The 57,671-nt window shown below is 64.7% G+C and carries 47 protein-coding genes and 1 pseudogene (1 of these 48 running past the window's edge); 32 read left to right on the top strand and 16 right to left on the bottom strand.

Annotated elements, in window-relative coordinates; translation table 11 throughout:
* The 6 genes and pseudogenes from AC27VE_RS19655 to AC27VE_RS19680 form a co-directional block, all read right to left on the bottom strand.
* Positions 1-243 (bottom strand): annotated as a pseudogene (locus AC27VE_RS19655) (DNA methyltransferase); the annotation flags it as partial.
* A gap of 34 nt (positions 244-277) precedes the next feature.
* Positions 278-706, bottom strand: coding sequence for a CopD family protein (locus AC27VE_RS19660; protein ID WP_175216749.1), 429 nt, complete (start codon positions 704-706; stop codon positions 278-280).
* A 488-nt stretch (positions 707-1,194) separates the two neighbouring features.
* Positions 1,195-2,646, bottom strand: coding sequence for a bifunctional 2-methylcitrate dehydratase/aconitate hydratase (locus AC27VE_RS19665; protein ID WP_488704745.1), 1,452 nt, complete (start codon positions 2,644-2,646; stop codon positions 1,195-1,197).
* A 72-nt stretch (positions 2,647-2,718) separates the two neighbouring features.
* Positions 2,719-3,912: a bifunctional 2-methylcitrate synthase/citrate synthase gene (prpC, locus tag AC27VE_RS19670; protein WP_488704746.1), complete on the bottom strand. Its 1,194-nt coding sequence runs from the start codon at positions 3,910-3,912 to the stop codon at positions 2,719-2,721.
* Between the two features lie 94 nt (positions 3,913-4,006).
* Positions 4,007-4,897 (bottom strand): methylisocitrate lyase, encoded by an 891-nt coding sequence (prpB, locus tag AC27VE_RS19675; RefSeq protein WP_006218121.1) that lies wholly within the window; start codon positions 4,895-4,897, stop codon positions 4,007-4,009.
* Positions 4,898-5,085: 188 nt separating this feature from the next.
* Positions 5,086-6,075, bottom strand: a complete 990-nt coding sequence (locus AC27VE_RS19680; protein ID WP_006223902.1) for a malate dehydrogenase — start codon at positions 6,073-6,075, stop codon at positions 5,086-5,088.
* A gap of 427 nt (positions 6,076-6,502) precedes the next feature.
* Here AC27VE_RS19680 and AC27VE_RS19685 point away from each other — a divergent pair, with 427 nt between their 5' ends.
* The 9 genes from AC27VE_RS19685 (at position 6,503) to AC27VE_RS19725 (ending at position 14,562) form a co-directional block, all read left to right on the top strand.
* Complete coding sequence (locus AC27VE_RS19685; RefSeq protein WP_006223903.1) at positions 6,503-7,282, top strand: GntR family transcriptional regulator; 780 nt, start codon at positions 6,503-6,505, stop codon at positions 7,280-7,282.
* A 121-nt stretch (positions 7,283-7,403) separates the two neighbouring features.
* A complete protein-coding gene (sdhC, locus tag AC27VE_RS19690) occupies positions 7,404-7,820 on the top strand; it encodes a succinate dehydrogenase, cytochrome b556 subunit (RefSeq protein ID WP_006223904.1) in 417 nt (138 codons plus the stop codon).
* Entirely contained in the window at positions 7,821-8,204 is a 384-nt protein-coding gene (sdhD, locus tag AC27VE_RS19695; RefSeq protein WP_006223905.1) for a succinate dehydrogenase, hydrophobic membrane anchor protein, read from the top strand.
* A gap of 3 nt (positions 8,205-8,207) precedes the next feature.
* A complete protein-coding gene (gene sdhA / locus AC27VE_RS19700; protein ID WP_427957666.1) occupies positions 8,208-9,986 on the top strand; it encodes a succinate dehydrogenase flavoprotein subunit in 1,779 nt (592 codons plus the stop codon).
* Positions 9,987-10,004: 18 nt separating this feature from the next.
* Complete coding sequence (locus AC27VE_RS19705) at positions 10,005-10,721, top strand: succinate dehydrogenase iron-sulfur subunit (protein WP_006218127.1); 717 nt, start codon at positions 10,005-10,007, stop codon at positions 10,719-10,721.
* Positions 10,722-10,758: 37 nt separating this feature from the next.
* Complete coding sequence (locus AC27VE_RS19710) at positions 10,759-11,019, top strand: succinate dehydrogenase assembly factor 2 (RefSeq protein WP_006218128.1); 261 nt, start codon at positions 10,759-10,761, stop codon at positions 11,017-11,019.
* Positions 11,020-11,039: 20 nt separating this feature from the next.
* A complete protein-coding gene (locus AC27VE_RS19715; protein WP_183016349.1) occupies positions 11,040-12,350 on the top strand; it encodes a citrate synthase in 1,311 nt (436 codons plus the stop codon).
* 68 nt (positions 12,351-12,418) lie between these two features.
* Entirely contained in the window at positions 12,419-13,555 is a 1,137-nt protein-coding gene (locus AC27VE_RS19720) for a hypothetical protein (RefSeq protein WP_488704747.1), read from the top strand.
* Between the two features lie 110 nt (positions 13,556-13,665).
* Positions 13,666-14,562, top strand: coding sequence for a LysR family transcriptional regulator (locus AC27VE_RS19725; RefSeq protein WP_006223909.1), 897 nt, complete (start codon positions 13,666-13,668; stop codon positions 14,560-14,562).
* Here AC27VE_RS19725 and AC27VE_RS19730 read toward each other — a convergent pair.
* From AC27VE_RS19730 to mdeB, 3 genes are all read right to left on the bottom strand, one after another.
* Entirely contained in the window at positions 14,552-15,004 is a 453-nt protein-coding gene (locus AC27VE_RS19730; protein WP_006223910.1) for a DUF2214 family protein, read from the bottom strand. The genes AC27VE_RS19725 and AC27VE_RS19730 overlap by 11 nt on opposite strands.
* A gap of 143 nt (positions 15,005-15,147) precedes the next feature.
* The gene (locus tag AC27VE_RS19735; protein ID WP_035212796.1) at positions 15,148-17,445 is read right to left on the bottom strand and encodes an NADP-dependent malic enzyme; all 2,298 of its coding nucleotides are present in this window, start codon (positions 17,443-17,445) and stop codon (positions 15,148-15,150) included.
* A gap of 152 nt (positions 17,446-17,597) precedes the next feature.
* Positions 17,598-20,285 (bottom strand): alpha-ketoglutarate dehydrogenase, encoded by a 2,688-nt coding sequence (gene mdeB, locus AC27VE_RS19740; protein WP_488704748.1) that lies wholly within the window; start codon positions 20,283-20,285, stop codon positions 17,598-17,600.
* A 220-nt stretch (positions 20,286-20,505) separates the two neighbouring features.
* Here mdeB and AC27VE_RS19745 point away from each other — a divergent pair, with 220 nt between their 5' ends.
* Positions 20,506-22,560 carry an OPT family oligopeptide transporter gene (locus AC27VE_RS19745; protein WP_488704749.1) on the top strand — a complete coding sequence of 685 codons (2,055 nt, stop codon included), beginning with the start codon at positions 20,506-20,508 and terminating at the stop codon, positions 22,558-22,560.
* 67 nt (positions 22,561-22,627) lie between these two features.
* Here the strand turns inward: AC27VE_RS19745 and AC27VE_RS19750 are convergent, their stop codons facing one another.
* From AC27VE_RS19750 to AC27VE_RS19765, 4 genes are all read right to left on the bottom strand, one after another.
* Positions 22,628-23,857 carry a M20 family metallopeptidase gene (locus AC27VE_RS19750; RefSeq protein ID WP_488704750.1) on the bottom strand — a complete coding sequence of 410 codons (1,230 nt, stop codon included), beginning with the start codon at positions 23,855-23,857 and terminating at the stop codon, positions 22,628-22,630.
* Positions 23,854-25,578, bottom strand: a complete 1,725-nt coding sequence (locus tag AC27VE_RS19755) for a hydantoinase/carbamoylase family amidase (protein ID WP_488704751.1) — start codon at positions 25,576-25,578, stop codon at positions 23,854-23,856. Before AC27VE_RS19755 ends, AC27VE_RS19750 begins: the two co-directional genes overlap by 4 nt.
* An 11-nt stretch (positions 25,579-25,589) precedes the next feature.
* On the bottom strand, positions 25,590-26,534 hold the full coding sequence (gene puuE, locus AC27VE_RS19760; protein ID WP_488704752.1) for an allantoinase PuuE: 945 nt from the start codon (positions 26,532-26,534) through the stop codon (positions 25,590-25,592).
* A gap of 210 nt (positions 26,535-26,744) precedes the next feature.
* Complete coding sequence (locus tag AC27VE_RS19765; RefSeq protein WP_488704753.1) at positions 26,745-27,761, bottom strand: 1-aminocyclopropane-1-carboxylate deaminase; 1,017 nt, start codon at positions 27,759-27,761, stop codon at positions 26,745-26,747.
* Between the two features lie 190 nt (positions 27,762-27,951).
* On the opposite strand from AC27VE_RS19765, the gene AC27VE_RS19770 reads away from it, so the two are divergent.
* The 13 genes from AC27VE_RS19770 (at position 27,952) to AC27VE_RS19830 (ending at position 44,539) form a co-directional block, all read left to right on the top strand.
* The gene (locus tag AC27VE_RS19770; protein WP_427958274.1) at positions 27,952-28,422 is read left to right on the top strand and encodes an Lrp/AsnC family transcriptional regulator; all 471 of its coding nucleotides are present in this window, start codon (positions 27,952-27,954) and stop codon (positions 28,420-28,422) included.
* A gap of 327 nt (positions 28,423-28,749) precedes the next feature.
* Entirely contained in the window at positions 28,750-31,617 is a 2,868-nt protein-coding gene (locus AC27VE_RS19775; RefSeq protein ID WP_427958273.1) for a 2-oxoglutarate dehydrogenase E1 component, read from the top strand.
* A gap of 102 nt (positions 31,618-31,719) precedes the next feature.
* Positions 31,720-32,952, top strand: a complete 1,233-nt coding sequence (gene odhB / locus AC27VE_RS19780; RefSeq protein WP_488704754.1) for a 2-oxoglutarate dehydrogenase complex dihydrolipoyllysine-residue succinyltransferase — start codon at positions 31,720-31,722, stop codon at positions 32,950-32,952.
* Positions 32,953-33,084: 132 nt separating this feature from the next.
* Positions 33,085-34,512, top strand: coding sequence for a dihydrolipoyl dehydrogenase (gene lpdA, locus AC27VE_RS19785; RefSeq protein WP_006223921.1), 1,428 nt, complete (start codon positions 33,085-33,087; stop codon positions 34,510-34,512).
* Between the two features lie 151 nt (positions 34,513-34,663).
* On the top strand, positions 34,664-35,755 hold the full coding sequence (gene zapE / locus AC27VE_RS19790; RefSeq protein WP_315846454.1) for a cell division protein ZapE: 1,092 nt from the start codon (positions 34,664-34,666) through the stop codon (positions 35,753-35,755).
* Between the two features lie 111 nt (positions 35,756-35,866).
* Positions 35,867-36,400, top strand: a complete 534-nt coding sequence (locus AC27VE_RS19795) for a sigma-70 family RNA polymerase sigma factor (protein WP_488704755.1) — start codon at positions 35,867-35,869, stop codon at positions 36,398-36,400.
* Positions 36,393-37,352 carry a FecR domain-containing protein gene (locus AC27VE_RS19800; protein WP_427957292.1) on the top strand — a complete coding sequence of 320 codons (960 nt, stop codon included), beginning with the start codon at positions 36,393-36,395 and terminating at the stop codon, positions 37,350-37,352. The genes AC27VE_RS19795 and AC27VE_RS19800 overlap by 8 nt, the downstream gene beginning before the upstream one ends.
* Before the next feature lie 138 nt (positions 37,353-37,490).
* The gene (locus AC27VE_RS19805) at positions 37,491-39,953 is read left to right on the top strand and encodes a TonB-dependent siderophore receptor (RefSeq protein ID WP_488704768.1); all 2,463 of its coding nucleotides are present in this window, start codon (positions 37,491-37,493) and stop codon (positions 39,951-39,953) included.
* A gap of 190 nt (positions 39,954-40,143) precedes the next feature.
* The gene (locus AC27VE_RS19810) at positions 40,144-40,776 is read left to right on the top strand and encodes a DUF4198 domain-containing protein (RefSeq protein WP_035212797.1); all 633 of its coding nucleotides are present in this window, start codon (positions 40,144-40,146) and stop codon (positions 40,774-40,776) included.
* A gap of 23 nt (positions 40,777-40,799) precedes the next feature.
* On the top strand, positions 40,800-41,081 hold the full coding sequence (locus AC27VE_RS19815; protein WP_488704756.1) for a DUF3649 domain-containing protein: 282 nt from the start codon (positions 40,800-40,802) through the stop codon (positions 41,079-41,081).
* The gene (locus AC27VE_RS19820; RefSeq protein ID WP_488704757.1) at positions 41,078-42,769 is read left to right on the top strand and encodes a PepSY-associated TM helix domain-containing protein; all 1,692 of its coding nucleotides are present in this window, start codon (positions 41,078-41,080) and stop codon (positions 42,767-42,769) included. Before AC27VE_RS19815 ends, AC27VE_RS19820 begins: the two co-directional genes overlap by 4 nt.
* Positions 42,766-43,089 (top strand): DUF3325 domain-containing protein, encoded by a 324-nt coding sequence (locus tag AC27VE_RS19825; RefSeq protein ID WP_006223929.1) that lies wholly within the window; start codon positions 42,766-42,768, stop codon positions 43,087-43,089. The genes AC27VE_RS19820 and AC27VE_RS19825 overlap by 4 nt, the downstream gene beginning before the upstream one ends.
* 97 nt (positions 43,090-43,186) lie before the next feature.
* Positions 43,187-44,539 carry a tryptophan--tRNA ligase gene (locus tag AC27VE_RS19830; protein WP_488704758.1) on the top strand — a complete coding sequence of 451 codons (1,353 nt, stop codon included), beginning with the start codon at positions 43,187-43,189 and terminating at the stop codon, positions 44,537-44,539.
* A gap of 72 nt (positions 44,540-44,611) precedes the next feature.
* Here the strand turns inward: AC27VE_RS19830 and AC27VE_RS19835 are convergent, their stop codons facing one another.
* Together AC27VE_RS19835 and tex are read right to left on the bottom strand one after the other, a co-directional pair.
* Entirely contained in the window at positions 44,612-45,118 is a 507-nt protein-coding gene (locus AC27VE_RS19835; protein WP_427957937.1) for a hypothetical protein, read from the bottom strand.
* Positions 45,119-45,405: 287 nt separating this feature from the next.
* On the bottom strand, positions 45,406-47,781 hold the full coding sequence (tex, locus tag AC27VE_RS19840; RefSeq protein ID WP_488704759.1) for an RNA-binding transcriptional accessory protein Tex: 2,376 nt from the start codon (positions 47,779-47,781) through the stop codon (positions 45,406-45,408).
* Between the two features lie 213 nt (positions 47,782-47,994).
* Here tex and yoaA point away from each other — a divergent pair, with 213 nt between their 5' ends.
* Positions 47,995-50,100 (top strand): DNA repair helicase YoaA, encoded by a 2,106-nt coding sequence (gene yoaA / locus AC27VE_RS19845; protein ID WP_427957940.1) that lies wholly within the window; start codon positions 47,995-47,997, stop codon positions 50,098-50,100.
* Positions 50,101-50,202: 102 nt separating this feature from the next.
* On the opposite strand, the gene AC27VE_RS19850 is transcribed toward yoaA, so the two are convergent.
* Positions 50,203-50,991, bottom strand: a complete 789-nt coding sequence (locus AC27VE_RS19850) for an outer membrane protein assembly factor BamD (RefSeq protein ID WP_006223934.1) — start codon at positions 50,989-50,991, stop codon at positions 50,203-50,205.
* Between the two features lie 107 nt (positions 50,992-51,098).
* Here AC27VE_RS19850 and AC27VE_RS19855 point away from each other — a divergent pair, with 107 nt between their 5' ends.
* The 8 genes from AC27VE_RS19855 to AC27VE_RS19890 all read left to right on the top strand — a co-directional run.
* Positions 51,099-52,118: an RluA family pseudouridine synthase gene (locus AC27VE_RS19855; protein ID WP_488704760.1), complete on the top strand. Its 1,020-nt coding sequence runs from the start codon at positions 51,099-51,101 to the stop codon at positions 52,116-52,118.
* Positions 52,106-52,870 carry a peptidoglycan editing factor PgeF gene (gene pgeF, locus AC27VE_RS19860; protein WP_427957944.1) on the top strand — a complete coding sequence of 255 codons (765 nt, stop codon included), beginning with the start codon at positions 52,106-52,108 and terminating at the stop codon, positions 52,868-52,870. Before AC27VE_RS19855 ends, pgeF begins: the two co-directional genes overlap by 13 nt.
* Positions 52,871-52,993: 123 nt before the next feature.
* Complete coding sequence (phaC, locus tag AC27VE_RS19865) at positions 52,994-54,631, top strand: class I poly(R)-hydroxyalkanoic acid synthase (protein WP_427957945.1); 1,638 nt, start codon at positions 52,994-52,996, stop codon at positions 54,629-54,631.
* Positions 54,632-54,708: 77 nt separating this feature from the next.
* Positions 54,709-55,446, top strand: a complete 738-nt coding sequence (phbB, locus tag AC27VE_RS19870) for an acetoacetyl-CoA reductase (RefSeq protein WP_427957946.1) — start codon at positions 54,709-54,711, stop codon at positions 55,444-55,446.
* A gap of 121 nt (positions 55,447-55,567) precedes the next feature.
* Complete coding sequence (phaR, locus tag AC27VE_RS19875; protein WP_006222902.1) at positions 55,568-56,137, top strand: polyhydroxyalkanoate synthesis repressor PhaR; 570 nt, start codon at positions 55,568-55,570, stop codon at positions 56,135-56,137.
* Between the two features lie 251 nt (positions 56,138-56,388).
* A complete protein-coding gene (locus AC27VE_RS19880; protein WP_006222903.1) occupies positions 56,389-56,925 on the top strand; it encodes an iron transporter in 537 nt (178 codons plus the stop codon).
* A 2-nt stretch (positions 56,926-56,927) separates the two neighbouring features.
* Entirely contained in the window at positions 56,928-57,281 is a 354-nt protein-coding gene (locus AC27VE_RS19885; protein ID WP_006222904.1) for a cupredoxin domain-containing protein, read from the top strand.
* Positions 57,282-57,294: 13 nt separating this feature from the next.
* Positions 57,295-57,671: the start of an FTR1 family iron permease gene (locus tag AC27VE_RS19890; RefSeq protein ID WP_280025461.1), read on the top strand. It continues 475 nt past the right edge of the window; only the first 377 of its 852 coding nucleotides appear in the window; the start codon lies at positions 57,295-57,297; the stop codon falls past the right edge of the window.

Consider the following 57,671-nt stretch of genomic DNA (forward strand, 5'->3'; position numbering starts at 1 on the left):
GGCTGCGCCGCGGCCGCCGGCGGCCGGCTTGCGGGCGTAGCGTGCTTCTTCTTCCTGGCGGCGTTGATAGCCTTCGGGGTCTTTCTGGCGTTCGACGTTTTCGCGGGTGCGCTCAATTTGCGCGACCAGGCGGGCGCGGGCGCCCGTGCGGGTGCGCTTGGGCGCTTCTTCGGCGTGGGCGTCGCGCGCCGTTTTCTTGATCGTCAGCGTCTTGCGCGGACGGTCGTGTTCATCAGAGGACATACGAATCCTGGCGAATGTGCAAAGGTAGGGGGAATCAGAAGGGTTTGACGACGACCAGCGCCACCACCACCAAGAGCAGCAAGACGGGAACTTCGTTGAACCAGCGATAGAACTTGTGCGAACGGGTGTTTTTGCCCTGTTCGAATTTACGCAGCATCAAGCCACAGGCGTGATGGTAGCCGATGACGAGCAGGACGAAAAAGAGTTTGGCGTGCATCCAGCCGTTGCCCGGGCCTACGCCGATGCGATAGCCCAGGTACAGCCACATGCCGAACACGATGGCGACCACGGCCAGGATGGTGGTGAAGCGGTACAGGCGGCGGGCCATGCCCAGCAGCGTGGCCTGGACAGAGGCGTCCGTCTGCTGGGCCAGGTTCACGAAAATGCGCGGCAGGTAGAACAAGCCGGCAAACCAGGAAGCGATAAAGACAATATGGAAGGTCTTGACCCAGAGCATGGCCATGGCGCGATCCGATCGAGGAAAGCCGCATTGTAAGGCCGGTGCCCGCCTTCATCCGGCCCTGGATATCGCGCGAAGTCGCCGAGCGATTCGTAGGATGGGTGAAGCGCGAGAGTCCTTGAAGAAGAACGCTGCCAATGAGCGCGCGGAACCCATCACGCAGCGCAGGCGTCTTTGCGGAGTCAGCCACAACGCCAGCGCCGCTTGATGGGTTGCGCGCGCTGGAGACCGGGGACCCAAACGCCGGCATCCCGCGCTTCACCCATCCTACGAATCCCGAACCCCGAACCCCGAACCCCGAACCCCGAACCCCGAACCCCGAGCCCCGAGCCCCGAACCCCGAACCCCGAACCCCGAACCCCGAACCCCGAACCCCGAACCCCGAACCCCGAACCCCGAACCCCGAACCCCGAACCCCGAACCCCGAGTCACGAATCCCGGTTCCCGATTCCCGATTCCCGATTCCCAGCTTCCGACGTCCGGCCCTGGAATCAGATCACATACAAGTCCACGTACTCGTGCACCGGCATGGCTTCCAACGCCTTCTGGTCCAGCGATACCTCCAGGATCCGGCGCTGCTGCTTGGCCGGGAAGATGCGGGCCAGGTTGGTCCGGAACTTGGCTTCCAGCAGCGGGATGCCGTCCTGGCGGCGGCGCTTGTGGCCGATGGGGTATTCGCAGACGATCTCGTCCAGGCGGGAGCCGTCGTTGAACTCCACGGTCAGCGCGTTCGCGATCGAGCGCTTGTCCGGGTCGTGGTAGTCGCGGGTGTACGCCGGGTCTTCCACGCAGACGATCTTGTCGCGCAGCGCGTCGATGCGCGGGTCGCGGGCGATCTCGTCTTCGTAGTCGCCGGCCGTCAGGCGGCCGAACAGGACGGGCACGGCCACCATGTACTGGATGCAGTGGTCGCGATCGGCCGGGTTGTTCAGCGGCCCCTTCTTGTCGATGATGCGGATGCACGCCTCGTGCGTGCGGATCGTGATGGCCTTGATGTCATCCGCGCTCTTGCCCTGGGCACGCAGAAGATCATGGATCTGCATGGCGCATTCCACCGCGGTCTGCGAATGGAACTCGGCGGGGAACGAGATCTTGAACAGCACGTTCTCCATCACGTAGCTGCCATAGGGCCGCTGGAACTTGAACGGCTGGCCCTTGAAGAGCACGTCGTAAAAGCCCCAGGTCTTGGCCGTCAGTACCGACGGATAGCCCATTTCGCCGGTCTTGGCGATCAGCGCCAGGCGCACGGCGCGGCTGGTGGCGTCGCCGGCGGCCCAGCTCTTGCGGCTGCCGGTATTGGGGGCATGGCGATAGGTGCGCAGGCTTTGGCCGTCAACCCAGGCCAGCGATACCGCGTTGATCACTTCATCGCGGTCCAGTCCCAGCATCTGCGCCACGACGGCGGTGGACGCCACCTTGACCAGCACGACGTGGTCCAGCCCGACTTTGTTGAAGGAGTTCTCCAGCGCGATGCAGCCCTGGATCTCGTGCGCCTTGATCATGCCGGTCAGCACGTCGCGCATGGTCAGGGGCGGTTTGCCGGCGGCGACCGCGGTGCGTGACAGCCAGTCGGCGGTGGCCAGGATGCCGCCCAGGTTGTCCGACGGGTGGCCCCATTCGGCGGCCAGCCACGTGTCGTTGAAGTCCAGCCAGCGGATGGCTGTGCCGATGTTGAACGCGGCTTGCACCGGGTCCAACTGGAACGACGTGCCCGGCACCTTGGCGCCGTTGGGCACCACGGTGCCGGGCACGATCGGACCCAGCAATTTCCTGCACGCGGGATATTCCAGCGCTTCCAGGCCGCAGCCCAGCGTGTCGATCAGGCAGTTGCGGGCGGTGTCATACGCCAGGCCGCTCTGGATTTCATAGTTCAGAACGTAGTCCGCGATATCGACCAGCACCTGGTCGGGATCGGGACGCACGTTGGAGATCGGGGCAGACATAGCGGTACCTCTCCATAGAATGAATACAGGTGGCCATGCTGCGCCCTCGCTCTCGTCTGGCTTGCGCGGGGCTTACTTGCGCTTGTCCAGCGGCACGAACTTCTGGTCTTCCGGACCCACGTAATTGGCGGTGGGGCGGATGATCTTGTTGTCGATGCGCTGCTCGATGATGTGAGCCGACCAGCCTGCGGTACGCGCAATGACGAACAACGGGGTGAACATGGCGGTGGGCACGCCCATCATGTGGTAGCTGACGGCCGAGAACCAGTCCAGGTTGGGGAACATCTTCTTGATGTCCCACATGACCGTCTCAAGGCGTTCGGCGATGTCGAACATCTTGGTGGTGCCGGCCTTCTTGGACAGCTTCTTGGCCACGTCCTTGATGACCTTGTTGCGCGGGTCGGACACGGTGTAGACGGGGTGGCCAAAGCCGATGATAACTTCGCGGGCTTCGACGCGGCGCCGGATGTCGGCTTCGGCCTCGTCCGGCGTTTCATAGCGCTTCTGTACATCGAACGCCACTTCGTTGGCGCCGCCGTGTTTCGGGCCGCGCAGCGCGCCGATGGCGCCGGCAATCGACGAGAATATGTCCGAACCCGTGCCGGCGATGACGCGTGCCGTGAACGTGGACGCGTTGAACTCGTGCTCGGCGTACAGGTTCAGGGAGATGTGCATCGCCTTGACCCATTCGTCGCTGGGCTTTTCGCCATGCAGCAGATGCAGGAAGTGGCCGCCGATGCTGTCGTCGTCCGTCTGCACGTCGATGATGCGGCCGTTATGGCTGTAGTGGTACCAGTACAGCAGGGCCGAGCCCAGGTTGGCCATCAGGCGGTCGGCGATGTCGCGCGCGCCCGGGGTGTTGTGATCGTCTTTCTCGGGCAGCACGCAGCCCAGCACCGACACGGCGGTGCGCATGACGTCCATCGGGTGGCTCGAGGCGGGCAGGGCTTCCAGCGCGACTTGCAGCTGGGCCGGCAGGCCGCGCAAGCTCTTCAGCTTTTGCTTGTAGGCGGCGAGTTCGGACTTGTTGGGCAATTTGCCATGGACGAGCAAGTGGGCGATTTCCTCGAACTCGCTCGTGTGCGCGATGTCCAGGATGTCGTAGCCGCGGTAGTGCAGGTCGTTGCCGCTGCGGCCGACCGTGCACAGCGCGGTATTGCCTGCGACCACGCCCGACAGGGCAACGGACTTCTTGGGTTTGAAACCGGCTTTCTCTTCCGGCTTGGCGTCCGATTTGGCTTCTTGCTTCTTGGGAGCCGTGCTCATGTCTCTACTCCTTTCCTTTCGCGATTGACGATATGGGGGAAAAGCTGGGCGCCCCGGGATGGCCGCGGCGCCGGATACCAAAGGCGTTGCGGACTTACGCTTTGCCCTTTTGGAAGAGCGCATCCAATCTGGATTCGAATTCGTGATAGCCGATGCGGTCGTACAGTTCTTCGCGCGTCTGCATCAGGTCCACCACGTTTTTCTGGTGGCCGTCGCGGCGGATGGCGGTGTAGACGGCTTCGGCGGCCTTGTTCATGGCGCGGAAGGCCGACAGCGGGTAGAGCACCATGCCCACGCCCACACTCTTTAACTCTTCGACCGTGAACAGCGGCGTCTTGCCGAATTCGGTGATGTTGGCCAGGACCGGCACCTTGACGGCCTTGACGAAGCGGTCGTAGGTGGGGAGGTCGTAGGCGGCTTCGGCGAAGATCGCGTCGGCGCCGGCTTCCACGCAGGCCAGGGCGCGCTCGATGGCGGCGTCCACGCCGTGCGAGGCGATGGCGTCGGTGCGGGCGATCAGATAGAAATCGCTGTCGGTGCGCGCGTCAGCAGCGGCCTTGACGCGGTCGGCCATTTCTTCGGTGGTGACGATTTCCTTGCCGGGACGGTGGCCGCAGCGCTTGGCGCCGACCTGGTCTTCAATGTGGCAGGCGGCCGCGCCGAACTTGATCAGGCTCTTGACGGTGCGCGCGATGTTGAAGGCCGACGGGCCGAAGCCGGTGTCGATGTCCACCACCAGCGGCACGTCGCACACGTCGGTGATGCGGCGCACGTCGGTCAGCACGTCGTCCATGGTGTTGATGCCCAGGTCGGGCAGGCCCAGCGAACCGGCCGCGACGCCGCCGCCAGACAGGTAGATGGCGCGGTAGCCGGCACGCTTGGCCAGCAGGGCGTGGTTGGCGTTGATGGCGCCGATGATCTGCAGGGGGCTTTCTTCGGCGAGGGCGCGGCGAAAGAGGGCGCCGGGCGATTCGGGTCTGGACATGGAGGTCTCCGTTCTTTCTTATGGCTAGCCCACGACCTTATCGCGGGTCCGGAACATGAATCTGTCCCCTCCGCGACAATCGCCGCAGGCCGGGTGAAGGGACAGGTTCATGCTTCGGCAATGATGTGGCGGCCTTGCTTAGGAATTGGGCCCGCATGAACGGGCCCAATTCTTCACTCAACCGCTGCTTACTTCAGCAGGTCCTTGACGCCGTCGCGCTCTTCGAGGAGCTCTTTCAGCGTGAAGTCCAGGCGCTCGCGCGAGAAGGCGTCGATTTCCAGGCCTTCGACACGCTTGTATTCGCCGTTTTCGGTCGTGACCGGCACGCCGTAGATGATGCCTTCCGGGATGCCGTAGGAGCCGTCCGACGGGATGCCCATCGTGACCCACTTGCCGTTGCTGCCCAGGACCCAGTCACGGACGTGGTCGATGGCGGCGTTGGCGGCCGAAGCGGCCGAGGACAGGCCACGGGCTTCGATGATGGCGGCGCCGCGCTTGCCCACGGTCGGGATGAACGTGTCGCGGTTCCAGGCGTCGTCGTTGATCAGCTTGGACAGCGACTCGCCGCCGACGGTGGCGAAGCGGAAGTCGGGGTACATCGTGGGCGAGTGGTTGCCCCACACGACCAGCTTCTCGATCGCGGCGACCGGCTTGCCCGACTTGGCGGACAGTTGCGACAGGGCGCGGTTGTGATCCAGGCGCAGCATGGCGGTGAAGTTCTTGGCCGGCAGGTCCGGCGCCGACTTCATGGCGATGTAGGCGTTGGTGTTGGCGGGGTTGCCGACGACCAGGACCTTGACGTTGCGGCTGGCCACGTCGTTCAGGGCCTTGCCCTGCGCCGTGAAGATCTGGGCGTTGACCGACAGCAGGTCCTTGCGCTCCATGCCGGGGCCGCGCGGACGGGCGCCAACCAGCAGGGCCACGTCGGCATCCTTGAAGGCGGTGCGCGGGTCGCTGTGGGCGGTCACTTCCTGCAGCAGCGGGAAGGCGCAGTCATCCAATTCCATGATGACGCCCTTCAGGGCCTTTTGCGCTTTCTCGTCGGGGATTTCCAGCAATTGCAGGATGACGGGTTGATCTTTACCCAGCATTTCGCCGGAGGCGATGCGGAATAGCAGTGCGTAACCGATTTGGCCGGCGGCGCCGGTGACGGCGACACGCAAGGCAGGCTTGGACATGGACGTTCTCCGTAATGGTTTGGCGAGAAAAATCTCACCAATCAGTGTAATCGTTAGGGCAGGAATCAAGGGCCCCCACGCCGCACCCGCTGACGCGGACTTGCTGCCCCTTGCGGGGGCATTTTTGCCTTGAGGCGGACCTGCGGCAAAAAACAAATTAGCGCACCAAAAACCCAAGCGGGGGCAGGGGCCTGACAGCCGTGAATCCTAGATCGATTTTACGGGTGCGTCAAACGCTCTTCTATCTTATATAAGACATAAGACGTTGGACAGTATCTCCCCCGATATGCCACAATAGAGCGTTTATTCGAATGCGTTGCAGCCCGGTCGGTTGTGCCCCTGACAGCGCATTGCGGATGTGGGTTTGCATCCTGTTTTGCGCTGCCCTCCCATCATCCGGATGAACATGACACTTTCAAGAAGATCCATGGCAGAGCCTCGGCCCGAAACCTCCTTACGCACTCGCGCCGCCCGTTCAACGGGCGAGGGGGCCGCTTTCAGTCCGCTCTACCGCCAGATCAAGGATCTGCTCGTTCAAAGCCTTGAGCGCGGCGAATGGAAGCCCGGTGAACTCATCCCCAGCGAAATCGATCTGGCCGCCCGTTTTCAGGTGAGCCAGGGCACGGTGCGCAAGGCGGTCGATGAGTTGGCAGCCGAGCACATGCTGCTGCGCCGCCAGGGCAAGGGCACCTTTGTCGCCACCCACCACGAAGCCCGCGTGCGCTACCGTTTCCTGCGCCTGGCCGCCGACGAAGAAGGCGAGCCCGGCCGTGCTGAAAGCCGCATCCTGGAATGCCGGCGCCTGAGGGCGCCCGCCGAGATCGCGCGCGCTCTCGACCTGCGCGCAGGCGAGACGGTCGTCATGATCCGCCGCCTGCTGTCCATGGGGCAGACACCCACTGTCGTGGACGACATCTGGCTGCCCGGCACCATTTTCCGTGGACTGACCCTGGAGCTGCTGACCGCCAACAAGGCGCCGCTCTATGGCCTGTTCGAATCCGAGTTCGGCGTCAGCATGGTGCGCGCGGATGAAAAGCTGCGCGCGGTGATCGCGCCGGCCGAAGTCTGTCCGCTGCTTAATGTTCCCGCCGGCACGCCGTTGTTGCAGGTGGATCGGGTGTCGTACACCTATGGTGACCGCCCCATGGAAATTCGCCGGGGTTTGTACTTGACCGATCGATACCACTACCGCAATAGTCTGAATTGATGAGCTTTTACACTACGATTTGATACCAACCCAATCTCTAGGCGAAAATACCGTGTTTGCCCGAAAGGGCCACGGCATTCCCGCCGTCACGATTCCCTAGTTCAGAAACACCGAGGCCGTCATGTCCGACACCGCTGCCAAGCCACGTCCGCAGTTTCGCAATATTGGGCTTGCCCAAGTTGCGTTCTCTTATCGCCTGCCCCTGGCCGGCAAGCTGTCCATCCTGCACCGCATCAGCGGCATTTTGCTGTTCCTCTGTTTGCCCTTGGTCATCGTTCCGCTGTTCGCGGCGAGCGTGGCCGCACCGCAGTCGTTCGCCTGGATCGCCTCCATCGCGGCCAACCCGATCGTCAAGCTTGTCTTCCTGGTCCTGATCTGGGGCTACCTGCACCACTTCTGTGCCGGCATCCGCTACCTGCTGCTGGACCTGCACATCGGTATCGACAAGCTGTCGGCCAAGAAAAGCGCTGGCGTGGTCTTCGGTGTCAGCCTGGCGCTGACGCTGGTGTTCGGTCTCAAACTGTTCGGAGTGCTGTAAATGGCCGCCGCTAAAAACTACGGACCCAAGCGCCTGGTCGTCGGCGCTCACTATGGCGTCATGGATTTCATCATCCAGCGCATCACCGCCGTCATCATGGCCGTGTATACGCTGGTACTGCTCGTCGGCATCCTGACGATGCCTGCCTTCACGTATGAACACTGGGTCAAGCTGTTCAATTTCTACGTGGGCTTCATTCCGGTTGGCCAGATCCTGGCCTCCCTTGCATTCATTGCGTTGGCCTGGCATGCCTGGATTGGCGTGCGCGACATCTGGATGGATTACGTCAAGCCGGTGGGCCTGCGCCTGCTGCTGCAAGTGCTGACGATCCTCTGGTTGATCGGTACGGTCGTTTACTTCGCGCAAATCCTCTGGAGCATTTAAGCCGTGGTCTCTGTCATGAAATCCTTGCCGCGCCGCCAGTTTGATGTGGTGGTCGTTGGCGCCGGTGGAGCCGGCATGCGTTGTTCGCTGCAACTGTCCCAAGCGGGCCTGTCGGTTGCGGTGCTGTCCAAAGTGTTCCCCACGCGTTCGCACACCGTTGCCGCGCAAGGCGGCGTGAGCGCCTCCCTGGGCAACATGAGCGAAGACAACTGGTACTGGCACATGTACGACACCGTCAAGGGGTCGGATTGGCTGGGCGACCAGGACGCCATCGAATTCATGTGCCGTGAAGCGCCGAACGCCGTGTACGAGCTCGAGCACTTCGGCATGCCGTTCGACCGCAACCCCGACGGCACGATCTACCAGCGTCCGTTCGGCGGCCACACCGCCAACTTCGGTGAAAAGCCGGTGCAGCGCGCCTGTGCCGCCGCCGACCGCACCGGCCACGCGCTGCTGCACACCCTCTACCAGCGCAACGTCGCTGCGCGCACCCAGTTCTTCGTCGAATGGATGGCGCTGGACTTGCTGCGCAACGAGGCTGGCGACGTCGTCGGCGTGACCGCCCTGGAAATGGAAACGGGCGAGATCTACATCCTGGAAGCCAAGACCACGGTGCTGGCCACCGGTGGCGCCGGCCGCATCTGGGCCGCTTCCACCAACGCCTTCATCAACACCGGTGACGGCCTGGGCATGGCTGCGCGCGCAGGCATCCCGCTGCAAGACATGGAATTCTGGCAATTCCACCCGACCGGCGTGGCCGGCGCGGGCGTGCTGATTACCGAAGGCGTGCGTGGCGAAGGCGGCATCCTCTTGAACAAGGATGGCGAACGCTTCATGGAGCGCTATGCGCCCACGCTGAAGGATCTGGCTCCGCGTGACTTCGTGTCCCGCTCGATGGACCAGGAAATCAAGGAAGGCCGCGGTTGCGGTCCGGACGGCAGCTACGTCGTCCTGAAGCTGGACCACCTGGGCGCCGACGTCATCAACAAGCGTCTGCCCTCGATCCGCGAAATCGCCATCAAGTTCGGCAACGTCGACCCGATCAAGGAACCGATCCCCGTCGTTCCGACCATCCACTATCAGATGGGCGGCATTCCGGCCAACTACCACGGCCAGGTGCTCTCGCGTGAAAACGGCGAGAACAAGGTCGTCAACGGCCTGTACGCCATCGGCGAATGCGCCGCGGTGTCGGTGCACGGCGCCAACCGCCTGGGCACGAACTCGCTGCTGGACCTGATCGTGTTCGGCCGCGCCACCGGCAACCACATCGTGAATTCGCACCCGGAGCGCCAACGCGCCCACCAGGAGCTGCCGAAGGAAGCCGTCGAGTTCTCGCTGGACCGCGTGAACAAGCTGGAATCGCGCACCTCGGGCGAAAAGACGCAAGACATCGGCAACGCCATCCGCTTCTCGATGCAGCGCCACTGCGGCGTGTTCCGCACGCTGGAACTGCTGAACGAAGGCGTGACGCAGATCGAAGATCTGGCCAAGCAAGCCGACAATATCTACTTCAAGGACAAGTCCAAGGTGTTCAACACCGCGCGCGTCGAAGCGCTGGAACTGGCCAACATGACCGAAGTGGCTCGCGCCACGATCAAGTCGGCCGCTGCCCGCACCGAAAGCCGCGGCGCGCACGCGTTGGACGACCATCCGACCCGCGACGACGAGAACTGGCTGAAGCACACGCTGTGGTACTCCGAAGGCAGCCGCCTGGATTACAAGCCCGTGCAGATGAAGCCTTTGACGGTTGAGTCCTTCCCGCCCAAGGCGCGTACCTTCTAAGTCCGGATAGAGCCCATTATGAGCACCAAGAGAATCGTCAAGTTCGAAATCTACCGCTACGATCCGGACAAGGACGAGCGCCCGTACATGCAGAAGCTGGACGTCGAACTCCAGCCGACCGACAAGATGCTGCTTGATGCGCTGGTGCGCATCAAGAACGATGTCGATGACAGCCTGGCCCTGCGCCGCTCGTGCCGTGAAGGCGTGTGCGGTTCGGACGCCATGAACATCAACGGCAAGAACGGTCTGGCCTGCACGACGAACCTGCGCGAACTGAAGGAACCCATCGTTCTGCGTCCGCTGCCGGGCCTGCCCGTCATCCGCGACCTGATCGTGGACATGACGCACTTCTTCAACCAGTACCACTCGATCCGCCCGTACCTCATCAACGACGCGCCGCCGCCCGAAAAAGAGCGCCTGCAGTCGCCCGAGGCGCGCGAAGAGCTCGACGGCCTGTACGAGTGCATCCTGTGCGCGTGCTGTTCCACTTCCTGCCCGTCGTTCTGGTGGAATCCGGACAAGTTCGTCGGCCCGGCCGGCCTGCTGCAAGCCTACCGCTTCATCGCCGACAGCCGCGACGAAGCCACGGGCGAGCGTCTGGACAACCTGGAAGATCCGTACCGCCTGTTCCGTTGCCACACCATCATGAATTGCGTCGACGTCTGTCCCAAGGGACTGAACCCGACCAAGGCAATCGGCAAGATCAAGGAACTGATGGTCCGCCGCACGGTCTAGTTTCTAGTGTGAAGACTTTTGTATTTATGGTGTAACGATGAGCAGGCTAACTGAACTGGAGCGGGCGCGTCTGCGTTGGCGGGCGCGCCGCGGCCTGCTCGAAAACGACTTGATCATCACCCGGTATCTTGACGCTTACGAGGCCGAACTTACCGATGATGATGTGGCCGCATTGACCCAGCTGTTCGAGATGGGAGACAACGACCTTCTCGACCTGCTGCTGGCCCGCAAGGAACTCGAAGGCGACCTGGATACGCCCAGGCTTCGGGGGATTATTGGCCAGATGCGCGCACTCTGATTAATGTGAGAGGAAATAACATGAACCTGTCTGACAAAAAAGCCACTCTATCCTTCTCGGATGGCAGCGCACCCATTGAGTTCCCTGTCTACAAGGGCACGGTCGGTCCGGATGTGATCGACATCCGCAAGCTGTATGGCCAGACGGGCATGTTTACGTTTGACCCGGGCTTCATGTCCACCGCGGCTTGCGAATCGGCCATCACGTACATCGACGGCGACAAGGGCGAACTGCTGTACCGCGGCTTCCCCATCGAGCAATTGGCCGTCAATTGCGACTTCATGGACATCTGCTACCTGATCCTGAACGGCGAACTGCCGAACGAGGCTCAGAAGGCTGACTTCGACTCGCAAGTGACCCATCACACGATGGTCAACGAGCAACTGCATTTCTTCCTGCGTGGTTTCCGCCGCGACGCCCACCCGATGGCCGTCCTGACGGGCCTGGTCGGCGCGCTGTCCGCGTTCTACCACGACTCCACCGACATCACGAACCCGCAGCATCGCCACATCTCGGCCATCCGCCTGATCGCCAAGATGCCGACGCTGGTTGCGATGGCGTACAAGTACTCGCAAGGCCAACCGTTCATCTATCCGCAGAACGACCTGTCCTACACGGGCAACTTCCTGCGCATGATGTTCGCCACGCCGTGCGAAGACTACAAGGTCAACGAAGTCGTCGAGCGCGCGCTGGACCGCATCTTCATCCTGCACGCCGACCACGAGCAAAACGCGTCGACCTCGACCGTGCGCCTGTGCGGTTCGTCGGGCACCAACCCGTTCGCCGCCATCTCCGCTGGCGTGGCTTGCCTGTGGGGCCCGGCTCACGGCGGCGCCAACGAAGCTTGCCTGCAGATGCTGGAAGAGCTGCAAGCCAACGGCGGCATCGACAAGGTCGGTGAGTTCATGGAAAAGGTCAAGGACAAGAACTCGGGCGTGCGCCTGATGGGCTTTGGCCACCGCGTCTACAAGAACTACGACCCGCGCGCCAAGCTGATGCAGGAAACCTGCAAGGAAGTGCTCTCGGCCCTGGGCCTGGAAAACGACCCGCTGTTCAAGCTGGCCATGGAACTGGAACGCATCGCCCTGTCCGATCCGTACTTCGTGCAGCGCAAGCTGTACCCGAACGTGGACTTCTACTCGGGTATCGTCCAGCGCGCCATCGGCATCCCGACCTCGCTGTTCACGGCCATCTTCGCGCTGGCCCGCACGGTGGGCTGGATCGCCCAGTGGAACGAAATGCTGTCGGATCCCGATTACAAGATCGGCCGTCCGCGCCAGCTTTTCACGGGTTCGGTCACCCGCGACGTGCCCCCGATGGACAAGCGTTAATCCGCTTTTCGCTTCGACAAGAAACCGCCTTCGGGCGGTTTTTTGTTGTCGGGGATATCATCTGGGCCATGATTCCCATCGCGCTCCCCTCCGCCAACTTCTACCTGCTGCTCAACGTTTCCTTTTTTGCGGGCGTCCTGCTTTTCGGATGGCTGCTGGCGCTGGCGTCCAGCGCAGGAATGCGCCGCGCCGTGCGCGTGCACTGGAAGAAGTCCGCCGTGTTGTTCGTGCTGCTGGCGGTGCTCTTCAGCTACTACGCGTGGTTCCAGGCGATCGTATGGCAGGTGGAACACGAGAGCGAACGGCAGGAGGCGGCGCGCAACGTCACGCTGGCGCAGGCAACGACTGTGGGCGGCACCGACATGCCCGCCGGCACGCGGTTGAAGCTGCAGGACGAAGGGCAGCTTGAAACCTATCTGGAGGCCGAGTTTCCTCAACCGGTACCCGTATACGGCATTCAGGCAACGCAGGTGCGGCGCTTCCTTGGCACCGATTACGACGATGACACCTATGCGCTGATCGCCCGTTATCCCCGCACCGTCATCCTGCGCGGTGCGGGAGATCAGGCCGTGCAAGGCTGGCAGTGCGACGCCACGCAGGACATCGAATTCGATTCCGAGCGGGACGGCGCCATGAAGGCGCTGAACCAGTGTCAGCTGGGCCGCGGCAACCGCGTCGGCGATCTGGAAATCGCGCCGGGATCGATCCTGTATGGCTCGGAAGGGACGGTCTACGTCGACGGCTTCAAGGACCCGGACCGCTGGCGCATCGAAGTGAAGGACCCTGTGGCGGTGAAGGCCTTCGGGCTGATGCTGAGCAACCCCAGGATCTACCTGGACGCGGACCGCCGCCTGCTGCGGGTCAGCGATACCGAACTGGCGTGCGGCGTGCAGTGGGGAGACTTCCGCCATGCCGCGGGCACGCAGGTCAAGACGGTGCGGCGTGTGCAAGGCGCTGGCCGCGAACCGTTTCCAGGCGTAATCGTCTTCAGTCCGAGCAACGGGCAGCCGGCCAAGCGCGATGGCCATGACGACGTGTCCAAAGGCATGTCGGTGATGCAGGGCCTGGATGGGTCGTTTGCCGGCATCGTGAAAAACGAGGAAGTCGGCGTGTTCGAGTTCGCGACGTTCGTCGTCGGCGACGAGGAACCGGAAGCGCCGACGCGCGCCCGTTGCCCGGCGCCTGCGGCCACCGGGCCGCGTTAAGAAATTCTTAAAAGTCTCTTCCGACAATGCGGCTTGCCGGTGGCGTTCCGCGCCGGCCCAACCGTCAGGGAGTGATGCCGGATGAGACGTCGGTGAGACGCCTGCACAGCATGGAGCTGTTCGCAGAGGTGGCCAAGGCGCGCAGCTTCAGCCGCGCCGCCATCGTGTTGGGGCTGCCGAAATCGACGCTGTCGCGTCGCGTGGCGGAGCTGGAGCGTTCGGTTGGCCTGAGCCTGCTTAACCGCAGCACCCGCAAGGTGGAGCTGACGGGGGCAGGCGAGGTGTATCTGGAGCGCTGCCTGCGTATCGTGGAAGAGGCGCAAGTCGCGCACGAGGAACTGCAGGCGTTGACCGCCAAGCCGTCCGGCCTGTTGCGCGTCAATATGCCGGCAACATTCGCGACCGACGTGATGGCGGAGATCTTCCTGGGCTTTTCGCGACGCCACCCGGAGGTGGCGTTTCACCTGAACCTGGCCAGCCTGGAACACGCCGACCGCGTTGCCGAGCCCAGCGACCTGACGATCAAGATCGGCGATATGCCGGATTCCACGCGCATCGCCCGATGCCTGGGCTACCTGAATGTTCATCTTTACGCGTCGGAAGACTATCTGGCCGCCCACGGCGCGCCGGCCCATCCCTCGGAACTGGCTGCGCACGATTGCATCGGCTTTCGGGCCGACGCGAATGGCGCCGCCACGCGCTGGCCGCTGGCGCGGGGGCACGAACAGGTCAACGTGATGCCGGGCGGCCGGTTTTCGGTCAACGAAGCCGGCATGGCGCGCCGGCTGGCGATGCTGGGCGCGGGCATCGCCGCGCTGGGCGGCGACCAGACCGAACTCGAGCGTTCGGGCGGCCTTGCGCGGGTCTTGCCGGATTGGAGCCTGGGACCGTTTCCGGTCCATGTCGTGACAGAGTCGCGGCTGTTGCCGGCCCGGGCCAGGGCATTCGTCGATTACCTGATGATGCGCCTGGCCAAGGGCTGGCCGGGACCTGCGTTTACACGCTGATGTGCCGCGCCATCAGGACCGCGAACAAAGGCAGGAAAATGAACAGGTGCGATTCGATCATGACCCAGCGCCGCACCCGCTTGATCTCGGGCAAGGCGGGTACAAAGCCCGGCTGCTGGCGCGACTGCTTTGCCCAGCGCAGCACGGCCAGCGTGGGCGGGATCGAACAGAGCGCGATGATGACGAAAAGCGTGATCTTGGCGTGGAACCAGGGGCTGCTCATATAGAACGCGGCGCCTTTGATCCCCTGCGTCAGCCGCAGCAGGCCGGTGATCAGCACGAGGACGGCGCTGACGCCATACAGGCGGTCATAGATGACCAGCCGCTTGACGCCGGCCGCCGTCAGGTCGGGGCGCAGCAGCACGGCTTCGGCGGTCAGGACCACCACCATTACAAAGATCGCCAGATAGTGGAACCAGGCGTACAGGGCATCGGCCAGCATGTCGTCTCCAGGAAAAGGGGCAAGCTTGGGTTGTACCATCCGCTTGCCAAGGAGGACTACCGTTGCGCCTGCCACCCCTTGATGCCGCGTAAAGAAAAACGGGCGCCCCGCAGGGCGCCCGTTCTGTTACCGCGTGGAGTCGATCAACGGCGCTTGCGGGCGGCCTCGGCAGCTTCCTGCTGCGCATCCACGACGGCGAGCGCCGTCATGTTGACGATGCGGCGCACGGTGGCGCTGGTCGTCAGGATGTGCACGGGGCGCGCGGCGCCCAGCAGGATCGGACCCATCGCGACGCCATTGCTGCCCGTCATCTTCAGCATGTTGTACGTGATGTTGCCGGTGTCCAGGTTCGGCATGACCAGCAGATTGGCGCGACCCTTGAGCGTGCTGTCCGGGTAGGCCAGCACACGGATCTTTTCCGACAGGGCGGCGTCGGCGTGCATTTCGCCGTCCACTTCCAGGTCGGGCGCGCGTTCTTGCACCAGCTTGCTGGCAGCAGCCATCTTGCGGGACGATTCCGTCACGCGGCTGCCGAAGTTCGAGTGCGACAGCAGGGCGATCTTCGGCACCACGCCAAAGCGCAGCATTTCGTCGGCGGCCTGGATGGTGATGTTGGCCACTTCTTCCGACGTCGGGTTTTCGTTGACGTGGGTGTCGGTGACGAACAGCGTCTGGTCAGGCAGCATCAGCACATTCAGGGCGGCGTACGTCTGGCCTTCCTTCTTGCCGATGATTTCATCGATGTACTTCAACTGGTTGTCGTACTTGCTGGCCACGCCGCAGAGCAGGGCGTCGGCGTCGCCGCGACGCAGCAGCATGGCGCCGATCAGCGTGTTGTGCTTGCGGATCATCGCCTTGGCGATGGCCGGCGTCACGCCTTCGCGGCCCTTCAACTGGTAGTACGCGTTCCAGGTTTCGTTGAAGCGGTTGTCGTCTTCCGGATCCACGATCTCGAAGTGCTGGCCGGCGATCAGGCGCAGGCCGGCCTTCTCGATGCGCATTTCGATGACGGCCGGGCGGCCGATCAGGATCGGGAATGCCAGCTTCTCGTCGGCCACGGTCTGCACCGCGCGCAGGACGCGTTCGTCTTCGCCGTCGGCGTAGATGACGCGCTTGGGCGCCTTCTTGGCCTGGGCGAACAGCGGACGCATCAGCTGGCCCGAGTGGTACACGAAGCCCATCAGCTTCTGGCGGTAGGCTTCGATGTCTTCGATCGGGCGGGCAGCCACGCCGGAGTCGGCGGCGGCCTGCGCCACGGCCGGCGCGATCTGGACGATCAGGCGCGGGTCGAACGGCTTCGGGATGATGTAGTCGGGGCCGAACGACAGTTCCTGGCCGGCGTAGGCGCGGGCCACTTCATCGTTCTGCTCGGCTTGCGCCAGTTCGGCAATGGCCTTCACGCAAGCCAGCTTCATTTCTTCCGTGATGCGCGAAGCGCCGGCATCCATGGCGCCGCGGAAGATAAAGGGGAAGCACAGCACGTTGTTGACCTGGTTCGGGTAGTCCGAACGGCCGGTGGCGATGATGCAGTCGGGGCGCGCGGCCTTGGCGACTTCCGGGCGGATTTCCGGTTCCGGGTTGGCCAGCGCCAGGATCAGCGGGCGGTCGGCCATGGTCTTGACCATGTCGCCGGTCAGGACGCCAGCGGTCGAGCAGCCCAGGAACACGTCGGCGCCGTTGACCACGTCGGCCAGCGTGCGCGCGTCGGTCTTCTGCGCGTAGCGCTTCTTGTTGGCTTCCATGTTTTCATCGCGGCCATCCCAGATCACGCCGCGGGAGTCCACCACGTAGATGTTCTCGCGCTTGACGCCCAGGTGGACCAGCAGGTCCAGGCAGGCGATGGCGGCGGCGCCGGCGCCCGAGCAGGCGAGCTTGACCGAGCCGATGTCCTTGTTCACGACCTTCAGGCCGTTCAGGATGGCGGCCGACGAGATGATGGCGGTGCCGTGCTGGTCGTCATGGAAGACGGGGATCTTCATGCGCTCGCGCAGCTTCTTCTCGATGTAGAAGCATTCGGGCGCCTTGATGTCTTCCAGGTTGACGCCGCCCAGCGTGGGTTCCAGCGCCGCGATGATGTCGACCAGCTTGTCGGGGTCGTTCTCGGCCAGTTCGATGTCGAACACGTCGATGCCGGCGAACTTCTTGAACAGGCAGCCCTTGCCTTCCATGACCGGCTTGGCGGCCAGCGGGCCGATGTTGCCCAGACCCAGGACGGCGGTGCCGTTGGTGATCACACCCACCAGGTTGCCGCGCGAGGTGTACTTCGACGCGGCATCATCGCCCTGGTCGAAGATGGCCATGCAAGCGGCGGCCACGCCGGGGGAGTAGGCCAGGGACAAGTCGTCCTGGTTGGCCAACGTCTTGGTCGGGACGACCGAGATTTTGCCGGGGGTGGGATAGGCGTGGTAATCCAACGCCATTTTGGTAAGAGTTTCGTCCATGGGATCGGGGCCTCTGAGGCACTAACTGAAAAAGAAAACGGGATGACAAAAGGCGGGCTCGCGGCCCGCCGGTTTCTTTGCGAAATGCTTAGGGAACACCCGTATTTCACCAGAAAGCGCGGGTGCTTGGTTGTTGCAGTGCAGCGAAGCGGCTACAGATCCCAGGGCGGCGTCTGCCGCGCGCGCGAGTTCAAGGACCGGCGCAGCGTGTCGGCGTCGGCCTGGCGGCCCAGGCTGTCCAGCGCGTACAGCACGATCCAGTCGGCGCTGACTTCGAAGAAGTCGCGCAACTGGGCGCGGGTGTCGCTGCGGCCGAAGCCGTCCGTGCCCAAGGTCCGGTAGGGGGCGGGCACCCAGGCGCGGATCTGTTCAGGGACGGCGCGCACGTAGTCGGTGGCCGCGATGACGGGCGCGTCGCTGGTTCCCAGGCACTGGCGGACCCAGTCCACGCTGCCCCCGGCATCAAGCCCCAGCACCCGGGCGCGCTCGGCCTCGCGGCCGTCGCGGGCCAGCTCGGAAAAGCTGGTGACGCTCCAGACCTCGGCGTCCACGCCATAGCGTTCGCGCAAGCGATCGGCCGCCATTTCGGCTTCGCGCAGCATGGGGCCTGCGCCCAACAGGCGCACCTGGGCTTGTCCGTGCGCCGGACGCAGCCGGTACATCCCGCGCAGGATGCCCTCGCGCACGCCGGCGTCCGCCGGCATGTCGGGCTGCGCCAGGTTTTCGTTCGTGACCGTCAGGTAGAAGAATTCATCGCGCTGCTCGTCCAGCATGCGGCGCATGCCGTATTCGACGAGGACGGCGACTTCGAACGCGTAGGCCGGGTCGTAGGCGCGGCAGTTGGGCACGGCGGCGGCCATGATGTGGCTGGAGCCGTCCTGGTGCTGCAGGCCTTCGCCGCCCAGCGTGGTGCGCCCGGACGTGGCGCCGATCAGGAAGCCGCGCGTGCGCTGGTCGGCGGCGGCCCAGATCAGGTCGCCGATGCGCTGGAAGCCGAACATCGAGTAATAGATATAGAACGGCAGCATCGGCAGGCCGTTGACCGAATAGCTGGTGCCGGCCGCGGTCCAGGACGAGATCGCACCCGCCTCGGTGATGCCTTCCTCCAGGATCTGGCCGTCGCGCGCTTCGCGGTAGTACAGGACCGAGCCGATGTCCTCGGGCTCGTACAGCTGCCCTTGCGCCGAATAGATGCCGATCTGGCGGAACAGGTTGGCCATCCCGAACGTGCGCGCTTCGTCCGCGACGATCGGCACGATGCGCGAGCCCACGGTGGCGTCCTTGAGCAGCGCGGTCAGCATGCGCACGATGGCCATGGTCGACGACATTTCCTTGCCGTCGGCGGCCAGCGCAAAGCGTGCCCAGAGTTCGGCATCGGGCGGGGTCAGGCGCGGGGCCTGCGTGCGGCGGCGGGGAATGTGGCCGCCGAGCGCCGCGCGGCGCGCTTGCAGGTGGCGCAGTTCGGCGCTGTCTTCGGCCGGGCGGTAGAACTTGAGCGCCAGGCAGTCGGCGTCCGAGATCGGCAGCGCGAAGCGGTCGCGGAAGGCCAGCAAGGCCTCGTCGTCCAGCTTCTTCTGCTGGTGCGTCGTCATCTTGCCCTGGCCGGCCGAACCCATGCCAAAGCCTTTCTTGGTCTGCGCCAGGATCACGGTGGGTTGGCCGCGGTGTTGCGCCGCCCGGTGGTAGGCAGCATGGATCTTCACCATGTCGTGGCCGCCACGGTGCAGGCGGTCGATGGCCTCGTCCGTCCAGTCGGCCACCAGTGCGGCCAGCTCCGGGTTCTGGTTGAAGAAGTGGGCGCGGTTGAACGCACCGTCGTTGGCGGCGAAGGTCTGGAACTGGCCGTCCACCGTGTTGGCGAAGGCGCGGGCCAGGGCCCCATTGGTATCCCGGCGCAGCAGGGCGTCCCAGTCGCTGCCCCAGACCAGCTTGATCACGTTCCAGCCCGCGCCCGCATACAGCGTTTCCAGTTCGTCGATGATGCGGCCGTTGCCGCGCACCGGTCCGTCCAGCCGCTGCAGGTTGCAGTTGACGACGAAGACCAGGTTGTCGAGCTTTTCACGCGCCGCCAAGGTCAGCGCGGCGATGGATTCTGGTTCGTCCATTTCGCCGTCGCCGAAGATGCCCCAGACCTTGCGGTCGCCGCCGGGCACGAGCGAGCGGTGTTCCAGATAACGCATGAAGCGCGCCTGGTAGATGGCGTTGATGGGGCCGATGCCCATGGATCCGGTGGGGAACTGCCAGAAGTCCGGCATCAGCCACGGGTGGGGATAGGACGACAGCCCGCGCAGGCCGTTCGCCGTGGCGGTGATTTCCTGGCGAAAGTGCGCCAGGTCGTCTTCGCCGAGGAAGCCTTCGAGGTAGGCGCGGGCATACACGCCGGGCGCTGAATGGGGCTGCATGTAGACCAGGTCGCCGGGGCCGTCGGCCGACTGCGCGCGGAAGAAGTGGTTGAAACCGACCTCGAACAGGTCGGCGGCCGACGCATAGCTGGCGATATGGCCGCCCAGCTCGCCATGCGCCTGGTTGGCGCGTACCACCATGGCCAGCGCGTTCCAGCGGTTGATGCGGGCGATGCGTTCTTCAACGGCCAGGTTGCCGGGGAAGGGCGGCTCCTGGTCGGCGGGAATGGTGTTCAGGTAGGCGGTGCGGGTCTGGCTGTTGGCGCGCAGGCCCAGCGACGCGGCGTGCCCCAGCAGGCTGTCCAGCACGTACCCGGCGCGGCTTGTGCCGCCGGCCTCGACCAGCGACTGCAGGGCGTCACGCCACTCGGCGGTTTCCGAAGGGTCGGCGTCGTGCCGGTCGTCTTGCCCGGCGATAGGGTGGCTGGCGTCGCGCATGGTCGTGATGTCTCCTGTTATCGCTCAATGCTAGACCTGTGTGGCAGGCATGAGTCATCAAATTCCAGGGTCTATGTTCCAGCTTTCAGCATAATCTTTTGCGGGCGTATGTATTGCCGGCAGCATCTGCCGCCAGGCGGCGTTTACGCGTGGTGACCACTGGGTGGACGCCGAAGCGCTAGAATGCGCGGTTTAGCGAAATTCCCATCGGGAGACTTCAATGACACAACCCGTCAGCGTCCCGGCAAACGTCACCCTTCCGGAACTGACGTTCCGCGGCGTCTTGCTCGGCGCCCTGATCACCGTGATCTTCACGGCCTCCAACGTCTTCCTGGGGCTGAAGGTCGGCCTGACGTTCTCGTCCGCCATTCCCGCGGCGGTGATTTCGATGTCGGTGCTGCGCCTGTTCAAGGACGCCAACATCCTTGAAAACAACATGGTGCAGACGCAGGCCTCGGCGGCCGGCACGCTGTCGTCCATCATCTTCATCCTGCCCGCGCTGGTCATGATGGGGCATTGGCAGGGCTTCCCGTTCTGGCAGACGCTGGGCATCTGCGCGGCCGGCGGCATGCTGGGCGTGATGTTCACCATCCCGCTGCGCCACGTGATGGTGGTGCAAAGCGACCTGCCGTACCCCGAAGGCGTGGCGGCGGCCGAGATCCTGCGGGTGGGCAGCGCCGAACGCGCGCAAGACGCCGCCGACGAGTCGTCGGGGAAGTCCGATGCCAAGCCCGCTGCGACCGGCATGGGCGACATCGTGACCGGCGGCGTCGTGGCGGCGGTGGTCAGCTTTGCCGCCAGCGGCCTGCGCGTGCTGGGCGACGGCGTGAGCGGCTGGTTCGCCCTGGGCGGCGCGGTGTTCCGCCTGCCGATGGGCTTTTCGCTGGCGCTCCTGGGCGCGGGTTACCTCATCGGCATCGTCGCGGGCCTGGCCATGCTGACGGGCCTGATCATTTCGTGGGGCATCGCGGTGCCCGTCCTGACGGCCATGGGCGACATGCCCGCCGGGCAGACGCTGGCGCAATACGCCACCGGCCTGTGGTCGTCGCAAGTGCGCTTCATCGGCGCCGGCGTGATCGGCGTGGGCGCGATCTGGACGCTGGCGACCCTGTTCATGCCGATGGCGCGCGGCGTCAAGGCGTCGTTTTCGGCATTGACGAAGGCGGGCGCCGCCCGGGCCGGCCAGGCGCCGCGTACCGAGCGCGACCTGTCGGCCGGGTGGATTTCGGTCGTGACGCTGGTCCTGGTGGCGATTCTGGTGATTACCTTCCAGGTGTTCCTGTCGGGCGCGCCGCTGTCGGCTGGCGCCATCTGGAAACTGGTGGCCTACGCCGTGCTGTTTGCCTTCGTGTTCGGCTTCCTGGTGGCGGCGGCCTGCGGCTACATGGCGGGCCTGGTGGGCTCGTCGACCAGCCCGATCTCGGGCGTGGGCATCGTGGCCATCGTGCTGGTGTCGCTGCTGATGCTGGCCCTGGGCGGGGAATTGCTGGGCGTGCAGAACGGCGTGCAGATGGCGATCGCGCTGTCCATCTTCAGCACGTCGGCGGTGGTGGCCGTGGCGTCGATCTCGAACGACAACCTGCAAGACCTGAAGACCGGTTGGCTGGTGGGTGCCACGCCGTGGCGACAGCAGGTGGCGCTATTGATCGGCTGCGTGGTCGGCGCCGCAGTGATCTCGCCGGTGCTGGAACTGCTGTACAACGCCTACGGCTTCGCGGACGCGATGCCGCGCGAAGGCATGGATCCGGCGCAGGCCCTGTCCGCCCCGCAGGCGACATTGATGCTGGCGATTGCACGTGGCATCTTCACCCACCAGTTGAACTGGACCATGATCCTGATCGGCATGGCCGTGGGCGTGGGCCTGATTGTGGTGGACGAAATACTTAAGCGCACCTGCCGCGTGGCCCGCATTCCGGTCCTGGCGGTGGGCATCGGCATCTATCTGCCGCCGACGGTGGCCGCGCCCATCGTGGCCGGCGCCGTGCTGGCATGGCTGCTGGAGCGCGCGTTGCGCCGCCGCGCTATCGCCGCCGGCAAGCCCTATGAGCAATTCGCGGATGCGCCCAATCGGCGCGGCGTGCTGATTGCGTCTGGCCTGATCGTGGGCGAAAGCCTGGTGGGCGTGCTGATGGCCGCGGTGATCGGCGCCAGCGGTTCGGACGCGCCGTTGGCGCTTACCGGCCCGGGCTTCGCGGAGATCGCCTCCTACCTGGGGCTGGCCGCGTTCGTGCTGGTGGCCGTGTTGTTCTGGCGCCGGGTGATGCGCCTGGCCTAGTGCTGGCCCGGGGCGGCGGGGCGGTCATCGACCGCCTGCCGTCCCCAGGGTGATGCGTGCAGGCGGATCAGGCCGGCTTGAGCAGATCGGACAGCGTGCGCGCAATGACTTTCGTCGCGCGGCGCAGATCTTCCAGCACCACGCGTTCATCATTGCGCTTGGCGTGCGATTCCAGCACCGTGCGCGGGCCGGCGCCGTAGATCACGCCAGGAATGCCGGCTTCGGCATACAGGCGCACGTCGGTGTACAGCGGGGTGCCCATGGCAGGGATGGGTTCGCCGAAGAGGGCTTCCCCGTGCTTCTGAATGGCGCTGACCAGCGGTTCATTGCCGGGCAGGGGGCGCATCGAGTTGGCCAGCAACAGGCGCTTGATCTCGACCGTGATGCCCGGCGACGAGGCCGCGGCTTCCTGGATGATCCGGCGGATGTCTGCTTCGACTTCGGCGGCGTTTTCTTCCGGGATCATGCGGCGGTCCAGCTTGAAGCTGACCTTGCCGGGCACCACGTTGGTGTTGGTGCCGCCTTCGATGCGTCCGACATTCAGATAGGGGTGCGTGATGCCTGGCACGTCTGAAGTCACTTGCTGGTACCGCGCGTTCTGCGCATACAACGCGTTCAAGATCTTGACCGCGCCTTGCAGCGCGTCCACGCCGCTGGTCGGAATGGCGGCATGCGCCATCTTGCCCTGCACGGTCACTTCCATTTGTAGGCAGCCGTTGTGCGCCGTCACGACTTCGTAGCTGAAGCCCGCGGCGATCAGCAGGTCGGGCTTGGTCAGGCCCTGGGCCAGCAGCCAGCCCGGCCCAAGCAGCCCGCCGAACTCTTCGTCATACGTGAAGTGCAGCTCGACCGCGCCATGGCTCGGCTTGGCCACGGCTTCCAGCGCGCGCACCGCGAACGTGAAACTGGCGAAGTCGCTCTTGCTGACGGCCGATGCGCGGCCGTAGAGGCTGCCGTCTTCGATTTCGCCGCCATAGGGGTCGTGCTGCCAGCCGTCGCCCGGGGGCACCACGTCGCCATGGGCATTGAGCGCGATGCGGCGGCCAGGGCCGTACTCGCGCCGCACGATCAGGTTGGTGATGGATTCCAGGCCGTAGTCCTGTACCGCGTCCGCCGGTACCGGATGCGCTTCGGCGTCAAAGCCAAAGTCTTGCAGCAGTTCGGCGGTGCGCGCCGCGTGCGGCGCATTGTTGCCGGGCGGCGTGTCGGTGGGGACGCGCACGAGCGACTGCAGGAAGCGGACTTCCTCGTCAAAGTGGGCATCAACCCAGGCATCCAGGCGATCGTAGTCGGTCATTTTGCAGGTGAGGAGTCGTTGGCAAGGTCGTCCAGCAGGCGTTGCATGGCAAACGCGGCAAGCTGGATGTCGTCGCTAGTGGTGGATTCACGGGGGTTGTGGCTGATGCCGGCGTTCTGGCCGCGCACAAACAGCATGGCTTGCGGCATGACCTCGTGCAGCTTCATCGCGTCGTGGCCCGCGCCGCTTGGCATGCGGTAGAGGGGGACGCCCAGCGCGTCGACCGCGCGTTCCCAGCGCAGTTGCCACGCGGGGTCGCTGGGGGCGGCGGCGGCGCGCATTGTTTCTTCCAGGGTGTAGCGCAAGCCGCGCCGCTGGCAGATGGCGGCCAGCTCAGCCAGCACGTCGTTGACGAGCGCATCGCGTTGCGGGTCGCTGGGGGCGCGCAAGTCCAGGCTGAAGCGGCATTCGCCCGGTACGACGTTGATCGAACCGTTCGGCACTTCAAGCATCCCGATCGTGCCGACGGAGTCGCCGTCCTGGGCTGCGCGCCGTTCGACGTACAGCGCCAGTTCGGCTGTGGCCGTGGCGGCGTCGCGGCGCCGGTCCATCGGCGTGGTGCCGGCATGGCAGGCCATGCCGAATATCTGCACCATGTAGCGCACGCTGCCGTTGATGGACGTGACGATGCCCAGCGGCAAGCCCATTTCGAACAGCACCGGCCCTTGTTCGATATGCACTTCGATAAAGCCCAGATAGCGGGAGGCATCGCGGCGCAACGTCGGAATGTCGTCGATGCGCAGGCCGGCGTGCTGCATGGCCTCGCGCATGGTGATGCCTTGGGCGTCTTTCTGGTCCAGCCATTCGGGCTTGAAATCGCCGATCAGCGCGCCCGAACCCAGGAAGGTGGCGCGGTAACGCTGGCCTTCCTCTTCGGCAAAGCCAATTACCTCCAGGTGGTAGGGCAGGCGCCTGCCCTGGCGGTGCAATTCGCGCACGCACGCCATTGGCACGAAGATGCCCAGCCGGCCGTCGTATTTGCCGCCATTGCGCACAGTGTCGAAATGGCTGCCCGTCATCAGCGTGGGGGCGTCGGCACGGTCCGCGTGGTAGCGGCCGACCACGTTGCCGACCGCGTCGATGTCAACCTCGTCGAAGCCGCAATCGCGCATCCATTGCGAGATGCGCTGGGCGCAGGCGCGATGGGCGTCGGTCAGGTACGTGACGGTGAGCTGGCCTTTTTCGGCGTAGCCGGGATCGCTGTGCTGGCTGAGCGCTTCGTGCCAGTCCCAGATGTCGTTGCCTGTCGAGAGATCGATGCCGAAGTCGCCGCCCAACCGGATTTCGGCCATGCGGTGAATGCTGCGCAGCGCTTCCTGGTGTTCGACGTCCGCCGGGTTGTCCAGGCGGCGCACCAGTTCGTCGATGATCTGCTGGGGAGTGAGCGGGACGCCGCGCGGGTCGCGCCCGGCCAGGACGAACGGAAAACCGAAGCGGTCGTTGTAATGCGCGCGCAGCTGCTGAAGGCGCGTCAGCGCGTCGGGAGTGAAATCGGTCACGTCCGACAGTTCCGGCTGGGCGCGGATCAGCGCAAGCCGGGTGTCGGCATCCGCGCTGTCGACGACGTGGCGCAGCTGGTGCTGCAATTGCGCCAGCGACCGGAAGGGGCGCGCCCGCAAGGCCTGGCGGGCGATCCATGGCGACTGCGCATACAGGCCGTCGAGCATGGCCGCAGCATCGTCGTGCGTGGCGGCGTTAAGTTGTTCCAGGGTTGAAACCATGGTCATTACCCTTAGCAATTCGGAAGATAGGGATGCGTGGCCTTCCAGTGGCGAGCGATGTCCAGCCGGCGGCACACCCATACACGGTCATGGCTGGCGATGTGATCCAGGAAACGTTGCAGCGCGGTGATGCGGCCCGGACGCCCCAGCAGGCGGCAGTGCATGCCGATGCTGAGCATCTTGGGCGAGTCCTCGCCTTCGGCGTAGAGCACGTCGAAGCTGTCTTTCAGGTATTGGAAGAACGGATCGGCGTGCGAATAGCCTTGCGGCAAGGCGAAACGCATGTCGTTGCAGTCCAGCGTGTAAGGCACGATCAGTTGCGGCACGACGCTGCCGTCGGTTTTTTGCACCTGCATCCAGAAGGGCAGGTCGTCGCCGTAGTAGTCGCTGTCGTACTCGAAGCCGCCGTCGTCGGCCACCAGGCGGCGGGTGCGCGGGCTGTCGCGCCCCGTGTACCAGCCCAGGGGGCGGATGCCGGTAAGGCGGGTGATGGCGTCCATGCCCAGGCGCATGTGTTCGCGCTCGGTGGATTCGTCCACGTTCTGGTAGTGCACCCACCGCCAGCCGTGGCATGCGATCTCGTGGCCGAGTTCGACGAATGCCGCGGTCAGCTCGGGGTGGCGCTGCAACGCCATGCCGACGCCAAAGACCGTCAGCGGCAGCTGCCGCTTTTCGAATTCCCGCAGGATGCGCCAGACGCCCGCGCGTGATCCGTATTCATAAATGCCTTCCATGCTGAGGTGGCGATCGGGGTAGCTGGCGGGATTGAACATTTCGGACAGGAACTGTTCAGACCCGGCGTCGCCGTGCAGCACGCTGTTCTCGCCGCCTTCTTCGTAATTCAGCACGAACTGCACGGCGATGCGGGCGCGGCCGGGCCATTGGGCGTGCGGCGGATTCCGGCCGTAGCCGATCAGGTCGCGGGGATAGGCAAGCGTGGAGTCGTAGGTATGCATGAAGGAGGCGGGCAGAGGGCCGGATTCGACAAGCGGGCGCCGCAGGGCGGTCGCGTCATGTTCGGCTAAACAATAGCGGGAAAGCAAGCCTCTGTATACAATTTATGTACATCACTGAGGAAAACGCTAATGCCGGCGCACGTCCCCATGCACGCCGGCATCGTTTAACGCAGATCGCCCGCGGGCCAGCCCATGGCCCCGAAGCCGGCCTCAGCCGTTGCGGTAGAGAAAGCTGTAGGCGTTGATCGCCGGCACCCCTCCCAGGTGCGCATACAGGACCTTCGATCCCGCCGGGATTTCGCCGCGGCGGATGATGTCCATCATCCCCTGCATGGATTTTCCTTCGTAGACCGGGTCGGTCATCATGCCTTCCAGCCGCGCGCAGGTGCGGATGGCGTCGTTGGTTTCGGCGGAAGGCAGGCCATAGGCCGGATACGCGTAACGCGTGTCCAGCACCACGTCGCTGTCGGCGATGCCTGTCTCCAACCCCACCAGGTCCGCCGTGCGCTGTGCGATGCGCAGGATCTGCGCACGCGTCTGCTCAGGCGTGCCAGAAGCGTCGATGCCGATGACGCGGTCGGCGCGCCCGTCGGCGGCAAAGCCCACCACCATGCCGGCCTGGGTGCTGCCGGTGACGGCGCACACGACGATGTAGTCGAACTTGAACCCCAGGTCGGCTTCCTGGCGCCGCACCTCTTCGGCAAAGCCCACGTACCCCAGGCCGCCCAGTTCATGGTCGGAGGCGCCGGCAGGGATGGCGTAGGGCTTGCCGCCGCGCTTTCTCACGTCTTCCAGCGCTTCTTCCCAGCTGCGCCGGAAGCCGATGTCGAAGCCCTGGTCCACCAGCCGCACGTCGGCGCCCATCAGGCGGCTCATCATGATGTTGCCGACGCGGTCATAGACCGCGTCCGAATAGTCCACCCAGTTTTCCTGGACCAGCACGCAGGCCAGCCCCAGCTTGGCGGCGACGGCTGCCACCATGCGGGTGTGGTTGGACTGGATGCCGCCGATCGTCACCAGCGTGTCGCAGCCTTGCTCCAGCGCCTGCGGGATCAGGTATTCCAGCTTGCGCAGCTTGTTGCCGCCGAAGGCCAGGCCGCTGTTGCAGTCTTCGCGCTTGGCGTAGATGTCGACCTTGCCGCCCAGGTGGGCGGACAGCCGATCGAGCTTTTCAATGGGGGTGTCGCCGAAGGTCAGGCGGTGGCGGGGAAATCGTTGCAGATCCATGCGGGCTCCTGGGAAAAGTCCGGGCCGGGCGGGTGGCGCGGATGGAGAAATCATAGGAATCGTCGGGATTTGCGGTCAATTGCGTTATTTATCGATTTTCCGTGTTTAAAGTTATTAATAACCGTTGTTAGAAATCCAATATTTCGAATATAAAAACAACAACGAAATTAAATTTTCAGGGACATATCAAATGAACGTCGCCTCGGGCCTGGACCGCATCGACCGCCACATCCTGCGCGTGCTGCAGGACGACGCGCAGATCACGAACCTCGACCTGAGCGCGCGCGTGCACCTGAGTCCCGCCGCCTGCCTGCGCCGCGTGGAAAAGCTCAAGGCCGAAGGCGTGATCAAGAAGACGGTCGCGCTGCTGGAACCGGCTGAGGTCGACATGGCCACCCTGGTCATCGTGGGCGTGGTGCTGGACCGTTCCACGCCTGAGTCCTTCACCGATTTCGAGGAAGCCGCGCGCGGCATCAGCGGCTGCCTGGAGTGCCATCTGGTGGCGGGTGAATTCGACTACTTCCTGATGTTGCGCATACGTGATCTGGAACGCTTCAACAAGCTGCATGCGGGCGAGATCATCAAGTTGCCCGGCGTACGCCAGATCCGCACCTTTTTCGTGTTGAAAGAGATCCTGTCCACGACCTCGCTGCCGGTATGACGCGGCTATTGCGCAACACTCTGGTTTGGAGTGCCTGAAAATGACGCGCTGCGGCATTTTCGATTGACGGAATTTGATGGCGTGTAGACGGCTGGATTGCAGGCGTTCGACGGACATTCCAAAGCCGCATGCAGGCATTCCGATTCGGCTTTTGCGTCACAGAAACGCAAGAAGACGCCCATAAACTCAAAGGGTTATACTTTCAACCATACGGCTATCAAGGCTTGTACGCGCCTTCTGCCCCTGCGATCCGCTTAACGGGAAGCCCGTGCTGCGGAAGGTTTTCCTGCATCGTGTCGAGTGAAGCACTCGTAAAGGTGAAGCGATATGTCTTCGGAAATAGAATCTCTATCCACGTCTTATCTCTTTGGGGGTAACGCCCCTTATGTTGAGGAGCTTTACGAAGCCTACCTCGACAATCCCGGTTCGGTACCTGATAACTGGCGCGAGTATTTCGACCAGCTGCAGCATGCTCCCGCAACCGACGGCCAGGAATCCACTCGCGACCAGGCCCACGCTCCCATCGTCGAATCGTTTGCCCAGCGCGCCAAGGCCAATGCCTTCGTGCAACGCTCGGCCGAACCCGACCTGAGCGTCGCCAGCAAGCAGGTTTCGGTGCAGTCGCTGATTGCCGCCTACCGCTCGCTGGGTTCGCGCTGGGCCGACCTGGATCCGCTCAAGCGCCAGGAACGTCCCCCGATCCCGGAACTCGATCCCGCCTTCTACGGCCTGACCGAAGCCGATCTGGACCAGACCTACTCGGCCACCAACACCTACTTCACGACCGCCAGCACGATGACGCTGCGCGACATCCTGAAGGCGCTGCGCGACACGTATTGCCGCAGCATCGGTGCTGAATTCACGCACATCTCCGACCCCGCTGCCAAGCGCTGGATCCAGGAACGCCTGGAAACCACCCTGGGCGCGCCCGCCTACTCGGTCGAAGAAAAGCGCCACATCCTGCAGCAGCTGACCGAGTCCGAAGGGCTCGAGCGCTTCCTGCACACCAAGTACGTCGGCCAGAAGCGCTTCTCGCTGGAAGGCGGCGAAAGCTTCATCGCCTCGATGGACGAAGTGGTGAACCACGCCGGTGAAAACGGCGTCCAGGAAATCGTGGTCGGCATGGCCCACCGCGGCCGCCTGAACCTGCTCGTGAACATCATGGGCAAGATGCCTGGCGACCTGTTCGCCGAGTTCGAAGGCAAGCACGCCGAAGGCCTGACCGACGGCGACGTGAAGTACCACAACGGCTTCTCCAGCGACCTGTCCACCCGTGGCGGCCCGGTCCACCTGTCGTTGGCCTTCAACCCGTCCCACCTGGAAATCGTCAACCCCGTGGTCGAAGGCAGCGTGCGCGCTCGCCAGGAACGCCGCGGCGACGCCGAAGGCAAGCAAGTGCTGCCGGTGCTGGTGCACGGCGACGCGGCTTTCGCCGGCCAGGGCGTGGTCATGGAAACGCTGAACCTGGCGCAGACCCGCGGCTACGGCACGGGCGGCACGCTGCACATCGTCATCAACAACCAGATCGGCTTCACGACGTCCGACCCGCGCGACTCGCGTTCGACGCTGTATTGCACCGACGTGGTCAAGATGATCGAAGCCCCGGTGTTCCACGTCAACGGCGACGATCCCGAAGCCGTGGTGTTCGTCACCAAGCTGGCGCTGGACTACCGTCTGCAATTCCGTCACGACATCGTCGTGGACATCGTTTGCTTCCGCAAGCTGGGCCACAACGAGCAAGACACCCCGTCGCTGACGCAGCCCCTGATGTACAAGCGCATCGGCCATCACCCCGGCACGCGCAAGCTGTACGCTGACAAGCTGACCACGCAAGGCGTGCTGGCTGAAGGCGAAGCCGATCAACTGGTGAAGGATTACCGCCAGCTGATGGAAGATGGCCAGCGCACCATCGAACCGGTGCTGACCGACTACAAGAGCAAGTACGCGATCGACTGGTCGCCGTTCCTGGGCGCCAAGTGGACCGACCAGGCCGACACGGCCGTGCCGCTGGCTGAACTCAAGCGCATCGGCGAACGCATCACGACGGTTCCGGAAGGCTTCACGGTGCACCCGCTGGTCGCCAAGCTGCTGAACGACCGCCGCACGATGGCCAAGGGCGAAATGAACCTGGACTGGGGCATGGGCGAACACCTCGCCTTCGCGACCCTGGTGTCCTCGGGCTACGCCATCCGCATCACCGGCCAGGACTCGGGCCGCGGCACGTTCACGCACCGCCACGCCGTGCTGCACGACCAGAACCGCGAACGCTGGAACGACGGCACCTACATTCCGCTGCAGAACGTGTCGGAAGGCCAGGCGCCGTTCACCGTCATCGACTCCGTGCTGTCCGAAGAGGCGGTGCTGGGCTTTGAATACGGCTACTCCAGCGCTGAACCGAACACGCTGACCATCTGGGAAGGCCAGTTTGGCGACTTCGTCAACGGCGCCCAGGTCGTGATCGACCAGTTCATCAGCTCCGGCGAAGCCAAGTGGGGCCGCCAGTCGGGCCTGACGCTGATGCTGCCGCACGGCTACGAAGGCCAGGGCCCCGAGCACTCCTCGGGCCGCATCGAGCGCTTCCTGCAGCTGTGCGCCGACAACAACATGCAAGTGGTCCAGCCGACCTCTGCCTCGCAGATCTTCCACGTTCTGCGCCGCCAGATGATCCGCCCGTTCCGCAAGCCGCTGGTGCTGTTCACGCCGAAGTCGCTGCTGCGCAACAAGGATGCAGGCTCCCCGCTGACCGATCTGGCCGGTGGCAGCTTCCACCCGGTGATCGGCGAAGTGGACGACACGATCGACGCCAGCAAGGTCAAGCGCGTGCTGGCTTGCTCGGGCAAGGTGTACTACGACCTGGTCAACGCCCGCCGCGAGCGTGGCGCCGACAACGTCGCGATCGTCCGTGTCGAGCAGCTGTACCCGTTTGCACACAAGTCGTTCGAAACGGAACTGCGCAAGTACCCGAAGGCAACCGAAGTGATCTGGGTTCAGGACGAACCGCAGAACCAAGGCGCCTGGTTCTACGTTCAGCATCACGTGTACGAGAACATGGTCGAAGGCCAAAAGCTGGGCTACGCTGGTCGTGCCGCGTCGGCATCGCCGGCCGTGGGCTACCTGGCCAAGCACCAGGAGCAGCAGAAGGCCCTGGTCGAAACGGCTTTCGCGCCCAAGTTCAAGGTCATGTTGACGAAGTAATCCTGACTTGATGCACGCGCCGCGGGCGGCAAGCGTTCAGGAACCCAGTTTCGAACCTTGCCGCGCCGCGTGACCAGAACACAACTTTACGGAACAAACAAAATGGCTATTACCGACGTCGTCGTCCCCCAACTTTCCGAATCCGTCTCCGAAGCGACCCTGCTGACCTGGAAGAAGCAGCCGGGCGCTGCCGTTGAAGCGGACGAAATCCTGATCGAAGTCGAAACCGACAAGGTCGTGCTGGAAGTGCCGGCTCCCGCCTCGGGCGTGCTGGCCGAAATCGTCAAGGGCGATGGCAGCACCGTGACCTCGGGCGAAGTGCTGGCCCGCATCGACACCGCTGGCAAGGCCGCCGCCGCCGCGACCGCTCCGGCTGCCGCCGCCCCGGCCGCTGCCCAAGCCGCTGCTGCTCCGGCCGCCACTGCCCCGGCTTCGACCGCCGCCGCTGGCGTGGCATCGCCCGCCGCTTCCAAGATCCTGGCCGAGAAGGGCGTTGATGCCGCTTCCGTGGCTGGCACCGGCCGTGATGGCCGCGTGACCAAGGGCGACGCCCTGGCCGCCAGCGCTCCCGCCGCCAAGGCCGCGCCGGCCAAGGCCCCGGCTGCTCCCGCCCCGACCACGCTGTCGCTGGACGGCCGTCCGGAACAGCGCGTGCCGATGAGCCGCCTGCGCGCCCGCATCGCCGAGCGCCTGCTGCAATCGCAGCAAGAAAACGCGATCCTGACCACGTTCAACGAAGTGAACATGCAAGCGGTCATCGATCTGCGCAGCAAGTACAAGGACAAGTTCGAAAAGGAACACGGCATCAAGCTGGGTTTCATGTCGTTCTTCGTCAAGGCCGCTGTGGCCGCGCTGAAGAAGTACCCGCTGATCAACGCGTCGATCGACGGCAAGGACATCATCTATCACGGCTACTTCGACATCGGTATCGCTGTCGGCAGCCCGCGTGGCCTGGTGGTGCCGATCCTGCGCAACGCCGACCAGCTGTCCATTGCTGAAATCGAAAAGACCATCGCTGACTTCGGCCGCCGCGCCGCTGACGGCAAGCTGGGCATTGAAGAAATGACCGGCGGCACGTTCTCGATCTCCAACGGTGGCGTGTTCGGTTCGATGCTGTCGACCCCGATCATCAACCCGCCGCAATCGGCCATCCTGGGCGTGCACGCCACCAAGGATCGCGCCGTTGTCGAAAACGGCCAGATCGTCATCCGCCCGATGAACTACCTGGCGCTGTCCTACGACCACCGCATCATCGACGGCCGCGAAGCCGTGCTGGGCCTGGTCGCCATGAAGGACGCCCTGGAAGATCCGCAGCGTCTGTTGCTGGACCTGTAATCTCGACGCTCCGCGCGTGGCGCCGCACCCGGCCTTCGGGCCTGCGGCGCCCCGGCCGGCTCTCAGCCGGCCTCCGGCAACACCGCGTCGGGCGGGGCGTGTTCCACCCCTCATCTCACCCGCGAGAACACTATGTCCAAACAATTTGACGTCGTCGTGATCGGCGCAGGCCCTGGCGGCTACATCGCCGCCATCCGTGCAGCGCAACTCGGCATGTCGGTCGCTTGCATCGACGCCTGGCAGAACGGCCAAGGCGGCCCGGCTCCTGGCGGCACGTGCACCAACGTCGGTTGCATCCCGTCCAAGGCGCTGCTGCAATCGTCCGAGCACTTCGAACAAGCCAACCACCACTTCGCCGAGCACGGCATCGAAGTCAAGGGCGTCAGCCTGAAGCTCGACACGCTGATCGGCCGCAAGAACACGGTGGTCAAGCAGAACAACGACGGCATCCTGTACCTGTTCAAGAAGAACAAGGTCACGTTCTTCCACGGCAAGGGCGCGTTCAGCGGCCAAGTGGAAGGCGGCTGGGCCATCAAGGTCACCGGCACCACGGAAGAAGACCTGGTTGCCAAGCACGTGGTCGTGGCCACGGGCTCGTCGGCGCGTGAACTGCCCGGCCTGCCGTTCGACGAAAAGGTCGTGCTGTCCAACGACGGCGCGCTGAACATCGGCGCCGTGCCGAAGACGCTGGGCGTGATCGGCGCTGGCGTGATCGGCCTGGAAATGGGCAGCGTGTGGCGCCGCCTGGGTTCCGAAGTCACCATCCTGGAAGCGATGCCGGAATTCCTGGCTGCCGCTGACGGTCAGGTGGCCAAGGAAGCCCTGAAGGCTTTCACCAAGCAAGGCCTGAACATCCAGATGGGTGTAAAGATCGGCGAGATCAAGGCCACCGCCAAGTCGGTGACCGTGCCCTACGTCGACGCCAAGGGCGCCGAGCAGAAGCTGGTGGTGGACAAGCTGATCGTCTCGATCGGCCGCGTGCCCTACACCGGCGGCCTGAACGCCGACGCCGTGGGCTTGAAGCTGGATGAACGCGGCTTCGTGGCCGTGGACGCCGACTGCAAGACCAACCTGCCGAACGTGTGGGCAGTGGGTGACGTCGTGCGCGGCCCGATGCTGGCGCACAAGGCCGAAGAAGAAGGCGTGGCGGTTGCCGAGCGCATCTCCGGCCAACATGGCCACGTCAACTTCGACACCGTGCCGTGGGTCATCTACACGTCGCCGGAAATCGCCTGGGTGGGTAAGACCGAACAGCAACTCAAGGCCGAAGGCCGCGAGTACAAGGCCGGCAGCTTCCCGTTCCTGGCCAACGGCCGCGCCCGCGCGCTGGGCGACACGACCGGCTTTGCCAAGGTCATCGCCGACGCCAAGACCGATGAAGTCCTCGGCGTCCACATCGTGGGCCCGATGGCCTCGGAACTGATCTCGGAAGCCGTGACCATCATGGAATTCCGCGGCGCCGCCGAAGACATCGCCCGCATCTGCCACGCGCACCCGACCTTGTCGGAAGCCGTGAAGGAAGCCGCTCTGGCCGTGGACAAGCGCGCGCTGAACTTCTAAGCGACGCTTGACCTGAGCAAGACAGGGGGCGGGTTCCAGGACCCGCCCTTTTTTTATCGCCGGGCCGACCCAAGAGAAGAGCGCCCCTTTGGGGCAGCAAGCATGCCAGGCATGCGCAGCGTGGGGGCCAAGTCAAGGTTATCCGATCCACATGAACGTCCGCGAATACTACGAACAGGCATTGGCCGAGCGAGGCTACGAGCCCGATGCCGCCCAGAAGCTGGCGATCGACCGCTTGCAGCGCTACTACGACGAATGGCTCAAGTTCAAGTCGATGCGCTCGAACGCGCTGAAGAAGCTGCTGAACCGGCCTGACGTGCCGCGCGGCGTGTACCTGTGGGGCGGAGTGGGGCGGGGAAAGAGCTTCCTGATGGACGCGTTCTATGCCACCGTGCCGGTCGTGCGCAAGACGCGACTGCACTTCCACGAGTTCATGCGCGGCGTCCACCGCGAGCTGGAAGAAGTCAAAGGCATGCAGGATCCGCTGGACGAAGTGGCCAAGCGGGTCGCCAAGCGCTACCGCCTGATCTGCTTCGACGAATTCCACGTGTCGGATGTGGCCGACGCGATGATCTTGCACCGCCTGTTGCTCAAGCTGTTCGAGTACGGCACGTCGTTCGTGATGACGTCCAACTACGAGCCGTCCACGCTGTACACGGACGGCCTGCACCGCGACCGCGTGTTGCCCGCCATCGCGTTGATCCAGTCGCGCATGGATGTGATGAACGTGGACGCCGGTATCGACTACCGCCGCCGCTCGCTGGAGCAGGTGCAGTGCTATCACACGCCGCTGGACGAACACGCGCAAGCCGCATTGCAGAAGGCGTTCGACAGCCTGGCGGATACCCCGCCGCAGGAACCCCTGCTGCACATCGAGCATCGCGAGATCCGCGCGCTGGCGCTGGCGGGTTCGGTCGTGTGGTTCGATTTCGCGACCCTCTGTGGCGGCCCCCGTTCGCAGAACGACTACCTGGAGCTGGCGAACCGGTTCCATGCCGTGATCCTGTCCGGCGTGCCCAAGATGGGGCCGCGCCAGGCGTCCGAGGCGCGCCGCTTCACGTGGCTGATCGACGTGTTCTATGACCACCGGGTCAAGCTCATCATGTCGGCCGAATGCGAGCCCGAAGCCATCTACACGGAAGGCGCGCTGGCCAACGAGTTCCACCGCACGGTGTCGCGCATCCTTGAAATGCAGTCGCGCGAATACCTGGAATCGGAACGCCGACTGACCGTGACGTTGTAGTTATGCCGCATCCGGCCCCTGTTGCAGGGGCCGGACGGACATAGGATTGGTAACGCAAGTCATTATCAATTAAGATTTTGAGACTTCTGGTCCCGCACCGCCGTCTCAATCGTGTCCTCCCCCTATCTCCCCGCATCGATCCCGTGCGCCGACACTGCCATCGCGCCCGTCGATGGCTTGTATCGCGACCACCGCTCCTGGCTGTTCGGGTGGCTGCGCCGCAAGCTGGGATGCGAGCACCGCGCCGAGGACTTGGCGCAGGATGTTTTCGTACGGGTGATCCAGGGACGCAAGGCGGTGCGCGTGAACGAAGCCCGCGCCTTGCTGACCACGATCGCCAAGGGGCTGGTGGTGGACCACCAGCGCCATGCCGCGCTGGAGTACGCCTACCTGGCCTATCTGTCCACGGTGCCCGAAGCCTATGCGCCGTCTCCCGAGACACAGGCCGAGCAACTGCAATCGTTGATGCAGCTGGACCGCTTGCTGGATGGCCTGCCCCCCAAGGCGCGATCGGCCTTCCTGCTGTCGCAGCTGGATGGCCTGACCTATCCCGAAATCGCCCAGCGCCTGGGCGTGTCCTTGAGTTCCGTTCAACAGTACATGGTGCGCGCGATGTCCGCGTGCTACGTGGCGTTCTATGAGTGACGCCGCGCGCGGCATGCCGCCGGACCCGGTCGTGCGCCAGGCCATCGCCTGGTGGGCCAAGCTGCAATCCGGCCTGGCCGACGCGCACGACCGGGAATCCTGTCACGCCTGGCTGGAAGCGGACGCCGCGCACCGGCAGGCCTGGGACCGATTGCAGGCCATCGGCCGCGATGCGCGCCGGGTGCCGCCGGCGTTGGCCCATGCCGCCTTGAATGCGCCTCGGTCGCCCGGACGCCGCACCGCCTTGCGCGGCCTGCTGGCGTTCACCGGGCTGGCGGCCACGGGTTGGGCCGGTTACCGGCACACGCCCTGGCAGCGTCTGGCGGCCGACCTGAGCACAAGCGTGGGAGAGCGCCGCACCGTGGCGTTGGCCGAGGGCTTGAACATCACCCTGAACAGTGACAGCGCGGTGCGCCTGCATCTGACCGCACAGGCGCGCGGCATCGACCTGCTTCGCGGCGAGATGCTGGTGCACACCGTAGCGCGCCCGGGTATCGGCGCGTTGCGCGTAGACACCGGCTACGGCGAACTCCACGCGGAACAGGCCCGGTTCGACCTGCGTCGCACCGACGAAGGTTCGCGCCTGGGCGTATACGAAGGCAGCGTCGCCTTGCTGCGCGATGGCGTATGGACGCATGCGTCCGCCGGCGAACGCCTGGCCTTTGCGGACGGCGGCCAGATCGGCCGCCACGCGTCCGACCCGGATCGTCTGGCCTGGGTGGACGGCCTGGTGGTGGCCAAGGACTGGCGCCTGGATGACTTCGCCGAGTACCTGGCGCGCCAGCGCGTGGGCGTGATCCGCGTGGATCCGGCCGTGGCGGACCTGAGGTTGTCCGGCGTCTTCCCGCTGGACGACGCCGAACGCGCGTTAAAGGCGTTGGAGCCTGCGCTGCCCATCACCGTGACGCGGCACACGCAATATTGGCTGCAAGTCGGGCCGCGTCAGATCTGACCGTTACAACTTTTTTGCCCGACGCATTGCAGGTTTTTGATCCCCATACGGAAAGGCACAGATAGACCACCGTACAGGGAGAGTTTTGTGTCTGCTTCAACTCATGCGCGCCTGCGCGCCACGCTGACCACCGGCCGCATGGCCGTGTTGGCCGCTACTTGCGCGGGCGCGCTTGCCGCCGGCATGCCCGCCGCCTGGGCGCAATCCGCACCGGCTGCCGCCGCCAGTGCGTCGCGCACGTATCAAATTCCCGCCGGTCAGTTGGCCGATGCGCTCACGCAGTTCGCGCGCAGCGCCGGCGTGATCCTGTCGTTCGACCCCGCGCTGGTGCGCGGCCAGCGCTCGGACGGGCTGAATGGCGCGTATTCGGTGGGCGCGGGCTTTGCCCGGCTCCTGTCGGGCAGCGGCCTGCAGGCGCGCGCGCAATCGGGCAACACCTGGACGCTGGTGCCGGCGCCGGTGTCGTCGTCGGGCGACACCCACGTGCTGGCGCCGGTGACGGTGTCCGGCATGTCGGACAGCGCCCTGGCGCCCACGGTGGGCTATGTCGCCCGCGCCAGCGTCAGCGCGACCAAGACGGATACGCCGCTGATCGAGACCCCGCAGTCGGTGTCCGTCGTGACGCGCGATCAGATCACGGAGCAGGGCGCGCAGACCTTGAACCAGGTGCTGCGCTACACGGCGGGCGTGGCGACCGAATCGCGCGGTGCGACTGCCACGCGCCTGGACCAGTTCACCGTGCGTGGCTTCTCGGCCTCGACCTACCTGGACGGCCTGCGGGTATTCGGTGGACGCGACGCCTTGCCGCAAGTGGACGCCTATCGCCTGGAGCGCGTGGACGTGCTGAAGGGGCCGGCATCGGTCATGTATGGCCAGGGCGGCCCGGGCGGCGTGGTGAACCAGGTCAGCAAGCGCCCGCTGGAAGAGACGCTGCGCGAAGTGGAAGTGCAGGTCGGCAACTATGACTACCGCCGCGCCAACTTCGATTTCGGCGGCCCTGTGGACGAGGAAGGCAAATACCTCTATCGCTTGGTGGGCTCCGGCTATATGTCTGACGGCCAGGTGAAGGACACCAAGGAACGCCGCTACTTCGTGGCACCGGCCTTCACGTGGAAGCCCAACGGCGATACCTCGTTGACCGTGCTGACAAATTTCCAGCGCGATCCTGACATGGGCTCGTACGGCAGCGTGTCGTCGATGCGCACGCTGCTGTCCGCGCCCGACGGCATCCGCCTGCCGTCGGACTATTACGACGGCGACGCCAACTTCGAAAAGAGCGACCGCAAGAGCTACTCGCTGGGCTACGTGCTGGACCACCGCTTCAACGACACGTTCAAGGCGACGCAAAGCCTGCGCTGGACGCGTTCCGAGGCGAAGTACCGCAGCATCTACGGTGCGTCCAATCCGAACTTCGGCTATCTGGACCCGGACTACCTCTATCAGCAACGCGCCTCGATCGCGACCGACGTGGATGTGGGCGCGTTGACCATCGACAACAACCTGCAGGCGCGCTTCAACACCGGCGCCTTCGGCCACACGGTGCTGCTGGGCTTCGATTACCAGCACGTCAAGACCGACACGCTGTCCGGCTTCGGCAGCGCGCCGCCGCTGTACGTGCTGAACCCGGATAACCACCAGAACATTCCGGTGCCGGCCTTCTCGACCGACGCGACGTCCCGCCAGTATCAGACGGGCCTGTATTTCCAGGACCAGATCAAGATCGACCGCCTCTCCGTGCTGCTGGGCGGACGCTATGACTGGTCGCGCACGGTGGGCGAGACCACCACCATCGCGACCGGCCGGGTCGCGCCGTCCGCGCTGAACGCCGAGGCGTTCACGGGCCGTCTGGGCGTGATCTACAACTTCGACAATGGCGTGGCGCCGTACTTCAGCTATTCGGAGTCGTTCGAGCCGCAATCGGGAACGGGCTGGCAGAACGTGCCCTTCAAGCCGATCGAAGGCAACCAGTACGAGGTGGGCATCAAGTACCAGCCGCCGGGCAGCGCCACGATGCTGTCGTTTGCAGCGTTCGATATCCGCCGCGAGAACATGACGACGACCGATCCGGATCCGACGCACATCTGCGGCACGGCGGGCGGCCGATGCTCGATCCAGGCGGGCGAACTGCGCACGCAGGGGATCGAGCTGGAGGCCAAGACCGAGCCGTTGCGCGGCCTGACGCTGGTGGCGGCGTATTCGTTGATGGACAACGAATACTCCAAGGCCAACCCCAGCCTGACCGGATTGAACCTGAAGGGCAAGACGCCGGTGGGCGTGCCGTCGCAACAGGCGTCCGCATGGGCGCGCTACCAGTTGCAGGACGGTCCGCTTGCAGGCATGGGGGTGGGCGGCGGCGTGCGCTACATCGGGTCTTCTTACGTGAACGACACCAACACCATGAAGGTGCCGTCCGTCACGTTGTTCGACCTCATGCTGGACTATGACCTGGGCCGCGTCTCGCCGACGTTGAAGGGCATGCAGGTGGCGCTGAACGTGCAGAACCTGTTCGACAAGGAATACATCGCCTCGTGCTCGGGGGACTCCTGGTGCTGGTACGGCTATCAACGTTCCATCAAGGCCAGCTTGCGGTATCGCTGGTAAGCGGGGCAAGGGTAGCGGTCCGCAAGGGCCGTTTTCCCTTGCGGTCGAGGCCCAAGGCATCGATCCCCAATTATTTGGCGTCTTCGGTAGTGAGAATGGTTATAATTCAGACCCACCTGACAGGCATAGGCCGCGGGGCTTGCCTGCTTGGGTCATCGGACCAGTCTTCGGACTAAAGGAAAAAACCAAAATGAAATTCGCTAGGACTTTGGCCGCGATTGCCCTGTTGGGCAGCGCGGGCGCCGCGCAGGCGCACTTTGTTTGGCTGGAACGCAGCGCCGAGGGTCCGGCCAAGGCGTACTTTGGTGAATGGGCCGACGATCTGCGTGAAAAGCGCGATGGCTTGCTGGGCAAGGTCCTGGTGGCGCCGGTTGTGACGGGCGCAGATGGCAAGGCGCTGAAAGCGTCGGCCGAAGGCGCCGATTTCGTGGAGTTCGGCGCGACGGGCAAGGGCGACGTCCGCCTGGCGGCACCCATCCAGTTCAAGGAAACGCTGGTCAAGTACAACGCGAAGGCGGGCCGTGCGGACACGCAAGGCAAGCTGGACCTGGAACTGGTGCCGACGGCCGCCGACGCCAACACGTTCGTCCTGCAATTCCAGGGCAAGCCGCTCGCCAAGACCGAAGTTACCGTGTTCGGTCCGCCCAAGTGGGAAAAGCGTTTCCACAGCGACGAGAACGGCCGCATTGAAATCACGACGCCGTGGCCCGGCCAGTATGTGCTGGAAGCCGCGCACGTCGAAGAGAAGGCGGGCGAGGCCGATGGCAAGTCCTACGCCAAGATCCGCTACGTATCCACCCTGACCTTCAACGTGTCCAAGTGAAAGCTCCCGCAGCCGGCGCAGGCATGATGCGCTACCGAATGGCCGTATTTTCCAGGATGGCTGCTGCCATCCTGGGCGGCTATGTCCTTGCCTCGGCGGCTGCGGCGTGCCTGGCCGTCTGGCTGCCCATGGGGCGGGCGGACGCCGTCACCGCGGCGCAGATGTTGTCCTTCGTGTTCTACGCCTGTGGCGTGATCTGGGTATTTGCCACGCGCAACGCCTGGCGCGCCTGGATGGGGATCTTGCTGCCGGCCGCCGTGCTGGGCGGCCTGTTCCTGGCGGGGCGCATGATGGGGGTGGCATGAAGGCAGGCAAAGCCCGCGCGCATGGTGAAGAAGGCCTGCGCCAGTCCATGTCGTGGCTGCACACCTGGGCCGGCCTGATCTTCGGCTGGGTGCTGTTCGCGATGTTCCTGACGGGGTCGCTGGCATTCTTCCGCCCCGAGATCACGCGTTGGATGCAGCCCGAGATCGACGTCAGGCCCGTGCCTGCCGTGCAGGCCGTGGAGATGGGGCAGCGCTACCTGAGCGAACATGCGCCCGATGCCAAGCGCTGGTTCATCACGCCGCCGTCGAACCGCGAGCCGCTGATCCTGATGCTGTATCAGGTGGCCAAGCCCAAGCCGGGCGAACGCGGGTTCGTGCGCGTGAAGCTGGACCCTGCGACGGGGCAGGCCGTGACGGGCCGCGAGACGCGCGGCGGCGAATTCTTCTACCGCTTCCACTTCGAACTGGAAACCGCATTCCCCTGGGGGCGCTGGCTGGCGAGTATTGCCGGCATGTTCATGCTGGTGGCGATCATCAGCGGCATCATCACGCACAAGAAGATATTCACGGATTTCTTTACCTTCCGTCCCAAGAAGGGCGGTCAGCGCGCCTGGATGGATGGGCACAACGTGTTGTCGGTGCTGGGGCTTCCGTTCCACCTGATGATCACATTCAGCGGGCTGGTGCTGTTCATGTTCATGTTGATACCCGCGGGTATCCATGCCGTGTACGAAAACCCCCGCCAGTATTCGGACGACGTCTTCAAATCCTTCAAGGTCACACCGCCGCTGAACCAGCCGGGGATGCTGATCGCGATTGCGCCGCTGGTGGAACAGGCCCAGCAGCATTGGCAAGGCCGCGTCGGCCGCGTCACCGTCAACAACCCGGGCGACGCCGGGGCGACCGTCACGCTGACGCGGGATGCTGCCGATGGCGTGTCGTATGGCCGGCTGGCGCCCTATATGCGCTTTAACGGCGTGACGGGAGAATTCCAGGAAGGCGAGGACGAGCTGAGCGCCACGGTGAAGACTGCCGGCGTCATCACGGGCCTGCATCTGGGACTGTTCGCCGAACCGCTGCTGCGCTGGTTCTATTTCCTCGTGAGCCTGGCGGGCACCGGCATGGTGGGCACGGGTCTCGTTCTGTGGATTGCCAAGCGCCGGCAGAAGGCGCGGCCCGATGACGCCCGCGAAGCCTTTTCCTTGCGCCTGGTGGACGGTCTGAACGCCGGCACCATCGCGGGCGTCGTGTTCGGCGTGGGGGCCTTTTTCCTGGCCAATCGCTTGCTGCCGGCCGACCTGCCTGGTCGCCAGGATTGGGAAGTGCGGGCCTTCTTCTGCGCCTGGGCAGTGTCGCTGGTCTACGCGTTCCTGTTCCAGCGCCGCAAATGGCAGGATCTGCTGGCGGTGGCCGCCGCGTCGCTGGCCTTGGTGCCGGTCGTCAATGCGTTCACCACGTCGCGCCATCTGGGCGTGTCCCTACCGCAAGGCGATTGGGTCATGGCCGGGTTCGACCTGACCTGCCTGGCCAGCGCGTTGCTGTTCGGCTGGATGGCGATGAAGGCTGCACGGGTCCGCAAGGCGCCGGCGAAGGTCCCTGCGAAGGCGGCGGCCACGCCCCGCGCCAGCCAGCCCGCAGCCAAGACGGTTTCCCCTCAAGTCGCAGATCCCGAGGCGCCGCGCGCCTCGAACCCCGTCGTCTATGAACCGCGAGGTGACACGCCATGACGCTTGCCGCTTTCTGCCTGGCCTACGCAGGGTTTTCCGCCCTGTGCCTGGGCATGGACCGCCATTACGAAGACCTGTTCGACCGCGCCATGCCGCGGCGCCACCGGGTGCCGTTACGGGCATTCGGCTGGATCGCGCTGGCACTGTCCTTGTGCGCCTCGGCGGCGGTCTGGGGATGGAGCTACGGCACGGTCGAATGGATCGGCATCCTCAGCATCGCCGGCCTGCTGCTGATCTGGTTCCTGACGTTCCGTCCGCGCGCCGCGCTGACCGCGGGCGGGCTCTGCGCGCTGGCGGCGCCGCTGCTGGCCGTCCTGTAGCCCGGCGAATTCGCGTGGGCGGGGCGGCAGCCCCGGCGGCGGCGTGCGCCGGCACGTTACACTGCTTGTTTCCCCTAGCAAACGCCTCTTCGCCTCTATGAATACCCGCGTCCTTACCGGCATTACCACCACTGGAACCCCCCACCTCGGCAACTACGCGGGCGCGATCCGTCCCGCGGTCCAGGCCAGTACGCAGCCCGGCGTGGACGCATTCTTCTTCCTGGCGGATTACCACGCGCTGATCAAGTGCGACGATCCGGCCCGCGTCGCCCGTTCCCGCCTGGAAATCGCGGCAACCTGGCTGGCCGTGGGGCTGGACCACGAACGCGTGACGTTCTACCGCCAGTCCGATATCCCCGAGATCCCCGAACTCAGCTGGTTGCTGACCTGCGTCACGGCCAAGGGCCTGATGAACCGCGCGCACGCCTACAAGGCGTCGGTGGACCAGAACGTGGCCAAGGGTGTGGAGCCCGACGACGGCGTGACGATGGGGCTGTTCTCGTACCCGGTCCTGATGGCGGCCGACATCCTGATGTTCAACGCGAACAAGGTGCCGGTGGGCCGCGACCAGATCCAGCATCTGGAAATGGCGCGCGATATCGCCCAGCGCTTCAATCACCTGTACGGCCGCGACTACTTCGCGCTGCCTGAAGTGACGATCGAGGAAGACGTGGCGACCTTGCCGGGCCTGGATGGCCGCAAGATGTCCAAGAGCTACAACAACACGATCCCGCTGTTCGAAGGCGGCGCCAGCGCGCTGCGCGCATCGGTGATGCGCATCGTGACCGATTCGCGGGCGCCGGGCGAAGCCAAGGACGCCGAAAGCTCGCACCTGTACACGCTGTACCGCGCGTTTGCGACGCAGGCTGAATCGGCGACGTTCCGCAAGCAGCTGGAAGAGGGGATGGGCTGGGGCGATGCCAAGCAAGCCCTGTACGAACACCTGGAAGCGCTGCTGGCGCCGATGCGCGAGAAGTATTTCGACCTGATCGCCAACCCGGGCCGCATTGAAGACATCCTGCAAGCCGGCGCTGCCCGTGCCCGCAAGCTGGCCGTGCCCATGATGCAGGAACTGCGCGAAGCCGTCGGCTTGCGCAACCTGAACGCGGGCGCCGCAGCCGGCAAGGCGCAGGGCAAGAAGGAAAAGGGCAAGGGCGCGCGCTTCGTCAGCTTCCGCGACGAAGACGGCGGTTTCCGTTTCCGCCTGCTGGCGGCCGATGGCGAAGAGTTGCTGCTCTCGCAGCGCTTTGCTGATCCGAAGGAGGCCGGGGCCTTGATGCGCCGCCTGCAATCGGAACCCGCGGATAGCGTGCTGCAGGCCAGCGCCGAGGGCTACGCGGCGATGATCGACGGCGTGGCGGTGGCCACGGCACCGGCGGGCGCGCAGGCCGAGTCCGACGCGCAATTGGCGCGCGCGCGCGACGCCTTGGCGTCGCTGTCGCAGGAATAATAGGCAAGCCGGCGGCGCGTTGCCCCGTCGGCGATCATGACGTTGTCGTGGGGGTGCGGTAACCGGCGTGCGTCAGGCCAGCCGGGCGCTTGCCACGATGCGGCCGTCGCGCACCTGGAAGCGCTGCGCGCTGCCTTGACCGGCGATTTCCAGCATGTCGCCTTCCGAATAGCCCGTGACGTTCGGGCAGTCCAGCCATTCCGGGTTGATGAACGGAAAGTACTTCAGCGTGCCGCTGCCTTGGCTGGCGAAGTCGAAGGTGGTGTTGGCGACCACTTCAGGATCCCACTGGCTGGCGTCGAAGACCAGCGCGCAGCCCGTGCCGATGCGGTAGACGATGCTGGCGCCCATGCTGGCGAATCCGAGTGCGCCTACATGCAGTTGCGCGCCGTTGCGCAGTTCGATGATGCGGGTGCCCAGACGTTCCAGCGTGATGTGCTTGAAGGTCACTTCCGCGCCGTCGACGATCAGATGCGCGTATTGGCCCAGCGTGACTTCGTTGTAAGCGCCGCTGTGGCTGGCTTCTTTTTCGGTAATGGTTGCCGCTTCATTGGCGGCAAGCGTAATGGTATTGCGCATGACGGATGGCTCTCCGGGGGCTCTCGGGGTAGGGCGCTGTTGTTGTTGTGCTGCGTGCCTGATAGACGGTTCGCGCCGCGGTTCGCCTGATCATGGAATCTGTGTCTGCCGAGTTCCCCTACGCCACCGGCTTTTATTATTTGGACACAATTAGATATTTTCCCTTATTTTTCTGCGTTGAGGATTGAGGGAGCGCAAGGAAACGACCTGTTTAAGGGAAAGTCCTAAGCCAAGAAAAAAGCCCGGCGCAGTGTGCGCCGGGCTTTTTCATGGGCGATCCCGAAAGATCAGCGCTTGAGCTTGGCGAACGCGTCCGCCATGGCGCTGTTCGTCGCACCGCCGCCGCCCGTGTTGCCGCGTCCGCCGTCACCCTGGGGGCGACGGGGGCGGTCGCCGCCCTTGGGCGCATCGCCGCTGCGGCGCGCGGGCGCTGCGGTGTCGTTCAGGCGCATGGTCAGGGCCACGCGCTTGCGCGCCGCGTCCACTTCCAGCACCTTCACGCTGACCGTCTGGCCCACGCGCACCACGTCGCGAGGATCCTTCACGAACTTCTCGGCCAGTGCCGAGATGTGGACGAGGCCATCCTGGTGCACACCGATGTCGACAAACGCGCCGAAGTTGGCCACGTTGGTCACGACGCCTTCCAGCACCATGCCCGGGTACAGGTCGTTCAGCGTTTCAACGCCTTCCTTGAACTGCGCGGTCTTGAATTCCGGACGCGGGTCGCGCCCCGGCTTTTCCAGTTCGGCGAAGATGTCGCGCACGGTCGGCAGGCCGAAGCGCTCGTCGGTGAAGTCCGACGGCGACACGCCCTTCAAGGCGTCGCGCTGACCGATGATCTGCTTCACCTCGGCCTTGATCTTGGCCACGATGCGCTCGACGACGGGATAGGCTTCGGGGTGGACTGACGAGGCGTCCAGCGGATTGTCGCCGTTGGGAATGCGCAGGAAGCCCGCGGCCTGCTCGAACGCCTTGTCGCCAAAGCGCGGCACCTTGCGCAGGAGGTCGCGGGTGGGGAATGCGCCGTTCTCATCGCGCCAGGCCACGATGTTCTTGGCCAGCAGCGAGTTCAGGCCCGATACGCGGGCCAGCAGGGCGGCCGAGGCCGTATTCACGTCCACGCCGACGGCGTTCACGCAATCCTCGACCACGGCGTCCAGCGAACGCGCCAGCTCGCGCTGGTTGACGTCATGCTGGTACTGCCCCACGCCGATCGCCTTGGGATCGATCTTGACCAGTTCGGCCAACGGATCCTGCAGGCGGCGCGCGATGGATACGGCGCCGCGCAGGGTCACGTCCAGATCGGGGAATTCCAGCGCCGCGGTTTCCGAGGCGGAATAGACGGATGCACCGGCCTCGGAGACCACCACGCGGGTGACTTTCAGGTCGGGGAAGCGTTCCATCATGTCGCCCACCAGCTTTTCGCTTTCGCGCGAAGCGGTGCCGTTGCCGATGGCGATCAGGTCCACTTTGTGGCGCGCAACCAGCGCGGCCAGCGTGTTGATCGTGCCCTCGCGGTCGCGGCGCGGTTCGAACGGGTAGACGGTGGTGGTGTCGACGACCTTGCCGGTCTGGTCGATCACGGCGATCTTGCAGCCCGTGCGGATGCCGGGGTCCAGGCCCAGCACGGCCTTGGGGCCGGCAGGCGCTGCCAGCAGCAGGTCCTTCAGGTTGGCGGCGAACACGCGGATGGCTTCGGCTTCGCCGCTTTCGCGCAGGCGGCCGATCAGCTCGCTTTCAAACGCCGTCAGCAGCTTCACGCGCCACGTCCAGCGGCACACTTCGCCCAACCAGCGGGCGCGCGGCGTGGCGTCCAGCGCGAACAGGCCGTTGCCCAGCTTCAGGAAGCTGGCGATGCGCGCCACGCACGGGTGCGGCAGTTGCGCTTCCAGTTCGGCTTCCAGCCCCAGGCGCAGTTCCAGCACGCCTTGCTGGCGTCCGCGCAGCAGGGCCAGGATGCGGTGGGAAGGCAGCGTGCGCAGCGGCTCGTTGAAATCGAACCAGTCGCGGAAGTTCGCGCCTTCGGTTTCCTTGCCCTCGACCATCTTGGAATAGATCAGGCCGGTGGACCACAGGTGCTCGCGCATGTCGGCCAGCAGGTCCGCGTTTTCAGCGTAGCGTTCGGCCAGGATGTCGCGCGCGCCGTCCAGCGCGGCCTTGGCGTCGTTGATGGACGCCTCGGGGTTCAGATACTGCGCGGCCAGCGCGGCGGGATCGCAGGCCGGATCGGCCAGGATGGCGTCCGCCAGCGGCTCCAGGCCCGCTTCGCGGGCGATCTGGGCGCGGGTGCGGCGCTTGGGCTTGTACGGCGCGTACAAGTCTTCCAGGCGCTGCTTGGTATCGGCCGTTGCGATTTCCTGCTGCAGCTCGGGCGTGAGCTTGCCCTGCTGCGAGATGGATTCAAGGATGGAGCCGCGGCGTTCTTCGAGTTCGCGCAGATAACCCAGGCGAACTTCCAGGTTGCGCAGCACGGTATCGTCCAGGCCGCCAGTGGCTTCCTTGCGATAGCGCGAGATGAAGGGCACGGTGGCGCCGTCATCCAGCAGTTCCACCGCCGAAGCGATCTGGGAGGCGCGCGCGCCGAGCTCGGTAGCGAGCTGCGCGACGATGCGGGCGTTGTCGACGCCGGCGGCGACGTTCGTGATAGCGGAAGTTTCAGACATCTCTATACGACGACAAAAAGGAAAAACAAGGGGCGGATTGTGCCATAAGCCACTGTTACAGAACGTGCCAGAGTGGACCGATCCGTCCCTGGGCAAGCCGAAGGCGGGCCTTGCAACGGGTATCATTTAGTCCTTTCCCACATCAGTGTCTGGCGCCCGAACCGTAACCGGTACCGGTTCACCATAGACTCCGACCGACACTAGGCTGCCGTAATGCTGGACCTGGATATTTCCGAATTTTTTGATGAGGACGGGCCTCTGGCCACGGCCATGCCGGGCTACAAGCCACGCCCTTCGCAGGTGGAGCTGTCGCAGGCCATCGGCGACGCCATCCAGGACCGCGCCACGCTCGTGGCCGAGGCGGGCACCGGCATCGGCAAGACCTGGGCCTATCTTGTACCCGCCTTCATCCAGGGCGGCAAGGTGCTGATTTCCACCGGCACCCGCACGCTGCAAGATCAGTTGTTTGCGCGTGACCTGCCGCGCGTGCGCGCCGCGCTCGCCGCGCCGGTGACGGCCGCGCTGCTCAAGGGCCGCGGCAACTATGTCTGCCACTATCACCTGGAACGCCTGCAGGGCGACGAGCGCGCGCTGAAGTCGCGTACCGAGATCCAGCAACTGCGCCAGATCCAGGTCTTCGCGGGCATCACCAAGACGGGCGACCGCAGCGATCTTGCGCAGGTGCCCGAAGACGCCGACATCTGGCAGCGCGTGACCTCCACGCGCGAGAACTGCCTGGGCCAGGAGTGCCCGCGCATCCGCGACTGTTTCGTGGTGAAGGCGCGCCGCCAGGCCCAGGAGGCCGACGTGGTGGTGGTCAACCACGCGCTGTTCATGGCCGACCTGGTGCTGCGCGAAGAGGGCGTGACCGACCTGCTGCCCGAAGCCGACACCGTCATCTTCGACGAAGCGCATCAGCTGCCCGACACCGCCACGCGGTTCCTGGGCAGCAGCGTGTCCACGCACCAGCTGATGGATTTCGGCCGCGCGCTGGAAGTGGCCGGCCTGGCGTATGCGCGAGAGGCCGCCAAATGGAGCGACGTCAGCCGCCACCTTGAAACCGCGGCGCGCGAGCTGCGGCTGACCTGTGCGCCGCTGGACCGAATGCCGGGCCGCAAGGCCACGTTCGACGCGATCCCCAACCCCGAGGAATTCGACGAGGCGCTGGCCGCCTTGCGCGAGGCCGTCGACACGGCCACCAAGGCCTTGGGCGTCGTGGCTGAAAAGCATCCCGACCTGATGGCCGCTGCACGCAGCGGCGCCGAAATTTCGGTGCGGCTCAAGCGCTGGGCCACGCCGGGGCGCGCTGATGCCGGCTTTGCCGACGAAGGCTGGGGCCGCGACGACCAGTCACCCGAACCCGCCGCCGCCGACCTGGGCGATGGTCCGTCCACGCCCGCCGCCATTCTGGAAGGCGTGGCCGCGGCCACCGAGCAATGGACGGGCCCTGCCGTGCGCTGGGTCGAGCACGGCCAGCATCACGTGCGCCTGCATTCGGCCCCGCTGTCGGTGGCGCAGGCGTTCTCCAAATACCGCAAGCCGGGCCAGGCCTGGATCATGACCTCGGCCACGCTGTCGGTGAACGGCGAGTTCACGCACTTCACCAGCCAGCTGGGTCTGTCGAGCGCCCGTACGGGCAAGTGGGAATCGCCGTTCAACTATCCCGAACAGGCGCTGCTCTTCGTGCCGCGCGGTATGCCCGAACCGCAATCGCCGCAGTTCCTGGACCGTTTCGTCGAAACGCTGATGCCCTTGCTCGAGGCCAGCCCCGGCGGCACGCTGGTGCTGTGCACGACGCTGCGCGCGGTCGATAAGGTCGCAACTTTGCTGGCCGACGCCTTTGACGACGCGGGGCACGACTGGCCGTTGCTGAAACAGGGCGAGGGCACGCGCCGCGATTTGCTGGACCGCTTCTGCAAGCTCAAGCATCCGGTGCTGGTGGGCAGCGCGAGCTTCTGGGAAGGCATCGACCTGCCCGGCGATGTGCTGACCCTGGTTGCCATCGACAAGCTGCCGTTCGCGCCGCCCGACGACCCCGTCATCGAAGCGCGCTTGCGGGCCTGTCGGGCCCAGGGCGGCAATCCCTTCTCGGAGTACCAGTTGCCCGAAGCCGCGATCTCGCTCAAGCAGGGCGCGGGCCGCCTGATCCGTACGGAGTCCGACTGGGGCGTGCTGATGGTGGGCGACGCCCGCTTGGTCGAAAAGCCCTACGGCAAGCGCCTGTGGCGCGGCCTGCCGCCTTTCGCGCGGACGCGCGAACTGGAAGAGGTGCTGGCGTTCTACCGCCGCAAACAGGAAGGCGAAGGCGGCGACGCCTAGCGCCAGGCGCGCGCGCCGGCCCTGCCGCTTGCGGCAGCCAAAAAGAAAGCCCCTCTTTCGAGGGGCTTCGCTTTTCCCATGCGGGGAGAATCCGCAGATCAATCAGTCAAACGGGTTCCACCAGCTGCGATCGGCCTTCAGGCCCTTGGTCTTGAAATCGCTGTTGGGGAAGTTCTTGTCGTAGACGCGTTGGGCGTCGTTCTTCAGTTCCGTCATGCCCAGCTTGTCGTAGGACTCGACCATCAGGTAGAGCGCCTCTTCGGTGGCGGGGGCGCCTTCGAAGTCGGTGATGACGGTTTGCGCGCGGTTGGCGGCCGCCACGTAGGCGCCGCGCTCGTAGTAGTAGCGGGCGACGTGGACTTCGTTCATGGCGATGGTGTTGACCAGCCATGCGACGCGCTTTTCGGCATCCACCGTGTACTTGCTGTCCGGGTAGCGCTTGATGAGTTCATTGAACGCGTCGTAGGACGCGCGCAGGCCCTTGGGATCGCGCTCGGCGGGATCCTGGCCGGTGATGTTGCTCATGAAGGCGCTGGCAGGCGTGAAGTTGATCAGGCCCTTCAGGTACAGCGCGTAGTCGGTGCCGGGATGGTTGGGATACAGCTGCTGGAAGCGGTCGATGGCGGCCAGGGCCTGTTCGTTCTCGCCGTCCTTCCAGTTGACGTAGGCCAGCTCAAGCAGCGCTTGCTGGGCGTAGACGCCGAAGGGGTAGCGGCTTTCGATGGCGGTCAGACGTTCGCGTGCTTCCTTCCAGCCTCCGGAGGACATTTCGGCCTTGGCGTCGGCGTAGAGCTGTTCGGCGCTCCAGTTGGTGGTCTTGTCGTACTTGCTGTTTGTCGAGCCGCAACCGGCGATGACAATGACGGCCAATAGCGCGATAACCACGCGCAAAACCGGCCCGCTTCGGGATGCGGGGTTCGAGGGAGCTGCGGGGTGGTGAATCACGAGAATCGTATCCTTGGTGTTAGCATGGCAGGCTGATTATATGATTTGTCTCCATGTCTGATACAGCCGCCGGCACAGATCTCGTTTCCGACGATGAACTTCTGGGCCTTTCCGACGAAAACGCCGACGAAAACCCCAATGAAAACCGGGGTGAACCGCAACTTGTAACGGTACCTTCCACGACGAAGGCCGACCGGCTGGACAAGGTGCTGGCCGGGTTGTTGCCCGACCATTCCCGCAGTCGCCTGCAAGGCTGGATCGAAGCCGGCAATGTGCACGTCAACGGCGCGCCCGGCAAGGTCCGTCAGACGGTCGGCCCCGGCGACGAGCTGCAGGTGTGGGCCCAACCGGCGCCCGATGCGCGTGCCTTCACGCCCGAGCCCGTTGAATTTGTCGTTGTGGACGAAAGCCCCGAGTGGATCGTGGTGAACAAGCCCGCGGGGCTCGTCACCCATCCCGGGGCGGGCAACTGGAGCGGCACGCTGCTCAATGGCCTGCTCTACCGCTACCCCGAATTGGCGTCCGTGGCGCGTGCCGGCATCGTTCACAGGCTGGACAAGGACACCTCCGGACTGATGGTGGTGGCCCGCAATGAGCGCGCCCAGACGCATCTGGTGCGCCAATTGCAGGCGCGCAGCATGGGACGCGAATACGTGGCGCTGGCGCATGGCTGGATCGCGAACGGCGGCCGTGTCGAACGCGCCATCGGCCGCGATTCCCGCGTGCCGATCCGCATGAGCGTCGAGCGCCCCGTGGCGCCCAAACCCGCCATTACCAATTACGCGCCGGCGCGCCGCGGCCAGGTGGACCCTGGCGGCCGCGTCACCGAAGTGGTGTGCCGCCTGGAAACCGGCCGCACCCACCAGATCCGCGTGCACCTGGCCAGCCTGGGTCATCCCCTGCTGGCCGATACGATCTACGGCGGCAAGAACATCGCGGGCGCGCAGCGCCAGATGCTGCACGCCCGCGCCCTGCATTTTGACGACCCGGGTGGCCGCGGCGAAGTCCAATTCGCCGCCGCCGTGCCCGAGGACATGACCCTGGTCCAGGAAAGCATTGCATGGAACGCGTGATCGCCAGCCTGCCTGTCGTGACCGGCCCTGAATGGGCCGGCGTGAATTATTTCTGCACGACCCGCGCAGGCGGCGTGGGCGTGGCGCCGCACGACACCCTGAACTTGGGGCGCCGCGCGGGCGACGATCCGGACACGGTGGCCGAGAACCGGCGCCGCGTGCGCGCGGCCGTGCCAGCCGACCCGCTGTGGTTGCGTCAGGTGCACGGCAGCGAGGTCGTGGACGCCGATGCGCAGGACGTGCCGGACGAACCCGCAGTGGACGCCAGCGTCACGGCGCAACCGGGCCGCGTGCTGGCCGTCATGGTGGCGGACTGCCTGCCAGTGGTCATTGCCGATGCCGACGGGCAGGTGCTGGGCGCGGCACATGCCGGATGGCGCGGCCTGTCGGGCGGCGTCCTGGAACATACGTTGGCGGCCATGCGCGCCAAGGCACCCGCGGCTACCCGCTGGCGTGCCTGGGTCGGCCCCGGCATCGGCCCGCAGGTGTTCGAGGTGGGGCAGGACGTGCTTGACGCCTTCACGCAAGACGATCCCGCCACCGCGCGCTACTTCACGCCGCGCGCCGGTCTATCGGGAAAGTGGTTGGCCGACCTCGCCGGATTGGCGGATTTCCGCCTGCGCCGCGCCGGGGTACAAGAGGTGGCCTTGTCCGGGATGTGCACCGTATCCGAATCGGAACGCTTCTTCTCGTACCGGCGCGACGGCGAAACCGGACGCATGGCGCTGCTGGCCTGGCTCGACCCGGTTTGATCTTGCGCAAGGCCGGCCGCCTGGCTTGAGATCTACCCTGGCGGTCTCCTTGTATACCCGCATTGACAGTCCTGGACCCGGAATGCAACATCAATCGAGCAGTCTCGATAACAAGGTGTCGAAGTGAACGCCAATCTCTCCGCCGCAGGGCCCATACCGGTGAGCGTGGCACCGGAAATCCTGGCCGATATTCAGGCCGAGTTCTCGCGCGAGTGGCAGCGCCTTTGTGACGACGCCCGCCGCGGTGCGCTTGCGCCTCTGGCCGACCGCCGCTTCGCCGGCGACGCCTGGGCCTCCAACGGTTCGCATCTGCTGCTGGCGCATACCTATCTGCTGTCGGCCCGCGCCATGCAACGCATGGTCGATGCGGCCCAGGTCAGCGAACCCATGCGCGAGCGCCTGCGTTTTTCCATCATGCAATGGGTCGACGCGCTGTCTCCGTCGAACTTCCTGGCGCTGAATCCGGACGCCCAGCAATCCATCGTGGAAAGCGCGGGCCGCGCCTTGAACGAAGGGCTGGCCAACCTGTTGGGCGACGTCAAGAAAGGCCGCATCACCCAAACCGACGAATCGCAGTTCGAGATCGGCCGCAACGTGGCGGTGACACCCGGCGAGGTGGTGTTCGAGAACACGCTGTTCCAGCTGATCCAGTATGCGCCGTCGACCGCGACCGTGCACGAGCTGCCGTTGGTGATCGTGCCGCCGAACATCAACAAGTTCTACATCCTGGACCTGCAGCCCGAGAATTCCTTCGTGCGCCATGCGGTGGAACAGGGCTACACCGTGTTCCTGGTTTCCTGGCGCAATCCGGTGGCTAGCGACACCGATGGCGTGGACCGCGCCACCTGGTCCGATTATCTGGATGACGCCGTCCTGCAGGCGCTGCGCGTGGCCAGCGACATCACCAAACAGCCCAAGGTCAACGCCCTGGGGTTCTGCGTGGGCGGCACGATGCTGGCGTCGGCGCTGGCGCTGGCCGAGGCCCGCGGCGAACAGCCCGTGGCGTCGCTGACGCTGTTGACCTCGCTGCTGGACTTCCACGACACCGGCATCCTGAACGTCTTTGTCGACGAAGCGCATGCGCTGCTGCGCGACCATCAACTGGGCAACGGCGGGCTGATGCCCGGTCGCGACCTGGCCACCACATTCTCGTTCCTGCGGCCCAACGAACTGGTCTGGAACTATGTGGTGGGCAACTACCTGAAGGGCCAGAAGCCGCCTCCGTTCGACCTGCTGTTCTGGAATGGCGACAGCACCAATCTGCCGGGGCCGTTCTTCTCGTGGTACTTCCGCAATACCTACCTTGAGAACAACCTGAAAGTGCCGGGCCGCGCGCAAGCTGCCGGCATGCCGCTGGACCTGACGCGCCTGACGATGCCGGCGTATATATTCGGCTCCCGCGAAGATCACATCGTGCCTTGGGTGTCGGCCTATGCCTCCACGCAACTGCTGCGCGGACCGCAACGCTTCGTGCTGGGGGCCTCGGGCCACATCGCCGGCGTGGTGAATCCGCCGGCCAAGAAGCGCCGCAGCTATTGGGTGGCGGACAAGCTGGGGAACACGGGCCATGATATGCCCGGCGACCCCAAGGCCTGGTTTGCGCAGGCCACCGAAAACGCGGGCAGCTGGTGGCCCGACTGGACGCAATGGCTGTCCCGGCATTCGGGCAAGCAGGTCAAGGCGCGCACGAAATTAGGCAATGCCAAGTACCGGCCGATCGAGCCGGCGCCTGGCAGGTACGTGAAGGTCCGGGCTGCCTGAAACCGCCATGCGCGGTTGGCCCAGGCCAATAAGAAAGTTAATCAACGAGGCGTCCGTCGCACACAGGAGGAAGTCCAATGAGCGGAAAACTGGCTTACGTAACAGGCGGGATGGGCGGTATCGGCACCTCTATTTGCCAGCGCTTGGCCAAGGATGGCTTTCGCGTGGTGGCAGGTTGCGGCCCAAGCCGCAATTACCAGCAATGGCTGGATGAGCAGGCAGCGCAGGGCTACACGTTCTATGCATCGGTAGGCAACGTGTCGGACTGGGAGTCCACGGTAGCGGCCTTTGAACGGGTCACCGCCGACCTGGGCCCGGTCGATGTGCTGGTCAACAACGCGGGCATCACGCGCGATGGCCTGTTCCGCAAAATGACCGCGGACGATTGGCGCGCGGTCATCGACACCAACCTGAACAGTCTCTTCAATGTGACCAAGCAGGTCATCGAGGGCATGGTCGAGCGTCAGTGGGGCCGCATCATCAATATCAGCTCGGTGAATGGGCAGAAGGGCCAATTCGGCCAGACGAACTATTCCACGGCGAAGGCGGGCATCCACGGCTTCACCATGGCGCTGGCCCAGGAAGTCGCCAGCAAGGGCGTCACGGTCAACACGATTTCGCCGGGCTACATCGGCACGGACATGGTTCGCGCCATCCGTCCCGAAGTGCTCGAGAAAATCGTGGCCACGATCCCGGTGCGCCGTCTGGGCACGCCCGAGGAAATCGCCTCCATGACCTCGTGGCTGGCTTCGGATGAGTCCGGCTTCTCGACTGGCGCGGATTTCTCGCTCAACGGCGGCCTGCACATGGGCTAATGTTGGTCAGCGGGCCGCCATCGGGCGGCTCCAGGCGCTGGAAGGCCTCGGGGAGAGGGCCTTCCGGCATTACACTCCACCTTATCCGAAGTCTTAGAGATCGCCCGATCCGGGGACACACATGACGCAAGCACAAACCGGCGCCAGCCTGCGCCTGATTAAAAAATACCCCAACCGTCGCCTATACGACACCCGGACCAGCACCTACATCACTCTGGCAGATGTCAAGCAACTGGTCCTGGCCAACGAAGAATTCCAGGTGGTCGACGCCAAGAGCGGCGAAGACCTGACGCGCAGCATCCTTTTGCAGATCATCCTGGAAGAGGAGAGCGGCGGCATGCCCATGTTCTCGTCGAACATGCTGTCGCAGATCATCCGTTTCTACGGCCACGCCATGCAGGGCATCATGGGTTCTTACCTTGAGAAGAACATCCAGGCCTTCATGGAAATCCAGACGCGCATGGCCGAGCAGTCCAAGGGACTGTATGGCAGCCAGTTCGGGCCCGAAGCCTGGACCCAGTTCATGAACGTGCAGACGCCCATGCTGCAGAACATGATGAACAACTACATCGACCAGAGCAAGAACCTGTTCGTGCAGATGCAAGACCAGATGCAGGACCAGACGCGCGCGATGTTCTCGACGTTCCCGTTCACGCCCGGCAGCACGCCGCCGGGGTCGGGCCGCAAGTAATCGCCGCAAAGCGGGCGGGCCAGGCCCTCCCGTTGAACCAGAAGCCGGCAGGGCCATCGCCTGACCGGCTTTTTTGTGGCCGCCGCCGGCGTGATGCGACGGGGGGCGTCCCGTTGACTGAACGCAATAATCCGCCCCTTTTTTGGCCTGCGGGTTCAGGGATATGTCAGTTTTTTTGGTTACATTAATGAAAACGGTTCTTGTTTAGCTTATTGGAACCGCCATTCATTTGTGTCTCAAGGATTATGCACATGATCAAGAAAGCCTTGGCGCTGGCCATCGTCGCTCTGAGCGTGTCTGCCGCGCAAGCGGCCGAATACCCCATCGGCAAGCCGGTTGAGAAGGGCGGCATGGAAATTGGCGCGGTCTATCTGCAGCCGATCGAAATGGATCCGCCCGGGATGATGCGTCCTGCCAAGGATTCCGACGTGCACCTTGAAGCCGATATTCACGCCACCGCCGGCAACAAGACGGGCTTCCCGGAAGGCGAGTGGGTGCCTTACCTGGTCGTGAATTTCGAGATCCAGAAGGTCGGCAGCCAGAACGTGCAGAAGGGCACCTTCATGCCCATGGTCGCCAACGATGGCCCGCACTACGGCGACAACATCAAGCTGGAAGGCCCGGGCAAGTACAAGCTGAAGTACACGATCCTGCCGCCGTCCGAAAACAAGATGGCTCACTTCGGCCGCCACGTCGACAAGGAAACCGGCGTGGGTCCGTGGTTCGAGCCGTTCGAACTGGAATATGAATTCGTCTACGCCGGCACCGGCAAGAAGGGCGGATACTGATCGTGCGCCGCCTGCATCGCGTTGTTGCCGCCGTGCTGATCGGCCTGGCCGCTTTTGCCGGCATGGCACCCGCGCAGGCGGACGAATTGCCGACGTTCACCTTGAGGTTCAAGCCGGACGGCACGTTCGAGCCGGCGACCCTTGAAGTGCCCGCCGGCCGATTCAAGATCGAACTCATCAACGAGAGCAACGAGCCAGTGGAATTCGAAAGCATTCCGCTGCGCAAGGAAAAAGTGCTGGGCCCGGGGGTGAAGTCCTTCGTGGTGATCACCATTTCCCGTCCCGGCGAGTATCCCTTCTTTGATGACTTTCACCAGAGCGTGAAAGGCACCCTGGTCGTCAAGCCCAAGGAATAAGCGGTAGCAATACATGGAACAGGTCCTCTTTATCGTCTGGCGTGAAAGCGTCGAAGCCATGCTGGTGGTGGGCATTTTGTACACCTGGCTGCGCTCCACGCCGGAAGGCAAGCGCGGGCTGAATTACTTGTGGGGCGGCGTGGCCGCGGGGCTGGCCCTGGCCGTGGCGCTGGCGCTGGTGCTGCTGGGCGTGTCGTCCTGGCTCAGCGACGAAGGCCAGGAATGGTTCCAGGCCATCATGTCGTTGGCGGCGTGCGCGCTCGTCGTGCAGATGGTCGTGTGGATGAAGAAGCACGGCCGCACGCTGAAAGGCGAACTGGAAAGCGGGGCGCGCAGTTCGGTGGCCAACGACAACTGGTGGGGCCTGTTCGTGCTGGTGGCCATCGCCGT

This window comes from Achromobacter sp. 18P8.1.1 (assembly GCF_057799415.1).

Bases quoted from the DNA above. Each gene is read 5' to 3' on its own strand.
- zapE (WP_315846454.1), top strand. From the start codon at position 34,664: ATGAACGTCCGCGAATACTACGAACAGGCATTGGCCGAGCGAGGCTAC.
- AC27VE_RS19710 (WP_006218128.1), top strand. From the start codon at position 10,759: ATGAGCAGGCTAACTGAACTGGAGCGGGCGCGTCTGCGTTGGCGGGCG.
- pgeF (WP_427957944.1), top strand. From the start codon at position 52,106: ATGGAACGCGTGATCGCCAGCCTGCCTGTCGTGACCGGCCCTGAATGG.
- tex (WP_488704759.1), bottom strand. From the start codon at position 47,781: ATGTCTGAAACTTCCGCTATCACGAACGTCGCCGCCGGCGTCGACAAC.
- AC27VE_RS19835 (WP_427957937.1), bottom strand. From the start codon at position 45,118: ATGCGCAATACCATTACGCTTGCCGCCAATGAAGCGGCAACCATTACC.
- AC27VE_RS19665 (WP_488704745.1), bottom strand. From the start codon at position 2,646: ATGTCTGCCCCGATCTCCAACGTGCGTCCCGATCCCGACCAGGTGCTG.
- AC27VE_RS19775 (WP_427958273.1), top strand. From the start codon at position 28,750: ATGTCTTCGGAAATAGAATCTCTATCCACGTCTTATCTCTTTGGGGGT.
- AC27VE_RS19825 (WP_006223929.1), top strand. From the start codon at position 42,766: ATGACGCTTGCCGCTTTCTGCCTGGCCTACGCAGGGTTTTCCGCCCTG.
- AC27VE_RS19715 (WP_183016349.1), top strand. From the start codon at position 11,040: ATGAACCTGTCTGACAAAAAAGCCACTCTATCCTTCTCGGATGGCAGC.
- AC27VE_RS19820 (WP_488704757.1), top strand. From the start codon at position 41,078: ATGAAGGCAGGCAAAGCCCGCGCGCATGGTGAAGAAGGCCTGCGCCAG.
- phaR (WP_006222902.1), top strand. From the start codon at position 55,568: ATGACGCAAGCACAAACCGGCGCCAGCCTGCGCCTGATTAAAAAATAC.
- AC27VE_RS19720 (WP_488704747.1), top strand. From the start codon at position 12,419: ATGATTCCCATCGCGCTCCCCTCCGCCAACTTCTACCTGCTGCTCAAC.
- AC27VE_RS19680 (WP_006223902.1), bottom strand. From the start codon at position 6,075: ATGTCCAAGCCTGCCTTGCGTGTCGCCGTCACCGGCGCCGCCGGCCAA.
- AC27VE_RS19745 (WP_488704749.1), top strand. From the start codon at position 20,506: ATGACACAACCCGTCAGCGTCCCGGCAAACGTCACCCTTCCGGAACTG.
- lpdA (WP_006223921.1), top strand. From the start codon at position 33,085: ATGTCCAAACAATTTGACGTCGTCGTGATCGGCGCAGGCCCTGGCGGC.
- puuE (WP_488704752.1), bottom strand. From the start codon at position 26,534: ATGCATACCTACGACTCCACGCTTGCCTATCCCCGCGACCTGATCGGC.
- AC27VE_RS19750 (WP_488704750.1), bottom strand. From the start codon at position 23,857: ATGACCGACTACGATCGCCTGGATGCCTGGGTTGATGCCCACTTTGAC.
- AC27VE_RS19725 (WP_006223909.1), top strand. From the start codon at position 13,666: ATGGAGCTGTTCGCAGAGGTGGCCAAGGCGCGCAGCTTCAGCCGCGCC.
- AC27VE_RS19765 (WP_488704753.1), bottom strand. From the start codon at position 27,761: ATGGATCTGCAACGATTTCCCCGCCACCGCCTGACCTTCGGCGACACC.
- yoaA (WP_427957940.1), top strand. From the start codon at position 47,995: ATGCTGGACCTGGATATTTCCGAATTTTTTGATGAGGACGGGCCTCTG.
- AC27VE_RS19800 (WP_427957292.1), top strand. From the start codon at position 36,393: ATGAGTGACGCCGCGCGCGGCATGCCGCCGGACCCGGTCGTGCGCCAG.
- AC27VE_RS19735 (WP_035212796.1), bottom strand. From the start codon at position 17,445: ATGGACGAAACTCTTACCAAAATGGCGTTGGATTACCACGCCTATCCC.
- phbB (WP_427957946.1), top strand. From the start codon at position 54,709: ATGAGCGGAAAACTGGCTTACGTAACAGGCGGGATGGGCGGTATCGGC.
- AC27VE_RS19880 (WP_006222903.1), top strand. From the start codon at position 56,389: ATGATCAAGAAAGCCTTGGCGCTGGCCATCGTCGCTCTGAGCGTGTCT.
- AC27VE_RS19855 (WP_488704760.1), top strand. From the start codon at position 51,099: ATGTCTGATACAGCCGCCGGCACAGATCTCGTTTCCGACGATGAACTT.
- AC27VE_RS19755 (WP_488704751.1), bottom strand. From the start codon at position 25,578: ATGGTTTCAACCCTGGAACAACTTAACGCCGCCACGCACGACGATGCT.
- mdeB (WP_488704748.1), bottom strand. From the start codon at position 20,285: ATGCGCGACGCCAGCCACCCTATCGCCGGGCAAGACGACCGGCACGAC.
- sdhD (WP_006223905.1), top strand. From the start codon at position 7,821: ATGGCCGCCGCTAAAAACTACGGACCCAAGCGCCTGGTCGTCGGCGCT.
- AC27VE_RS19815 (WP_488704756.1), top strand. From the start codon at position 40,800: ATGATGCGCTACCGAATGGCCGTATTTTCCAGGATGGCTGCTGCCATC.
- odhB (WP_488704754.1), top strand. From the start codon at position 31,720: ATGGCTATTACCGACGTCGTCGTCCCCCAACTTTCCGAATCCGTCTCC.
- prpC (WP_488704746.1), bottom strand. From the start codon at position 3,912: ATGAGCACGGCTCCCAAGAAGCAAGAAGCCAAATCGGACGCCAAGCCG.
- AC27VE_RS19830 (WP_488704758.1), top strand. From the start codon at position 43,187: ATGAATACCCGCGTCCTTACCGGCATTACCACCACTGGAACCCCCCAC.
- AC27VE_RS19770 (WP_427958274.1), top strand. From the start codon at position 27,952: ATGAACGTCGCCTCGGGCCTGGACCGCATCGACCGCCACATCCTGCGC.
- AC27VE_RS19685 (WP_006223903.1), top strand. From the start codon at position 6,503: ATGGCAGAGCCTCGGCCCGAAACCTCCTTACGCACTCGCGCCGCCCGT.
- AC27VE_RS19810 (WP_035212797.1), top strand. From the start codon at position 40,144: ATGAAATTCGCTAGGACTTTGGCCGCGATTGCCCTGTTGGGCAGCGCG.
- AC27VE_RS19705 (WP_006218127.1), top strand. From the start codon at position 10,005: ATGAGCACCAAGAGAATCGTCAAGTTCGAAATCTACCGCTACGATCCG.
- prpB (WP_006218121.1), bottom strand. From the start codon at position 4,897: ATGTCCAGACCCGAATCGCCCGGCGCCCTCTTTCGCCGCGCCCTCGCC.
- AC27VE_RS19660 (WP_175216749.1), bottom strand. From the start codon at position 706: ATGGCCATGCTCTGGGTCAAGACCTTCCATATTGTCTTTATCGCTTCC.
- sdhC (WP_006223904.1), top strand. From the start codon at position 7,404: ATGTCCGACACCGCTGCCAAGCCACGTCCGCAGTTTCGCAATATTGGG.
- AC27VE_RS19805 (WP_488704768.1), top strand. From the start codon at position 37,491: ATGGCCGTGTTGGCCGCTACTTGCGCGGGCGCGCTTGCCGCCGGCATG.
- AC27VE_RS19730 (WP_006223910.1), bottom strand. From the start codon at position 15,004: ATGCTGGCCGATGCCCTGTACGCCTGGTTCCACTATCTGGCGATCTTT.